Genomic DNA, 54,444 nt, shown 5'->3' with positions numbered 1-54,444 from the left:
CGGATCGTCCGCGTCCCCCTGCGCGACCCCGGCCGGTACACCACCGTCGCCCGGCTCAGCCCCAACCCGCTGCGCGGCAAGTTCCTCGACGACCTGACGCACTTCCGCGGCGACCTGGTGGTGGCCGGTTTCCGCAGCGGTGAGCTGATCCGCGTCGACCCGGCGACCGGCCGGTCCTGCGTCCTGGCGACGGGCCTGCGCATGCCCACCAGCGTCCGCGCCGCCCACGGCTTCGGCGGCCTCGACCCCGAGCACCACCTCTTCGTCGTCGAGGCGTCCGGCCGCATCGTCAAGGTGACCGTGGACTGACACCACACGGCCGTCGGCGGGCCGTCAGGCCCCGGCCACCAGCTCCTCCAGCCGGTCGACGACCTCCGCCGGGGCCGGCATGGACCGGATCTCCTCGCGCACCTCCGCCGCGGCCGCCCGCAGCCCCCCGTCCGCCAGCACCGACTCCAGCAGCTCCGGCCCGATCTCCTCCGTCCGCACGGCCCGGCCGACCCCGCGGTCCGCGACGAGCCGGGCGACGGCCGGCCGGCCCAGCCCCTTGAGGACCGGCATGATCTGCGGCAGCCCGTGGGCCATCGCGCCGAGCGCCGTGCCCGGACCGGCATGGTGGACGACCGCGGAACAGGTGGCCAGCAGCGCGCTGTACGGCACCCAGTCGAAGGCTTGTACGTTGTCCGGCAGCGGGTCGAACGGCTCCAGGTCGACGTGCGGCAGGACGACCACGAACTCGGCGTCCGTCTTCGCCGCCGTCGCCAGGATCCGCTCCATGACCAGCGCCGCCTCCCCAGGCACCGGCCCGCTGCCCAGCGACACCGCGACGCGCGGTGTCTCCGGCACCCGGTTGAGGAGGTCGAACAGCGGCTTCGGCAGCGGCCCGCCGCCGTTGAAGGGCACGTACCGCAGCGGCCACGCGCCCGGCTCCGTGGGCACGACGCTCGGAGGGGTGACGTCGATGACGGCCCGGTGCTCGGGGAGGCCCACGCCGTGCTCCTCGAACAGGTCGGCGTGCAGCTCGCGCATCAGCTCGGCGGACGGGTTGAGGAAGCCGAAGCCGTGCTGCACCGCGGGCACGCCCAGCTTGGCCGCCGCCACCATGCCCGGCGTCAGCAGCGGGGAGTGCACCACCACGTCCGGCCGCCACTCCTCGGCCGTGCGGATCACCGCGGCGACCATCTCCGGCTGGAGCCGCAGCGCCGCCGCGACCGCGCCGCCCACCACCTCCAGGTAGCCGGCGCCCTCCGCCTCCTGGAGCAGCTTGCCGGCCACCTCCGGGTGGCGCTGGGCCAGCAGGCCCACCATCTTGTCCAGGGACAGGCCGGGCGCGACGTCCACGGTGCGCGCGCCCGCCTCGCCCAGGGCCAGGCCCGGGCCGCAGGAGGCGACCAGGACCTCGTGGCCGGCCGTCTGGAGCGCCCAGGACAGCGCCACCAGGGGATAGGTGTGGCCGGTGCCGGGTGTGGTCGTGATCAGTACGCGCATTGCCGTGGGTTCTCCGTTCCGAAGGGGGTCGTGGGACGTGGTGTGGATGGGCCGGGGGCGTCGCTCAGCGCAGGGCCGGTGCCGGGTGTTCGGGGCGCAGGCCGATGGCCATCGCGCGGGCCGGGCCGCCCTGGAGCGGTGGCAGGCGTCGCAGCACCCGCAGCACCCTGGGCGTCGTGGACTTCCCCTGGCCGTTGATCCACGGTTCCAGGAACCCGGTCTGCAGGGCCCGCTGGATGCGCTGGGTGACCACCGTCGGCGGCATGCGGCGGCGCTGGACCCGTTCCAGGTGCGCGACTTCCAGCGTCCCGTCGCGCAGCGGCTCCGCCAGGACGTTCGCGGCGGCGACGGCGTCCTGGACGGCGAGGTTGATGCCGACGCCCATGATCGGCGACATGGTGTGGGCGGCGTCCCCGATGCACAGCAGCCCCGGCCGCCACCACCGCCGCAGCCGGTCGATCTGCACGTCGAGCACCTTGACGTCGTCCCAGGTGCGCACCTCGTGCACCCGGTCCGCCAGGAACGGCTTGAGCGTGGCCAGCGACTCGCGGAAGGCTTCGAGGCCCTCGGCGCGCAGTTGCTCGTAGCCGCCCTTGCGGACGGCGAGGGCGGCCTGCCAGTGGCCCTGCCGCTCGATGCGGACCAGCAGTTTGCCGTCGGCGGAGAGCCGTCCGACCATGCCGCCGGGGTCGTCGTCGCGCTTGGACAGCCGGAACCACAGGATGTCCATGCCCGAGCCGAACGCCCGGTGCCGGAGCCCGGCCGCCGCGCGGACCGCCGAGCGGCGGCCGTCGGCGGCGACCGTGAGATCGGCGTGGAGCTCCTGTTCCCGGCCCCGGGCGTCGCGGTAGCGGACGCCGGTGACCCGGTCGCCGGACCGGAGGATTCCGGTGACCTCGCTCTCGCGCAGCAGCCGGAAGTTGGGGAACCGGTCGGCCTCCTCCACGAGGAAGTCGAGGAAGTCCCACTGCGGGAGGAAGGTGATGTACGGGAACTCGCCCGGCAGCCTGCGGAAGTCGGCCAGTGTGAAGGGCCCGTCGTCGGTGACGACCTGGAGGCGGTGGATGCGGTGGTGGGGGAGCTTCCGGAAGCGTTCCCCCAGGCCGAGTTCGCCCATGAGGCGGTGGGTGGAGGCGTGCACCGTGTCGCCCCGGAAATCACGCAGGAAGTCGGCGTGCTTCTCCAGGACCACGGTCTCCACGCCGGCCCTGGCGAGCAGCATGCCGAGCATCATTCCGGCGGGTCCCGCGCCGGCGATGGCACACGTCGTACGACTCATCCCTTGCCCTTCCTCGGTCGGTTGTGTCCTGCCGTCGTGCCCCGGGTCACCAGGTGACGGGCAGTGCCTCCGGCGCCCGCGCGATCAGCCCCGGTTTCCAGGGGACCTCCTCCGGCGGCACGGCCAGCCGGAGGGTGGGGAAGCGGGTGGTGATTCCCTCCAGGGCCACCTTGAGCTCGGCCCGGGCGAGGCTGGCGCCGAGGCAGTAGTGCTGCCCGTGGCCGAACCCCAGGTGCGGGTTGTTCTCCCGGTCGAAGCGGATGGTCTCCGGGTCCTCGAAGACCCGCTCGTCGCGGTCCCCGGCGGCGCGCTGGAAGATGACGGTGTCGCCCTTGCGGATCGGCACCCCGCCGATCTCCACGTCCTCGGTGGCGCGGCGCGGGAAACTGCCCACCGACCGCAGCGGGATGACGCGCAGCATCTCCTCGATGGCGGGGTCCAGCAGCGAACGGTCCGCGCAGAGCCGCTCGTAGAGCTCGCGCTGGGCGAGCAGCAGGAAGGAGACGTTGGAGATCATGCTGAGGGACGTCTCGTGGCCGGCCATGAGGATGCCGATACCGGTGCGCACGGCCTCGACCTCGGACAGCCGGCCGTCGTCCAGCGCCTCTATGAGCACGGATATGAGGTCGTCGGAGCGGCTGTCCCGGCGTTGCTTGATCAGCCGGCGGAGGAAGTTCTCCAGGCCGTCGCGGGCCTCGTCGATCTCCTCCTTGGTGTGCGCGGAGGTGGCCACGAAGACGTCGGAGTACCTGCGGAACTGCGCCCGGTCCTCGTACGGGACGCCGAAGAGCTCGACGATCATCCGGACGGGGAGCGGGATGGCCAGCCGCTGTACCAGGTCGCCGGGCGGGCCGGCCTCTTCCATGGCGTCCAGCTCGCTGGTGACGAGGTCGCGCATGCGGTCGGCGAGTTGCGAGACGATGCGCGGGCGGAACGCGTGCGCGACGACCTTGCGGATCCGGCCGTGGTCGGGCGGGTCCATGCTGAGCAGGTTGCCCGGCCGCAGCGGCAGGGGCGTCACCCGCGCGGTGTCGGGGGCCGTCGCCGCGAACGAGCTGAAGCGGGTGTCGGCGAGGAACTGCTTGATCTCGTGATAACCGGTGACGAGCCAGGCGTCACCGCCGTAGGGCATCCGCACCCGGGAGACCGGCTCGTTGCGGCACAGTTCCAAATAGCGGGGGTGCAGGTCGAGGCGGACCACGGGGCCGAAAGGGTAGGCCTGTGGCCCGGACGTGTCTGTGGCAGACATGGATGCCACCTTCTGCGAGTCGTCCGGCGCACGGAGGATCCGTCGCACGGTGATGGAGCACCGGGCGGTCCCCGCCGGGCCCCTGGGGCCCGCGAGGTCCGACGTCGCCCTGTGGAGGTCCCGGCGACCGGTGTCAGAGAACGGAAGACAACTGGGCGTAGCTGAAAGCGAAGAGGTCCGAAGACGACGGGACGAGGCCGAAGGGGACGGGTGCGCGGAACTCTTCGTGGGCGGAGCCGATCGTGACGGCGGTGGTGCCAGGGCATCCACCGGCCCGATCCGGCGAGGGGAATCCTCCCACAACGGCCGCTCGGGGAAGGTGTGTTCGACGCCGCGCCGGACCTGCCGGCCCGGCGGGTACCGCCCCCGGACACGCCGGACGCCCGCGTGACCGGACGGCGGTGAGGACGTCCGGTCACGCGGGCGCGTGGGGTTGCGGGGCGGGCGCCGGGCGGCGCCCTCGGTGGGCGGAGAGGCGGGGGGAGAGAGACGTCGGGCTGCGCCGGAGCGGCGACCGGGGGCAGGGGGCGACCGAGGTGATCGCGGTGCCAGTGACGTCAGGAGTGCGGAAGGCGCACGGGGCAGCCGGTCGCGGGATCGGCGCCCGGTCAGGCCCTCGGCCGGGACCCTCCGGCCGGCTCGGCCTGCTCCGGCTCCGCGGCCTGGGCCTCCCGTTCCACCTGCTCGGCGAAGCGGGCCCACACATCGGCGCACTCCCGCGCCAGCCGGGTCACCCCGTCAGCGCAGTGCGGCGGAATGGTGGCGGCGAGCTTCGCCCACACCGTGGCGTCCAGGTCGTGCACGGCGAAACCGCGCAGCAGGAAGCGGCCGGACCGGGAGAGCCGCAGCGCCGGGTCCTTGCGGAGCCGGTCCAGGCGTTCACGCGCGTCGCGCAGGGACGGCGCGTCGGCGATCCGGGTCTCCGGCCGCGGCTCGGCCCGCGGCTCCCGGGCCCGTTCGGCGGCGGCCCCGGAGCCCTGCGGCACCGGGTCCATGCCGAGCAGCAGGCGTTTCTTCACGTCGTGCGCCGTGCCGAGCGAGATCCCGGCGAGCCGGGCGATCTCGCGCAGACTCGCGTCCGGGCGCTGCCGGATCACCTCGACCGCCCGCAGCCGGCCGTTGGCGACGCTCGCCACGTCCGCGCGGCGCCGCTTGCCGTCCAGCCCGATCCGCGTGTTCAAGTGGGCAACGTCGACGCTTGAACGACGCACCCGCGAGACGGTCCGGGGCGACAGGGCCGTGACGGATGCGACGTAGCGGTCCGACAGCGCGGGACTCTCCCGGAGGATCCGGGCGGCGGCCGCGAGCCGGTCGTCATGGGTGAGCGGCTTGCCGTGCGAGATGTTCAGACTCACCGCGGTGGCGAACACGTTCCGCTCCGGCATGTCCAGCAGATAGGCGCTGATCGTGCGGTCGCCCCGGGCCCGGGCGGCGGCGAGCCGGTGCATCCCGTCGATCACCCGCCCGGTCGGCCGGTGGACGACGATCGGCGGAAGCTCCTCGTCGAGCGCGACGAGTGTGTCGATGTACGCCCCGTCCAGGCCGGCGGTGCGTGGCGAGTCGGCGGACAGTAAGGAGTGCACCGGGACGTCGGCGCGCGTCGTCGCGCTCAGGACCGGTGTCAGAAAAGGCATGGAGCCGCCATCGTCACTCATCAGATCCCCCGCGTTCCCCCGCATGACTGATGGTGCTGCGCCTTTACGCTAACCACGCGCTTCCGATCCAGGCAAGAGGTTGACGGAGGGTGCAGGCGACCGCGGGCGGAAGATCGAATTCCCTTGTCCTGCGGATGAGTTGGAAGAGGAACCGGCAGACGGGGATCCAATCCCCGCCGAGGCTTCCCGCCGGTGAACGCGTGGGGACGAAGGTACGCTGCCGTCGCCCCGGGGGGGCGGAAACGGAAGGACGTCCCCACCGGCGGATCCCGACGTTCCTGCCCGGCGGCCTCGTTCAGGGTCGTGCACACGCATGGACGGGGCCGCCGACGCCGCGTACGGTCATGGCGTCGATTCCGAGCCAGGCGCGGTACGGGGCGGTGCGCGGCCCGTTCGGCGATCGACGTCCCCGAGGCCCCGGCCCGGCGCGCGCCCTGCCGCGCGCCCCGTCGTACGGCACATCCGGGCGTGCGGCCCCCACCGGGCCCCGAGCCGCCTCCTCCGTCAACCGGCACCGTCCGGTCCTCGAACCTCGCGGCACCCACCTGTTCAGCGAACGAAAGGTCAGCACCGTGCGGGAGTACTACGACGTCGTGATCATGGGTGGCGGGCCGGCCGGCTCCACCCTCGGTGCCCTGCTCGCCCAGCGCAGCGACCTGCGGACGGCCATCTTCGACAAGGAGGTGTTCCCCCGCGAGCACATCGGCGAGTCGTTCGCCCACCCCGTGGTCCCGGCGCTCCAGGAGAGCGGGGCCCTGGGCAAGGTTCTCGCCAGCCCGTGCTGGGTGAAGAAGTACGGCGGCGTCTACGCCTGGGACCCGGACCGGCCGAGCGTCGCCCTCTTCGACCGGGCGCTGTTCGAGCAGGACGGCGTACTGCGCTGGACGATGCACGTCAACCGGGCCGAGTTCGACCACATCCTGCTGGACCACGCCGCCGACGTCGGCGTGGAGGTCTTCCAGGGCACCGCCGTCACGGCCTACGAACCCGACGCGAACGGCGGGGTGGTCCGCCTCGCCGACGGAACCTCGGTCCGCGCCGGGTACTTCGTCGACGCCTCGGGGCGCCAGAGCAGCGTCTCCGCCGCGCGCAACAAGCGCGGCTGGCTCTCGAACTTCAAGAACATCGCCATCTGGCAGCACTTCACCGGCGGCAAGCACACGCAGAACCTGCCCGCCGACTGGAACGTCTTCACCTCGGACAACTTCTCGCCCATCGGCTGCTTCGCCTTCCGCGACGGCTGGTGCTGGTACATCCCCGTCCCGAAGATCATCGACGGCCGGCGCGTCCTCACCCACTCGGTCGGCATCGTCACCAACCCGGCCGTCCTCAAGGAGCCCGGGCGCGACTACACCGACCAGGCGACGTTCCTCGCCGCCGTCCGCGAGGTCCCGTACCTCAAGGACCTGGTCACCGATGTGACGCCGATCGCCGATCACATGATCACCGCCACCAACTACTCGCGCGTCGCCGAGGAGTTCGGCGACTACGACGAGCGGCACCTGCTCGTGGGCGACGCGGCGTTCTTCGTCGATCCCCTCTTCTCCTCGGGTGTCGCCGTCGCCCTCACCCAGTCGCAGGCCGCCGCGCTGCTGCTGATCAAGACCACCGACGGCAGCCTGGAGGAGGCCGACCGGCGGCAGCTCTGGCGCGACTACAACGACAAGTGGCACGGCACCGCCGAGACCTTCGCCCTGATGATCGACCAGTGGTACCACGCCATCGCCAAGAACAACCCGGACAGCGTGTACTGGAACACCCGGGGCACCGGCGCCGACCTCGGCATCCGCGAGCAGACCTTCGACGCCCTGCTCAACACGGCGTTCCAGCCCGCCCTGCTGGACGTCATGACGCACAACAGCCGCCGGGTCGAGGACCTGGACGCGGCGGGCCCCTACCTGTCCGCCACCGCCCTGGCCGAGCCGAAGGACCTCACGCCCGACGCCGTCCTCACCCTGGCCCCCACCACGGCCCTGCGCGACAGCGTCACCATGCCGGTACCGGGCTTCAAGGCCACCAACCCGCCCGCCAACGTGCAGCTCCCGCCCGCCGTCCTGGCCGGCATGGCGGAGTACTGGAAGAACCCCCTGACCAACCACGCCTCGGCACCGGCGCCGCTGCGCGACACCGTGCCCTGCAAGCGGATCCACTCCACCGAGGACCCGCACGGCCCGTCCATCGACGCCGACGTCCGCCGGGACGGCGTGGACGAACTGTGGGGCCTGCTGAGCACCGGGCCGGTGAAGTACGGCGAGATCGCGGGCCGTCTCACGCCCGCCCAGATCCGTCTCGTCAAGCGCATGTGCGTGGGCGGTTTCCTGCACATCACACCGGCCGCCTGAGGGCGCGGCTCCGCGCGGGGCCGCGCCCTCCCGGCCACCGCCTCCGTGATCAGGGTGTTCCGTTCGGCCGCGGCGGCCGGGGACACCCGCCCGCGCCGAACGACCGTCAGCCGCGCGGGCTCAGCCGCCGCGCTTGCGGGCCGCCGTGGTCATCGGCAGCCGGTGCGGGCTCAGGACGAGGCGGGGAGCCGGGCGGACCCGGCGGCCGCCCGCCGGGCGCAGGTCCCAGTCGGCGACGACGGTCGCCAGCGCCAGGGCGGCCTCGGTGAGGGCGAAGACGTCGCCGATGCACTTGCGGGGACCGCTGCCGAACGGCAGGAACGCCGTGCGCGGCGGAGCGGGGGCGCCCGGCGCGGCGATCCAGCGGTCCGGGTCGAAGCGGTCGGGGTCGGGGAACAGGTCCGGCCGCCGATGGAGCAGGTAGGCGCTGTAGACCACGGTCGTGCCCGCGGGGAAGGTGTGCCCGCCGAGGCTGGTGTCGTCGGTGGTGGTGCGGGTGAGGATCCAGGCCGGCGGGTACAGCCGCAGCGCCTCGTTGACCACCGCCGCGGTGAGCCGCAGGTCCGGCAGGTGGGCGAGGGTGGCGGCGGGCGCGGTGCCCAGCACCGCGTCCACCTCCGCGCGCAGCCGGCGGGCCACCTCGGGATGGCCGCCCAGCAGGTGCAGGGCCCAGGCCAGGGCGCTGCCGCTGGTCTCGGTGCCGGCGGCGAAGAAGGTGACGAGCTGGTCGGCGACCTCGGACTCGGACAGCGCCCGGCCGTCCGCCCCGTCCCGGCCGGCGGCCAGCAGCAGGGACAGCAGGTCGCCGTCACCACCCGCGGCGCCGCCGGCGGTAGCGGCCCCGAGGCGGTCGGCGATGAGCCGGCCGATCGCGCCGCGGAGCCGGGAACGCGCCCGGTCGTAGCGGCGGTTGCCGGGCGTCGGCAGCCGGTCGGCCGCCGGCGGCACGAGCGCGCGCCGCGGGATGCCCGCCACGACGGTGGTGAAATCGTCGAGGAGCGGCGCGAGGCGCGCGTCGTCCGCCTCCGCGCCGAACATCGCCGCGACGGTGATCCGCGCGCTGAGCGCGAGCATCTCGTCGGCGGCGTCGACCGTGCCGCCGTCGCGCCACGCCCCGGTCGTGACCCGTACTTGACGGACCATCACCTCGGCGTACGCCGCCATCCGCGTGGAGTGGAACGCCGGCTGCACCAGCCGCCGTTGGTCGCGGTGGTCGCGGTGGGGGCAGCTGGCCAGCCCGTTCCCGGTCACCTCCCGGATCCGTTCGTAGAGAGGACCGCCCTTGTCGAAGGTCCGGTCGTCCCGCAGGACCCGGCGGGTCAGCTCGGGATCGCAGACCACCACCGCCCGGACGGGACCGAGCCGGACCCCGACCAGATCGCCGCGGCCGGGCAGGGCCTCCAGGAAGGCGAGGGGATCGCGGAGGAGGGGCAGGGCGTGGCCGAGGAGCGGCAACGCCCCCGGGGCGACACCGTAGGTGCAGCGAGCGTTCACGAGCGCTCCGAGGTTCGTACCGACGGGTGGCGGCGGCCCGGCGCGCGGACGCGGCGGCCGGGAGCCACCGTTCGGGCACGGGCTGAATTCCGCGTTCCGGGCCGCCGAGGTTCCCCGTGCCCCTGCTGGGTCACCACAATCCCCGGCAATCGGGGAGCACAGGGGTGAAAGGCGGGCGAACTCCGGCGAAGGGCTCCCCTCCACGCGCCTCGGTGCGGACGGTGAACGGCGCTCACGGAGACGGGCGGCGCACGGCCGCTCCCACGCGCCGCGCCGGGGCCGCTCCACCGCCGGCGAGATCCCGCCGCCTTGCCGCTCCCCGCGCGGCGACCGGAACCGCCGCTCCCGGTACGGCGGCCTGCCTGCCTGCCGCTTCCTGCTGTGCGGCCGGCCTACCGGTCCCAGTGCCCCGGCCGGTCCAGCCCCTCCGGCAGCCTGGTCCGCGCGTCGCCCCGGGCCGCGTTCACCTGGAGCTGGGTGAGGAAGAAGGCACCGGTCAGATCCGCCCCCGCCAGGTTCGCGTCACGCAGGTCGGCGCCGATGAGGTCCGCTTCGCGGAGGTCGGCGCCCGACAGGTCGGCCGCGATCAGGTACGCGCCGCGGAGGTCGGCCGCCCGGAGGTCCGCGCCGCGCAGGCGGGCGCCCATCAGATCGGCGCCCCGGCGGTTCTTCCGCTTGCCCCCGTCCCGGCCGCGGACCAGCTCGCTCGCGCGCAGCAGCAGGACGTTCACCTCCTGCCGGAGGGCGGGCACGTCCAGCGCGAGGAGCGCGTCGGCCTCCGCCCGGGTCAGCGCCTCGACCTTGCCGAGCAGCCGGCGGACGTCACGGTGGACCGGACGGGCCTTCGGCAGGGCCAGCACCTCCGCCAGGTATCGCAGCAGCTCGTGCAACTGCCGCATCACCGGGAACACGTCGAACATCGCCTTGGCCGTCTCCGGCGCCTCCCGCCAACTGGTGCCGCCGAAGGTGACCTGCGAGACCTTCTGGCCGGCGCCGAAGCAGTCGTACGCCGTGCACCCCGAGAAACCTTTCTCCCGGAGCGTGGTGTGCGTACCGCAACGGAAGTCCTCCCGCAGGTTGGGGCAGGGCTTCCCGGCGTCCTTGCTGATCGCGAAGTCGGCCGACACCGCGAACGGCAGGGCCACGCAGCAGAGCGCGAAACAGCTGCCGCAGTCGGCCCGCAGGCCGAGGGAGTCGGTGTCGGGGACGTCGCGTATGTCGGGCACGGTGTGTGGAGTTCCTCCGGTCGGGGCCGCGGTGGAGCCTGGCTCCGGCCGGGCGGGTGTTTCCCGGCCGGTCCGGCGGGGCGGCGCGGGATGATCCCTCCAGTCTAGGACGTCCCGGGACCGGTGATCGGGGTGGCCGCGGACGCCGGACCACGCCGCCTTCGCACCTGCGATCGAACGGTCCGAGCCGCCCTCGGCTCGGCCGCTTCCGGCCCCGCGCGCCGGCGGCGTCGGCCGCGCCCGTCACGGGCTCACCGCGACCGCCCCTCGCGCAGAAAGCGCCTGAGCCGCTGGAGCGGCCACGCGTTCACGACGTCGTCCGGCGTCAGCCCGCCGCGCTGCGCCGTGCCCACCCCGAAGCGCAGGTACGACAGGTGCGTGACCGCGTGGGCGTCCGTACTGACGGCGAACTTCACGCCGTGGCGCCGGGCGCGCAGGATGTCCTCGTCGCACAGGTCCAGCCGCTCCGGATGGGAGTTGATCTCCAGGGCGGTGCCGGTACGGGCGCAGGCGGCGAAGACCTCGTCGAAGTCGGCGTCGATGCCGGGGCGCTTGCCGATCCGGCGGGCGGTGGGGTGGCCGATGACCGACACATACGGGTTCTCGCAGGCGCGCACGAGCCGGCGGGTCAGCTCCTCGCGGGTCTGGTGGAAGTGCGAGTGCACCGACGCCACGCACAGGTCGAAACCGGCGAGGAATTCGTCCGGCCAGTCCAGGCCGCCGTCCGGCCCGATGTTGAGCTCGGTGCCGTGCAGCAGCCGCATCCGGCGGTGCTTCCCGTCCAGCGCCCGCACCCGCTCCCGCTGGGCCAGGATCTTCTCGTCCGTCATCCGCTGCATGGACAGGTCCGGGGCGTGGTCGGTGACGGCGTAGTACGCGTACCCGCGCTCCGCCGCCGCGGCCACCATCTCCTCCAGCGGGGACACCCCGTCCGTGAGATCGGTGTGCGTGTGCAGGTCCCCGCGGATGTCGTCCTCCGTGAGCAGATCCGGGAGGTCGCCCCGCAGCGCGGCGGCGATCTCGCCGCGGTCCTCGCGGAGGGCCGGCGGGATCCAGGCCATCCCCAGCCGGGCGTAGACCTCCTCCTCGGTCCGCGAGGCGACCCGCCGGCCGCTCCCGGTGCGGAAGAGGCCGTACTCCGAGAGCTTCAGCTCCTTGCGCACCGCGATCTCGCGCACCCGGATGTTGTGCTCCCGCGAACCGGTGAAGTAGAGCAGCCCCGCGCCCCAGGCGTCGGGCGGCAGCACGCGAAGATCCACCTGCAGGCCGGTCCGGGTCCGGACGGACGTCTTCTTCCGCCCGCTCGCGATGGTCTCCGCCGTGTCGGGCAGGGCGCGGAACGCCTCCATGAACGGCTCGGGATCCTCGGCCGCCACCAGGACGTCGATGTCGCCGATGGTCTCCCGCATCCGCCGCAGCGAGCCCGCGTAGGCGCAGTCCACGCAGCCGGGGACGCGCGAGAGCTCCGCGACGATCCGCTCCGCCGTCTCCAGGGCGGCCGAGAGCAGGATCCGGCCGCCGGCCCGCTGCATCAGCTCGATCCCGTGCAGGATGTTCCGCTCGGTCTTCTCCCCGAACCCCTTGAGGTCGCGCAGCCGCTCCGCGCGGACCGCGTCGAGCAGCTCCGGCACCGACGAAACCCGCAGCTCCTCGTAGAGGGCGAGGGCCTTCTTCGGCCCGAGGGTGGGGATGGCGAGCAGCTCCCGCACCCCGGCGGGGACGGACGCGCGAGTCTCCTCGAAGGCGGCGACCCGGCCGGTCCTCAGGTACTCCACGACCTTCTCGGCGATGGACTTCCCCACATGGGGAATCCCGCGCAGCGCCGCCACGTCCATGGCCGAGACGTCGTCCGGGTGCCCGCCGATCGCACGGGCGGCCTTCTCGTAGGCGCGCGCCTTGAACGCGTCGCCCCCGGTGATGGAGACGAGGTCGGCGTACTCCTGGAGCAGCGCCTCGACCTCCTCGTTGGGCCGGGCCATGGCTTCAGCGTGCCACCGGGCCGCCGCCCGCACATCTCCGCGCCGCCCGGCCCCGGGCCGTTGTCAGACCCCGGTGCGACACTGCGGACATGAGATGGGCAGTGGTGGCAGCGGGGGACGTACGGGACGGGGCCGTACGGCTCCGCCCGGTCGACGACGCCGGGCGGCCGGCCGGCCCGGCCGTCGTCGAGCCGAGCCTGGCGGCGGCGGTCCGGGCCCGGCCGGACGCCTCCCGGTGGATCTGGCCGTCCACGGCGGAGATGTACGGGCGGGCGGCCGCGGCCGGAATACGCGTCGAGCGCTGCCACGACGTCGAGGCGGCGGAAGCGCTGCTCATCGGGCACGCGGAGGGCCAGTCGGGACAGCCGCGGTCGACGGCCGCCGCCTGGGCACGGCTCAAAGGACTGCCCGTCCCCGCCGACCCGCCCGCCCGCGCGCCGGACGGGCAGCCGTCGCTCTTCGACCCCGGCCCGGTCCCGCTGCCGCCCGGCACCGACCCGCTGGACGCCCTGCTGGAGGTGTACGCCGACCAGCAGGCACGGGTGAAGGACACGGAACACCCCGGCCGGATGCGGCTGCTGCTCGCCGCCGAGTCCGCGGGCACGCTCGTGGCCGCCGAGATGTCCCGCGCGGGGGTCCCCTGGCGCGCCGACGTCCACCGGGCGCTGCTCACGGAACTGCTGGGGGAGCGGTATCCGGGCGGGCAGGAGACCCGGCGGCTGGCCGAGCTCGCGGACGAGGTGTCGCGCGCGTTCGGCGGCGTCCGCGTCCGGCCCGACCTGCCCGCCGACATCGTCCGCGCGTTCGCCCGCGAGGGCGTCACTCTCTCCTCCACCCGCGCCTGGGAGCTGCGCCGCGTCGACCACCCGGCCGTCGCGCCGCTGCTGGAGTACAAGAAGCTGTACCGGCTGCACACGGCGCACGGCTGGCAGTGGCTCCAGGCGTGGGTCCGCGACGGCCGGTTCCACCCCGAGTACGTGCCGGCCGGTACGGTCACCGGCCGGTGGACGACCAACGGGGGCGGCGCCCTGCAGATCCCCAAGGTCATCCGGCGGGCCGTGGTCGCCGACCCCGGCTGGCGGCTGGTGGTCGCCGACGCTGACCAGATCGAGCCCCGGGTGCTGTCCGCCGTCTCCCGCGACCCGGGCCTGATGGAGGTCGCGGGCTCCGGCCGTGACCTCTACGCGGACCTTGCCGAGCGGGCGTTCTCCGGCGACCGGGACCGCGCCAAGATCGCGGTGCTGGGGGCGATCTACGGGCAGACGGCGGGGGACGGTCTCAAGAACCTGGCCGACCTGCGCAGACGCTTCCCCCGGGCGGTGGCCTACGTCGACGACGCGGCCCGGGCGGGGGAGGAGGGGCGGCTGGTGCGGACGTGGCTGGGGCGTACCTGTCCGCCCGTCTCGACCGCCGTGCCGGACGAGGCGGGGCTGCCGCAGGACGAGCCGGCCGGCGCCCCCGGCGCGGCGCGCGCCCGCGGCCGGTTCACCCGGAACTTCGTCGTCCAGGGCAGCGCGGCCGACTGGGCCCTGATCGTGCTCGCGCTGGTCCGGCAGGCCCTCGCCGGGCTCCGTGCCGAGCTGGTCTTCTTCCAGCACGACGAGCTGATCGCGCACTGTCCGGAGGAGGAGGCCGGGACGGTGGCGGAGGCGATCCGGCGGGCCGGGGACGAGGCCGGGCGCCTCGCGTTCGGCGAGACGCCGGCCCGCTTCCCGTTCACGGTCGCCGTCGTCGAGTGTTACGCGGACGCCAAGGACTGACGGCGCGCCCCCGGCTCTCAGCCCCCCCGGCGGCTCGACCCTCCCGGGGGCTCAGAGCTCCCCGAGGCTCGACCCCCGGTGTCTCAGCGTCCCCTGCGGCGGTACTCGCGGAGGAGTACGGCCAGCGCGCCGGGGAGCGGCGGGCGGACCGGCCGGCGCAGCACGGCCGACCCCGCGGTCAGGGCGGCGCCGGCGGTGAGCGTCTCCAGGGCGATCATCGCCCGGGTGAAGGCCCGGTGCCCGGGCGGGGTGAAGGCCACCAGCCGCCGGGCCGCGAGCAGGTCCCGGCGGGCCCGGGACAGCTGATCGCGCAGCAGGTCGCGGACGCCGGGCGCGTCCCGGCCCCGCTCCAGCGCGGCCCGTGTGACGCCGTACCGCGCCAGTGCCTCCTCGGAGAGGCCGAGGCGGCCGTCCCGCAGGTCCTCGGCCAGGTCGGTGACGAAGTCGAGACGCTGGCTGCCGTCGATGTAGGTGCGGCACACCTCGCGGGAGGCGTCCGCGTCGGCCTCCGGGGCGAGCAGCAGTCCGGCGACCGTCATGAACGCCGGGAGCGCGTAGACGTCGACGTACTTCTGGTATTCGGCCTCGGTGGCGAAGCCGGTGGTGTCCCGCTCCAGGGGCGCCCCGGCGAGGAAGTCCTCCACGTGGCCGCGCAGTCGCGGATGCGCGGCGACGGTGCGCAGCAGGGGCGCGACGACCGGGTGCCCGTCCTCGCCCCCGGCCAGCCCGGCCCGGACCCTCGCCTCCCAGGCGGGCCAGGCGTCCGCCGCGCCGGGGCCTCGGTCGAGCAGGTCGTCGGTGTGGTGCATGAACGCCGTGGCGGCGATGGCGTGCGGGACCAGCGCGGGCGGCAGCAGCAGCCGTACCGCGAGGTAGGCGTGGCGGCGGTAGCCGGCGACGACGGCGCGCTGCCGGGTGTAGTCGGCCCGCAGCCGGGGGTCGTCGATGTCGGCGGCGGTCAGCGCCCGCTCCCACGAGCGGCCGCCGGGGCTCCACGCCTGCATGCCGGTCCGTCTCCCTGTCCGCGATGATCGGTGGGCCGAGCCTACCGGCCCGGCCCGGCCGGGCTCACCGGTAGCAGGCGATCAGCCGGGCCAGGTGCCGGCCCGCCGTGTGCAGCGGTTCCTCACTGCGCGACACCTGGGCGGCCAGCTCCGCGCCCTCCAGGGTGCTGATCACCGTGTGCGCCAGGTCGCGGGCGTCGTCGTCGGCGAGGCCCGCGCCGGTGAGTTTGGCGTGCACGAGCCCGCGCCAGCGGGCGAACGCCTCCGCCGCCGCCCGCTGGATGTCCGGGGCGCGGCCGGCCGTGCCGAGTGCGGTGGCGGTGACCGGGCAGCCGTCCGCCCAGTCGGACTCCCGCAGGATCCTCGCGAGCGTGCCGGTGCAGGCCATGAGGGCGTCCCCCGGGTCCTCCGCGCTCTCCAGCGCGCCGCGCAAGAGGTCGGTGAACTCCCGGTCGCCGTGGTGGATCGCCGCGACGGCCAGCTCCTGCTTGCCGCCCGGGAAGAAGTGGTAGAGGGAGCCCAGCGTGGCCCCGGCCTCCTGGGAGATCTGCTTGATCCCGGTGCCGTCGTAGCCCTGGCGCTGCATCAGCCGGGAGGCCGCGCGGACGATCCGTTCGCGGGTGTCGAGGACGGTGGTGTCCGCCCCGGCGTCGTTCCCCTTGGTCGTCTTCATCCTCGCAGCCTACCTGGGTAGAACGTTCTCCCTATTGGATAGAGCGCTCGTTCTAGAGTCGTGCTACGGTCATGACTAAGTAGAGCGTTCGTTCCAGAGGGAGCTTCTCAATGAACACGCAGTCCGTGGCCAAGCAGTCCGTGACCGTCATCGGCCTCGGCCCCATGGGCCGGGCGATGGTCCACGCGTTCCTTGCCCAGGGCCACCCGGTCACCGTGTGGAACCGCACCGCCTCCAAGGCCGACGCCCTGGTGGCGGCGGGTGCCGTACTCGCCCCGTCCGTGGCGGAGGCGCTGGCCGCCAACGAGTTGGTGGTGGTGAGCATGACGGACTACGACGCCGTCCACGCGGTGCTGGCACAGGCCCCGGACGCCGTGCGCGGGCGGGTGATCGTCAACCTCAGCTCGGACACCCCCGACCGGGCCCGCGAGGGAGCCGAGTGGGTGGCCCGGCACGGCGGTACGCACCTCTCCGGCGGCGTGCAGTGCCCGCCCTCCGGCATCGGCAGCCCGGAGTCGTCCGCCTTCTACAGCGGTGACGAGGCGGCCTTCGCGGCCCACCGGGAGACGCTGGCCGTCCTCACCGGCACCGACTATCGCGGCGCCGACCCGGGCCTCGCCCCGCTGTACTACCAGATCCAGATGGACATCTTCTGGAACGGCCTGATCAGTTACTTCCACGCCCAGGCCGTGGCGGACGCGCACGGCATCTCCGCCGCCGACTTCCTGCCCTACGCCCAGTCCACGGCCGCCTCGCTGCCCGGCTTCTACGCCTTCTACGCCCCGCGGCTCGACGCCCGCGACCACACCGGCGACGTCGACCGGGTCGCCATGGGCGCCGCCAGCGTGGAGCACATCGTCCACACGGCCCGGGACGCGGGCGTCGACCCCGCCCTGCCCGGCGCCCTCCTGGACGCCTTCCGACGGGCCGTCGCGGCCGGGCACGCCGACTCCAGCGGGACCAGCCTCTTCGAGGTTTTCAAGAAGGGGGCCGCGTAAGAAGACGGCGGGGCCGGGGGGCAAGACCCGCCCCCCGGCCCCGCGCCCGACCCCGCCGGCCGCGGCGGGACTACGCGGCTTCCACGGTCAGCTGGTGATCGACGCTCACCACGCCGTCCACGCTCCCGCACAGCCGCAGCAGCACCGGCACCAGGCCCTCGTCCCGCACCGAACCGCTCAGCCGCACCTGCCCGTTGGTCACCTCGACGCCGATGCCCGACGGCGGCTCGTGCAGCGTCCGCACCAGCACGTCCTCGATGATCTCCTGCCGGATGGCCCGGTCGTCGCGCAGGAAGACCCGGAGCAGATCGCTACGGCTCACTAGACCGATCAGCCGGCCCCCGGCGTCCACCACGGGCAGCCGCTTGACGTGCCGCTCCTCCATCGTCCGGGCCGCCTGTACGACGCTCCACTCCGGCCGGGCACACACCGCCGGGCTGGTCATCAGCCCCTCGGCCGTCGTCGCCTCGTGCTTGGCGCGTACCGCCGCCGGGAGCGACGGATCCACCCGCCGGGCCGCCTTCGCCAGCAGGTCCGCCTCCGAGACCACCCCCACCGGGCGGTCGTCCGCGTCCACGACCGGAACCGCCGTGATGTCGTGCTCGTGCAGCACGTGCACGATCTCGGTGAACAGAGTGCCGCGCTGCACGCTGACCACCGAATGCGTCATCAGGTCGCCGACGGTTCTGTGCTGCAACATGTCCCAGCCCCTTCCGGTACGCACCCGGCGGCCGGGCGCGCGGCCACGTTGACCACCGGGAATGCCCCCAGCCTCGCACACGCGCCGGAGCGCCGGAGCGGCGCCTCCCGCCGTCACACCGTCGGGTGAGCGCGGCGCCGGACGGTGACCCGTCGCCGGGCCCTCGGGGCCCGGGGCGTCAGCGACGTCCGCGAACTCCGCCCCGACCGGCACCTGAGCGCCGATCTTCGCGCCGCCCTCTTGGCCGAGCTCTGCGGTCACCTGGAGCCCGACCCGGGCGGTGACCCGCCGCCGGGTTCTCCGGGCTCCCGGGCGTGGGCGGCGTCCGCGAACTCCGCCTCGACCGGCATGTGAGCGCCGATCTTCCCGCCGCCCGCTTGGCCGAGCTCCGCGGTCACCTGGAGCCCGACCCGGGCGGTGAACGGGGCCCCGGACCCCTGCTCGACGCCACCGGATCCGCGTGGCGCGTAGGTGGCGCGCCGAGCGCGGTGCCGAATCCGCGCCCGACGGGTGGGCGCCGGCCGTCCGGCAAAAGGCCCGCACGGAGCGGCCGGACGCGCTCGGCCGCCTCGCGCCCCCACACCGCCACCTCCGGCGTCGTCGGCTCGCTCCGATTCCACGAGCACAAGACCGGCGAGGTGCCGGAGGTACGCGGCGGGGCGGTCCGGGGCCTCCGCCTCCGACCGCGCCGCCACCCCGCCGTCCGAGCGGGCCCGCGGATCGTCAGCCCGCCTGCCGGGACACGTAGGCCAGCACGTTCTCCGCCTCGGCCCGCCGCGCCGGCGCCGCGCCCTCCGGCTCGTCGCCGTACGCCGCCAGCACCGCCCGCGCCCGGTCCGCGGCGGCGGCGGTCCGGCCCAGGTCGGCCTCCAGCCAGGCGGCCATGAGCTCGGTGGCCGTCCGCTGGTCCCGCAGCGCGGGCCCGCCTTCCGCGAGGACGGCCACCGCCCGTCCGACGTACGCCAGCCCCTCCTCGTACGCCGCCCCGGCCGCGTCGCCGTCCGCGTCCCCGGAGTCTCCCGGCTCGCCCTCGCTGCACCGGACGATCAGCTCGCCCGTCTGCCGGAGGGTGCCCGCGAGTTCACCGCGCAGCAGCTCGCGCGCCGCGTCGTCCCCGGCCGCCGCCAGCGCGGTGGCGCACTCGCGCTCCGCCTCGGCCATCAGCTCCCGGGCGCGGGCCGGGCCGTCGTCCTCCCGGCGCGCGGCGAGCCACGCGCGGGCGCGCAGCACCCGGACGTACGCCTCCGGCCGGCCCAGGTCGCGCCACAACGCCTCGGCCCGCCGGTAGGCCCGCTCGGCCTCGTCGTCCCGGCCCGCGCGGCCCAGGCAGTCGGCGGCCATGTTGGCGAGCATGGCGTGGTCCAGCTGCTCCTCCCAGTCCTGGGCGACCGAGGCGGCCCGCAGGAACTGCGCGGCGGCCTCCCGGTGGTCGCCCAGCGCGGCCAGACACTCGCCGAGCCACCAGCGCGCCTGGACCACCTGTCCCTCGCCGTGGCCCTGTTCGAGATCGGGGATCGCCGTCTCCAGGACGGACGCGGCCTCGTCCGCGCGGCCCAGCCGGTGCAGCGCGCCGCCGAGCGCGAGCCGGGCCCAGGCCCCGAGCGTCGTGCTCTCGCCGGCCTGGTCCGCCCAGTGCGCCGCCTCCAACGCGTGCTCCACCGCCGGCTCGTGCCGGCCGGTGGCGGTCAGGGCCTCGGAGAGGAGCAGGTGCACCTGGGCGACGTGGACGTCCTCCAGCACGTCGGCGCCGTGTTCCAGAGCGGCGCGCGCCGCCCCGGCCGCCGTCTCCGGATCGCCGCACGTCAGCGCGGCCCGGGCCAGCCCGGCCCGCGCCTCCGGCGCGTACCAGGCCAGGCCGGCCTCGTCCGTCAGCTCCACCGCGCGGCCGAACCAGCCGGCCGCCCGGGCGGGATCGCCCTCCTCCAGGGCGATTTCGCCCCGCAGCCGCAGGACGTCGGCCAGCCGGCCGGCCATCACCCGGCCCGCCGCGCGGTGCTCCTCGGCGAAGCCGGCCGCCCCCTCCAGCGCCTCCTCCAGCACGGCCCGTCCGGCCTCGAAGCCGGGGGAGGCCGGGGTGCCGGCGAGCCCGTCCCGCAGGACGCGGCAGCGGTACAGCAGGGCGGTGGCCACCGCCCGGGGCTCCGCCCGGCCCTCCGCGAACAGGGCCCGCACACGGGCGCACTCGGCGTCGACCGCGGCCGCCGCCTCCGCCGCGCGCCCGGCGTAGGACAGCGCGAGCCCGGCCCGCGCCCGCGCCAGGGCGGCCTGGTCGGGACGGCCGGCCTCGTCGTACAGCAGGGCGGCCGAACGGAAGGCGTCGGCGCACTTCTCCGGCTCCGCCACCCGCTCCATCGCCTCGTGGTCGGCGAGTTCGGCACGGCCGAGCGGGTCGAGCCCGGCCGCACCGTCCGGAGCGGCCCGCGTGGCCCGGGCCAACGCCTCCCACGCCGCCCGGCCGCCGGGGGCCGGTTCCGCCGTCAGCCGGCGGGCCGTGGCCAGCAGCTCCCGGACGTCGTCGGGGGAGGCCGCGGGGGCCGGCGCGGCGGCGGGGGCGGGCCGCGGCACGGCCGGCCGGCCGGCCCGCACGCCCAGCGGCAGCCGCTCCACCAGCGGCGCGGCGTCCATCCGCGCGACGGCGCGGTCGCCGACGGTGGTGCTGCCGTTGCGCCGGTCGAACCGGCCGGCCAGCTCCAGGGCCTCCGCGCGGACGTGTGCGGACAGCTCCGCCGCCGTCCACGCCCGTCCCGGCGGGCCGGGCACCCGGCGCTCGCCGAGGCCCAGCTCCGTCAGCCGGCGGGCGAGCAGCGCGACCGGGACGAGGAAGTCCAGCAGCGACAGCGGGTCGCCGGAGGGCGCGAAGCGGTCCGTGTGCTCGGCGAGGATCTCCAGGGCCCGGGCCTCGTTGCCGGTGAGCGCGCAGAACTCGATGTGATCGCCGACCGTGGCCCGCATCGACTCCATGCCCCGGATCATCCGGTAGCCGCGCAGGTGGTGGGCGCGGGCCTCCTCGGTCCTGCCCAGCCGCACCAAGGGGAGCAGCGAGGCGGCGAGTACCACGTGCGGCTCGTGGGCGCAGGTGTGCTCGCCGGCCAGCACCGGGCCCCAGGTCTCCAGGGCTTCCGCCGGCCGCCCCTGCCGGTCGAACCAGTCGCCCTGGGTGTGCAGTTCGCAGGCGTGGCAGTCGCTCATCGGATCCCGGTCGGCGGCGAGCCAGGCGGCGAAGGCCCGTTCGGCCCGCGCCGTGTCGCCGGTGTCCCGGGCGATGCGGAACTCGCTCTGCCGCACGGCCCGTTCGCTGTGGCCCGCGATCCGGTAGCGGTGCTCCATCTCCGCGTGCCATTTCTCCACCGACGCCAGCGGGATGTCCGGCTGGTCCAGCATGCCGCCGGCCACCCACTTGAACATCCAGTGCAGCCGGTGCTCGGCGTACGCGTCGAAGTCGTCCGGCCGCTCGTCCCACATGCGCAGCACGCGGGCGAAGGGGACGAACATCTTCTCCGACTCGGAGCTGAAGTTGTAGGCCGCCAGCAGGTTGAACAGGGTGTCGAGCAGCAGCCCGGTGTCACCGGTCCGCCCGGCCTCGTCCACCAGCCGCTCGGCGACGGCGTTGCGCGCCGGGCCCTCGGGCTCGTTCATATTGTCCTGGAGCGCCTGCCGGAGGGCGGCGGCGGTGCGGCTCACCGGTCCCCCTCGGACGGCTCGGACGGCGCCGCGGGGTGCGCGGCCCACTCCAGGAGACCGAGGAAGGCACGATTCAGCAGCGCCGAGTCGGCCGGCCGCAGCGGGCGCTGGGCCATCAGCAGGGCCTGCCCGTACAGGGCCTCGGCGGCGGTGCCGGCCAGGTCGCGGTCGGCGAGCGCGCCGACGCGCCGGACGAGGGGGCTGAGGTGGTTGAGGACGAGCCGGGCGCGCGGGGCCTCGTCCCGCAGCGAGCCCAGGATCGACGACCACAGGTCGTCCGCCTTCGACTCCTCCTCCGCGCGCGCCCGTTCGTGCCGGGCGGCCCGGTCGTCCAGGTGCAGCGCGGGCACGGTGACCGGCAGGAAGGAGCGGAGCACCACGTCGCAGTCCAGCGCGTCGAGCCGGGCCCGGGCCGCCGCCAGGAAGTCGGCCAGCGCCAGCTCGTCGGCCGGCTCCACGTGGTCGAGGTGCGCGGTGACCGTCTCCGCGTCCAGCTCGGCGACGGTCGTGCCCGGACGCACCCGCGGCAGCATCTCCACCAGCTCGCCGTCGAAGGTGTAGCCGCCGTTGACCACGCCGACGCCCTGGGCCGCGGCGATCGGCGCGACCTGCCGGAACTCCTCGACGGTCCGGGTGAAGTGGACCGTCCGGTGCCGCTGCGCGAACTCCTCCAGCGACAGCTGCCCGTCGCTCGTCTCGAACGGCAGCCACGGCAGCATCGTGCGCAGCATGTCCGCGTCGTGCCGGGCCAGCGACTTGACGCCCACGTGGTGGACGGAGAGGAACTGCCGCAGCCGCTCCTGGTCGCCGGCCGCCAGCTCGGCGAGCCAGTCGCGGATCCGCTCCCCGAGCGCCTCGCGGACCGCGGCCAGCCGGTCGTCGTCGTACAGGCTCTCGCGCGAGGCGGTGGGCCGCAGGCTGTCGGTGTCGACCACGCAGCGGACGAAGAACGCCCACTCCGGCAGGAGTTCGTCGGCGCGGTCGGTGAGCAGCATGCCCTTCAGGTGCACCCGGTGCCCGCCGCGCCGGCCCGGGCTGACCGCCTGCGGCAGCACGTACGCCACACCGCGGACCCCGGCCACCGGCACGTCGAGGTCGATCGCGTCCAACGGCGAGAAACCGAACAGCTCGTGGCAGTGCCGGGCCAGCGCCACCCGCCGGGCGGCGGGGCTCGGGTGGGGGCGCTCCCAGACGGGCGGCCGGTCGGTCACCGGGGTGTCGCCCACCCGCACGTCGTAGGGGAGGAGCGAGCCGAAGTCCCGGGCCAGGGCGAGGACGCGCTCCTCGGTGAGCCAGTCCTCCGAACCCCGGCGCGCGGCCAGGTACACCGTGGTGCCCGGCTCGGGGCGCGCGTCGTCCGCGAGCGTCCGGACGGTGTACGAACCGTCGTCGCGCGCCGTCCACTCGACGGGCCGCGCGCCGGGTGTCCGGGCGGAGCGGCTGACGACCCGGATCTCCCCGGCCACGACGAAGCAGGCGAGCAGCCCGATGCCGAACCGGCCGAGGAATCCCGAGCGCGCCGACTCCAGCCCGTCGCGCTTGGAGCTGCGGCCTATGGTGGCCAGCAGATCGTGGACGTCGGCCTCGGTCAGGCCGATGCCGCTGTCCTCCACGCGCAGCCGGCCGCCGTCGGCGTACAGACGCACCGTCGCGGGCGCCCCGGGCTCCTCCGCGCGGCGCGCCGTGATGGCGTCGACGGCGTTCTGCAGCAGTTCGCGCAGATAGACCTTGGGGCTGGAGTAGAGGTGGTGGGACAGCAGGTCCACCAGGCCGCGCAGGTCGACCTGGAAGGTGTGCGGTATCTGGTCGTCAGTCATCGTCGCAGCAGCGTACTGGGTGGGTCGGACACCCGGCCGGGCAATTCTCCGACGCCGCGCGGTGGCAGGCGGCCCGGCGGTTCGCGGCGGGTTGGCACCCGGTCGGGCGGCCCCCGGCTCGGGAGGCATCCGGTCCAACGGGACTCGGGTCGACGGCACTCGGGGCGACGGCACTCCGGTCAACGGTGCTCGGCTCGGCGGATCCCGGCTGGGCAGCCCTCTGTTCAGCGGTATTCGGCGAACCGGGGGCGCAGTCCCGCCCCGACGAGGAGCGCCGCCCCGCCGAGCACGCCCGCCGGGAGCGCGGGCCAGCCGGCCAGCCGGTCGCGGGCGGTCGCCGTGCGGTCCGTGAGGACGGCCAAGTGGCGGGCGGACAGGGCGTCGAGGGATCCGGTGAAGTCCCAGAAGTCGAACGGGATCCGGCCGCGGCCCAGTTCGGTGAGGGTCAGCACGGCCGCGTCCGTGCGCCCCCTGGCGTGCTCCTCCCGCATCCGGCGGTCGTCGTCGCGGAACCGGGCGTACCGGTCGAGCACGGCCCGGTGGGCGGCGCGTCCCGGGGCGTAGGAGTAGTCGTCCGGTGCGAGCAGGGTGTCGAGACGGGCCGTCAGGCTCTCGAACCTGCTTACGGCGGCCGATCCGGGGCGGGTGTCGTAGACGAACCAACGTCCCTCGGTGGCCGCCGCCTCCGCCGCGACCGCCCGGGCCTCGGCCAGCCGCGCCCAGGGGCGCAGACCGTCCCGCGCGGCGTCCCGGACGCCGTCCGCCGCCGACAGGAACGCCACGGTGCCCAGGGCCGTGACGACGGCGGCCGCGACCGTCGCCGCGCACAGCGCCGGATTGACCACCCGCCCGTACCGGCGGGCCAGCCGCCACTGGCACCACCCGAGGGCGGCCAGGGCCCCGGCCCCCGCCCCGGCCGTGGTCCACGCGGCGGTGACGGCCGCGCCGTGCGCGCGGTCCGCCAGCCGGCCGGCCTCCCGCGCGTACCCGGAGGCCAGGGCGTCCGCGGCGGGCAACAGCTGACGGTGCATCACCTCGCCCGCGTCGACGGACAAGGTGACGGCACCGGCGGGCGGTCGGCCGGCGGGCCGGTCCGGCGCCGCCTCGTCGACGGCGGCCGACCGCGCGGCGAGCTCGTCGTACCGGCCCAGACCGTCAAGAAGCGCCCGCACCCGGCCGCCCTGGGCCGGGTCCCCGCCCAGTCGCCGCAGCAGGTCGCTGACCTCGGCGCGCCGCTGCCGCGCGGTGAGCAGCGCCAGGAGGCGGTTGCCGACCTGGAACTCGTCCGCCGACCGGCCCGCGGGCAGCACGGCGGGCCGGTCGGCGGAGTGCCCAGGCACCAGCGAGTTCGCGCGCTGCGCGTCGAGGTCGGCCAGGGCGAACCGCAGACCGGCCGCCGTGGCCGCCCGCTCGGCGACGGTCTCCCGCAGCCGGTCCGTGTCGGCCCGGACCACGACGGCACCCGCTACGGCTGCGGCGCACAGCACCGCCAGGGCGGTCAGCATCAGCACCGCCTGCGCCCCCAGCCGGCGTACCGGCGCGGCCGGACCGCGCCGCCACCGATTCCCGGCCGTCGGCCCCCGGCCGCCGACGGCCCGGGGCCCCGGCGGCGGGGGACCGGCCGGCACCGGCCCGGCGGCCTCGGGCGCCGCCGCCGGCGCCGGGGCGGCCGGGACCGGGGTGACCTGCTGGATCGTCATACGACGACGCTAGGGACAGGCCGGAACGGACGGGTGACGGGCGGGCGAACGGACGACGGCCGGACGGTTGCGGCGCGGCGGGCGGCGCGCCCGGACCGCCCGGCTTCTCACGATGCGGCAGGGAACGGAACGCCGTACGGAAAACGGACGGCCGGCGCGTCAGCGGCGGCCGGCGCGTGCCGCGGGCGCCTCGGCGCGGATCAGCGACCTGACCATCCGGCAGGTCGTGTTGGACGGCGGGCGCACGCCGATCCGCTCGGCGACCCGGCGTATCCTGCGGTTGGTCGCCTGCTCCGGCCGGTACGCGCCGCTGTGGAGCAGGGCGATGGCGAGGCGCATGGCCTTCAGCCGGCGGTTGTGCGACTCGTACCACTCCCGCGGATGCCCGGCGGGCAGACGCTTCCTCGGCAGCGTCTCGAGGGTGCACGGGGCGGTGGGCGGTGCTGCTGCTGCGGCCATCGGCGTCCTCCTGACGAAGGGGTCGGGCGACCTCTTCACTACCCCTCCATTCTACTGCCGGGCACTGACAATCGCCCCAGCTCAGACGGGATTTGAGGGGGAGTGGGCGGTACCCTGTGCGGCATGGAGATCTGGATCAACCCCGCCTGCTCGAAGTGCCGCTCGGCCGTCAAGCTGCTCGACGAGGAGGGCGCCGAATACACCGTCCGCCGCTACCTGGAGGACGTCCCCGACGCCGGTGAGATCCGGGCCGTGCTCGGCCGGCTCGGGCTGGAGCCCTGGGACATCACGCGCACCGGCGAGGCCGAGGCCAAGGAACTCGGCGTGGCGGACTGGCCGCGCGACGCCGCCGCGCGCGACCGCTGGATCGACGCCCTCGCCGGCCACCCCAAGCTGATCCAGCGTCCGATCATCACGGCCGACGACGGCACCGCCGTGGTGGGCCGCACCGACGACGCGGTACGGGAGGCGCTCTCCCGGTCGGCCGGCTGACCACCGGAGCCCGCCGCTCCGCGCCGCCGCTCCCCGCTGTCCGGAATCCACCGGTTCCCGGACGGCGGGGAGGGGCTTCAATAGGGGCCTTTCCCCCGCGAGGGCCCCATGAGGCACGAGGAGCGGACATGCCGGTGCGCAAGGCGACGATCCAGGAACACGTGAGACGGGCGGTGACCGAAGCCGGCCCCTCGGACCGGCCGGTGGTGACGGTCTACGGCATCAGCGGCCCCAGCCCGCTCGCGATGGCCTTCCTCTCCAGCGTGTGGATCTTCTTCGTGGACACCTACTTCGTCACCTACACCCGGCACGGCCTGCTCTTCCACCGCGCCGGCAAGCTCAGCGGCCGGCCCAAGGAGCTCGTCCTCTCCCTGCCGCACGACCAGGCGCGCCCGCTGGTGAGCGACGTGCGGACGGGCTCCCTGTGGAGCTCGTTCCGCTTCCGGATGCCCGGCCGGGAGAAGCCGACGCGCCTCAACGTCAACCGCGTCTGGCGGAACGAGCTCGACCACCTGCTGCGGCTGCTCGCCACACAGCCCGCCGGCTCCTGATCCGCGTCATGCGGGCGTCAGCGACGGCCGCGCGTTGAGGACGGCGGGATCGCCCCCGCTCGCCCGCCGGTAGGTGTCCGTGACACGGGCGAAGTGCTCCCCGCTCCGCCCGGCGCCGTCCGGCACCTCCCTGGCCGCCCGGTTCATCACCCGGTTGGCATGGACCACGGCGGCCGTCGCCTCCCGCCGCTCGTCGGCGTACCGCGCCAGCGCGGCCGGCACATCGTCGGCGCCCGCCAGCCGGAGGGCCAGGACACGGGCGTCGACCACGGCCTGGGAGGCGCCGTTGGCCCCCACCGGGTACATCGGGTGCGCCGCGTCGCCGAGCAGGGTGACCCGGCCGCGCCCCCAGGACGGCAGCGGGTCCCGGTCGACCATCGGGTATTCCAGGATCCGGTCGGCCCCCCTCAGCAGGGCCGGTACGTCCAGGAAGCCGAGTGACCAGTGCGCGTAATGGGGGAGCAGATCCGCGAGCCGGCCCGGACGGTTCCAGCCCGCTTCCTCGTCCAGCGGGCCGGGAGGAGCCTCGCGGACCTGGCAGACCCAGTTGACGCGGTCGCGCCCGATCGGGTAGGCGATGAACTCGGTGTCCCCGTCGAGGACCAGGACCGCCGACCGCCCGGTGAGAAAAGGCGTCGCCTTCGTCACCCCGCGCCACATCCGGACCCCCGACCACAACAGGGGCCCGCCGTCGGGGTGCAGCAGACCGCGGACGGCCGAGTGCAGCCCGTCCGCGCCGACCAGCGCGGCGGCCTCGACGGTCCGGTGCTTCCCGGTCGCCCGGTCGAGGAGCCGGGCGCGGACGCCGGAGCCGGTGTCGTCGAATCCGTCGAGGCGCGTCGCGGTGCGGACGGCGTCCGGGCCCAGCCGGTCGCGGACCGCGGCGAGCAGCAGCAGTTGCAGCTCCCCGCGGTGGACCGAGTACTGCGGCCAGCGGTACCCCTGGGCGAGACCGCGCGGCTCGGAGTACAGGACGGCGCCGTCGCGGTCGCAGTACACGTTCTCGGCGGTCGGCACGCCGATGGCGGCCAGCTCGGCGCCGAGCCCCAGCTCGACGAGTTCGCGGACGGCGTGCGGCAGGAGGTTGACACCCACGCCGAGCGGGCGGATCTCCCGGGCGCTCTCCACGAGGGTCACGTCGATCCCCGCGGCGTGCAGGCTCAGGGCGGTGGTCAGGCCGCCGATGCCGGCGCCGGCGACGAGGACGCTCACCGGGCCGTCTCCGACTCCGGCCGGTCGATGATCCGCAGCCAGCTCCCGTCCGGCTCGCGCCGGACGACCTGCACCCTGCCGCCCGTGCCGTCGGCGGACCGGGTCGAGGTGAGGGCGAGGTCGGCCCCGTAACGGACCGTCGGCAGCGGCGGTTCGGGCTCGAACGGCAGCTCCGCGTGGAGCAGGAGCCGCTCGCACACGGCGCGGATCGCCTCCCGGCCGACCGTCACGCTGCCGGGCGGGAAGGCGAGGACGGCGTCCGGCGCGTAGAGCGCGGCCATGCCGTCGGCGTCGCGGGCGTTGGCCCGCTCCACGAACAGCCGGGTCAAGTCCTCGGGTGTGCTGGCGAGTTCACGGGCGTCGGTCATGGCGCCGCTCCTTCTCTTCGGTCTGTCCGGGGATCCGGAGTCACGGGCGTCACCGGTGCCTCACGGCTCTCCGGCGCCCCTCCGGCCTGATGACTCCAGCCTCCTCCGGCACCGTCCAGAAGTCCAAGACATGGAAAGTCTGGCTGTTAGCATCGCTGGTTATGGAACTCCGGCAGCTCGAGTACTTCGTCGCGGTGGTGGAGGAGCGCAACTTCACCCGGGCCGCCGAGCGGGTGCGGGTCGCCCAGCCCGGAGTCAGCGCCCAGATCCGCAAACTGGAACGCGAGTTGGGGCAGGAGTTGCTGGACCGTTCGGGGCGGTCCGTGGCGCTCACCGAGGTCGGCGCGGCCTTCCTGCCGCACGCGCGCGCCGCGCTCGCCGCCGTCGAACGGGCCCGCCTCGTCGTGGACGAGATGGCGGGACTGCTCCGGGGCCGCGTCGCCGTCGGCACGGTGACCTCGCACAACGCCGATCTCCCCGGCCTGCTCGCGGGCTTCCACCAGGAGCATCCGGCGGTCGAGATCACCCTGGCCGAGGACACGACGGACCGGCTGGTCGACGGCCTCCGCGGCGGACGCTTCGACGCGGTCGTCATCAGCGTGGGGCGGACCGGCCCGGCCGGCGTCTCCCTGCACGTATTGGAGGACCAGGCGATCGTCGCCGCGGTCGCTCCCGGCCACGAACTCGCCGTCCACCCGGTCATCCCCCTCGACGCCCTGCGCGACCGGCCGCTGATCAGCCTGCCGCGCGGCACCGGGCTCCGCGCCCGGCTCGACGAGGCGTGCGCGGCGGCCGGCTTCCGGCCGCGCATCGCCCTGGAGGCCGGGGACCCGGGCACTCTCGCCGAACTCGCCGCGCACGGGCTGGGAGCGGCCATCCTGCCCGGCGAGTTCGCCGCCGACCGAGCGCCGGAACTGGTGTCGCTGACCATCGACCCGCCGACCCTGCGCGGCCGGCTCGCCTTCGCCTGGCGGACGGACGGGCCCACCAGCCCGGCGGGCCGGGCCCTGATCGCCCGGGCACGCCGGGTGCTGCCGGGGCCGGGGGAGCGGGGGAAGAGCGCCGATCCCCGCGGGCGCAAGAGGGAATGACGCCATACCGGTACGCCGGAGGGGCTGCCGCGCGCAGGCCGCCGGGCGGACGCGGCGTCGGCGGACGTACCGCCCGCCGTCGCACGTGCGCCGGACCGACGCCCGGCGGAGCCGCCGCCACGGCCCGCACGGTCTCGCCCTCGGGCTCGGGAACGCCGGCCCGCGCGGCGCCGAGCCTTCCAGGCGGCCGGGTCGCGCCAAAGGGCGCCCCCCGCAAGGCATTCCCGCGCACGGTACGGGCATGGACCTCCCGCATGGGGGGCACCGGTCGCGCGTGCTCCTGGGCCGACGACCGGGGAAACGGCACCTTTCGTCTGCCCCTCCCGCCTCTCCCGAGGCGCCCGCCTCCGCCGCGTCCTTCGCCCCGGACCGCTCGGGAGCGGCCGACCGGGCACTGCCGGCTCCCCACCGACCGGCCCTCTTGAACCGGCCTCCGCGCCCGGGCGCGCCGACACGCGGCACCGCGTGACCGGACACCGTGCACCCCGGGGAGGCGGCCCACACGGAGGCACACAAGGCGGGTCTACAAGGCGGCCTGCTCCGGCGGCCCCGACAGCTCCGGCCATATGCCGACCGCCCGGCGTGCCGCCTCCCCGAGGCCGCTGGTGTCCAGGACGGCGGCGGTCTCCGGGATCTCCTCGTCCGGCCACTCCAGCACCAGGGTCACCGGCCCGCCGGACGGCACCGCTGACAGCAGGAGACGCACGGGGCGGTGGAAGCCGCTGCCCGGATCCACGCCGTACTCCCGCAGCACGACCGGCCGTTCGCCGTCGCCAGGCGCGGGCCACGGTTCGCCGTCGGACGGGGACACCCGGCGGCCGTCCGCCAGCCGCAGGCCCACCCGCAGCGCCCCCGCGCCGGGCCGGGCGTACCAGGAGTCCCCGTACACCTCATCCGCCCGCCTCCGGCGCCAGAAGACGGCCAGGCACAGGGCGACCTCCTCCGGCCACACCTCCCAGCCCGTGAACATCACACGCACCCGCGGCCCCTCGGCCACGCACGCCACCCGGGGGAGCACCGTCGGCAGGTACCAGTCGGACGGCGGCCCGTCGTCCCCGTACCGCGACCCCGGCGGCCCCAGGTCGACGAACGCGGGCCGCTCCGGCTCCGGTTCGCCGGGCGGCACCGGACCGTCGAAGAAACCCATGGCTGTCCTCCCCGCACCCGCCCTCACGGGTACTCGCACGAACGATGGTGACAGAGGGGTCTGACAACGCCGCTCGAAGCGCCTCCCCACCGCCGGGCGGCATCAGGAACCCTGCCGGGAAAGCGTGTTCCGCCGGAACGGCGGCCCCGGCCCCGCACGCCGCGCGGACGGTGTGCACGCCGTCCGGACGCGCCCCCTCCCGGCTCCCCGCGCTACCCCCGGAACTCGACGGCCGCCACGTGTTCGCGCGTCGTCCGGTCCAGCAGCACCACCGAGGCCGCCTCCGGGACCGGGCTTCCGGCGCGCTCCCCGGCGTCCGACGCGGCCAGCGCGTCCAACAGCCGCCGCAGCCCCCGCCGGTGCCGGTCGAAGACCCGCGGCCGGGCCCACCGGCCGCGCGCCTCCTGCCCGGCGAGGGCGTCGGCCGGCCCGACGTCCAGGAGCACCACGTGCAGTTCCCGGCCCCGACGGCCCGCCTCCCGGGCGAGCAGCCGCCGCAGCCACGCCCGGCTGCCGCAGTCGTGCACCAGGAGCGGGCCTCCCGTCCGGACCGCGGCCCACAGCCGGCGGGCGTACACCAGGCGCGCCCACGGCCGGTACACCGCGTAGGGGAGGAACGCCGGCATCACCGCCGCGCAGTCCTCGTGGGCGTCCCTCGGGTCGACGACGGTCGCGGCCCGCGACCACCGGCGGATCAGCGTGCTCTTGCCGCTTCCGGGCAGCCCGGACACGACCAGCACGGCGCCGGCGGGGTAGGTCAGGAGTGCCGGGGCCCGCGTCGGCCCCCGCAGGTCCACCAGGCCCCTGGGGCGCGGGGCCGGGCCGCCGGGCGGCACCTCCCGCACGGCGGTCGCGGCCGGCCCGCGTATGTCGTCCACTGCTCCACGGTCCCTTCGGTGACGAGCTCTGGCGCCCGGCTTGCGTACCGCCGCAGCCTCGCACAAGACGCCGGGGGAGCGCGGACGGTTGCGGACCGCTCCCGCGCGGCCGCGCGCCGCGGCCCGGACGTGACCCGGGCGACGGACGGGTCGTTGGGCGACTGTGATCGACGACATGCCCCGGGGCGGCCCCGGCGCCGCGTGGTGGGACCGGCTGTACGAGACGGACCGCCCCGAGTACCTCGACCGCGCCGACGCGGGGGACCGGCGCCGCCGGGTGCTCCGGGGGCTGGCCCGGGTGGAACGGCTGACCCTGGCCCACCGGACGTTCGGCGGGCCGGTCCTGGACGGGCTGCGGGACGTACCCCGACCGCGCCTCCTCGAACTCGGCGCCGGGGACGGCGGACTCGCCCGCTGGGTCCTCGACCGGCACCCGGCCGTCCGGGCCACCGTCAGCGACATCGCGCCGGACGTCGTCGAGGCGCTGCGGGCCGGCCCGCTCGGCCGCCACGCGCGGGCCACCGTCGAACGGCTCGACGCCACCGCGATCGACGCGCCCGACGGCTCCTACGACATGGCCGTGTTCACCCAGGCCCTCCACCACCTGCCGCCCCGCGGCGCGGCGGCCGTGCTGCGCGAGGGCACCCGCGTCGCACGGCGGCTGCTGATCATCGACGTGTGGCGCCACCCCGTGTGCCTGGCGGTCGTCCCTCTGAGCCTGCTCTGCGGCGGTCCCGCCACGGCCCACGACGGGGTCATCAGCCTGCGCAAGGCGTACAGTCCGGCGGCGCTGCGGCACTTGGCGGCCGGCTGCGGCGCGCCCGTCGCCCTGCGCACGCGGTTCCTGCCGCCCGCCTACCTGGCGGCCGTGGCCGTGAGACGCGCCTGAGGCGGACGTCTCCTACGGCCGCCGCGGGTCGTCGCCCTCGCGCGCCGCGTTCTCGGTGTGGCGGAAGACCTTGTCGAGCAGCTCGTGCAGCCGTTCCCGCTCCCGGCCGGTCAGCGGCGCGAGGAGCTCGTCCTGGACGGCGAGCGCGTCGTCGGTCAGCCGGGCGAGTTCCGCCGTCCCGGCGGGGGTCAGGGCCACGGAGTGCCGGCGGCGGTCGCGGGGATCGCGGGTCCGCTCGACGTGGCCCAGGGCCGTCAGGTCGTCCAGCACCTTGGTCATGTCGCTGGGGTCGATCGTCAGGCGTCCGGCGAGTTCGCGCTGGGCCTGCGGGCCGAAGTCGGCGAGGGCGGCCAGCACGGCCATGTGCCACATCCGCAGGTCCCGGCCGGCCAGCCTGGCCGCGGTCCGGCCGCGGGCGTTCCTGCCGACCCGGGAGAGCAGATAGGTCGTCAGGCCGGTGAGAGTGGGGGGTGTCTCGGTCACCGGAATATTGTAGGTTGCTACCCATCATTGGGACGCACCTACTATTACTCGCACGCACGACGGAGAGGTGCCATGGACGCGCTGCACCCCCGGCTGCTCGTCGGCCGGTTCCCCGAGACCTTCCGCTTCTACGCCGCGGTCCTGCCCGAACTCACGGGCGCCCGCCTGGTCCGGGGTACGGAGGACGGGCCCTACGCCCACTGGGACGTCGCGGGCCAAGGCCTGCTGTCGCTGCTCGACCGGCGGGCCATGGCCGATGCCACCGGCGCCCCGTCGGACACCGCCACGCCGTCCGACCGGACGATGCTCGTCGGCCGCGTCCGGGACGTCGACGCCGGGTACGCCCTCTGTCTGCGGCACGGCGCCACGGAGGCCGCGGCCCCCGCCGACCGGCCCGAGTGGGGACCGACCCTGCGGACGGCGCACGTCCGCGATCCCGAGGGCAACCTCGTCGAGCTCCAGTCGTACGACGGCTGACCGGCTCCGGCCCGGCGGCCGTCAGGAGCCGGAGTTCCGGATCTCCACACAGGTCTTGCCGAGCGACCGCTGCTTGGCCCCGACGTGCTCCCAGCCCTCGGCGCAGATCTTGGTGTGCTCCGCCACTCCCCGGCCCCAGGCCACCGTGTACCGCAGGCCCTGGTGCCAGTGCTGGAGGGCGCTGGTGTTGTCCACGCCCCCGCCGTACAGCCGGTAGTGGCCGTAGAACGCCGCACCGGGCGGCGGCGTGACCGTCGCCCGCGCCACGTAGAGACCGGCCCCCTCCACGGCCAGACAGGTCTGCCCCGCACAGCTCCCGCCGCCCGCCGAGGCCGGCGGCGTCACGGCGGCGCAGAGCGCCAGGGTGCCCACCGCGGCCGCGGCCGCGCGCGCGGCCCACCGCGTTCTCGCCACGACCCGCTTCACCGTTCCCGCAACGACGCGCTTCATCCGTCCCGCTCCTCCCATCGGTGCACCGCCTCGCCGGCGCGGCGCCGCGCGGTGGTGCGACGGCGCCCGCTCACGCTCGCCGTTCCGAGCGGCCCCGCGCAATCGAACTCCGCGAGGTTCACCCGCACGACGGGCGGTCAGGGCGACGGGATCCGGGAGAGCAGGCACCGCGTCGTGGTGCCGCCCGGGCCCGTGTGGGTGCGGACCAGGTCGCTCAGCGTGTGGACGAGCAGCAGGCCCCGGCCGCCCGGCCGGTCCGGCGCGGGCGGCCGGCGGCCCGCCAGCGGATCCTTGACGTACCCGCGGTCCTGCACCTCCCACACCACGTCACCGCCCTCGCTCCAGATCCGCACCGTGCCCGCCCCGCCCCCGTGCACCACGCTGTTGGTGGTCAGCTCGGCGACGGCGAGCGCCAGGTCGTCCCGCCGCTCCTCCGGCAGCCCCAGGGCCATGGCCCGCTCCACCACGACGCGGCGCGCGTCGGGCAGCAGCTCGTCGTCGAAGCGGAAGGAGAGGACGCCCCCGTCGGGCGGCGGTGGCAGCGGCTGGTTGTAGGCGGCGATGATGTGGTCCGGCGCGTACGAGCCGCTGGGACCGTTGCGGTCGCCGTCGATGATCACCGGATGGGTCGCGTAGGCGTCGGCCACCGCCCGGGGATCCAGCCGTGAGGTGTCGTACGGGCAGACGATGGTGACCCTGCGGCCCGCGAACGCGTGGTTGATGAGGGCCTCGTGCTGGACGCACGCCGGGTACTCCGCGGCCGAGCGGCCCGCCCACACCGGCTCGCCGACGATGCGGACATGCCGGTCGGGATGGGCGTCGGCGAAGGCCCGCAGCACCCGCGGAATGATCCGCCCCGGATTGCGGCCCGCCTCCTCCATGTCGACGAACCGGATCCCGGCCCCGTCCGCCCCCAGCGCGTCCCGCAGCAGCTCCAGCCGGACACGGGGAACGGCGATCGCCACCGGGTCGCCGTCCGCCAGCCCTTCGCGGACGAACGCCGTGAGCGCGGCGACGTACTCTCCCCCGTCCCGGTAGAACAACGCCGGGTGGACGAACGGCCCGGCCACGGCCGTCGTGTCGTTCACAGCGTCACCTCGATCACTGACGGGTCGGGAGCACGCGTCCGTCGCGCGTGCGCTCACCTTCCCCGCGCGGCGCGCGGGGGCGCACGGTGGACGCGGAACGCCCCGTCCCGCCGGGAGCCCCGTCACCGTACTAGGAAGAGGTACCCACACGGCGCCTTCCCGTCCCCCGGCGGAGCCCACGCCTGTCCCCCTCGCTCGTACCACCCCACACTCCGTACTCCTGGCGGGTCTCCAGGGCCCATCGCAGACACTCTTCCCGCACCGGGCAGCGCGCGCAGACCGATTTGGCCCCTTCCGCCTGCGCCAGCGCCGGCGCTCCCGTGCCGATGGGGAAGAACAGGTCGGGGTCCTCTTCCGTACAGGCGGCGTACTGTCGCCAGTCCACGTCGGTACCTCCGTTCCGGGTGTTCCGGGATCGTTCCTCTCCCCACGCCTCGCCCGGAAGTCCGGAAATAACCCTGGAAGAAAACCTTCGGACGTGCTCGCTCGCGCACGACGGCGCCCCTCGGCGGCCGGACGGCCGGGAGGGGCGGGTCGTGCGCGGTGGAACAGGCCGCCGGAGGGCGGGAATCACTGCTGGGCGAGCATCTTCTTGCGGAGCCGGCTGAGCGTGCGGCTGAGCAGCCGGGAGACGTGCATCTGGGAAATACCGAGCTCCGCGCCGATCTGCGACTGGGTCATCTCCTGGCCGAAGCGCAGTTCCAGCATCAGGCGTTCGCGCTCGTCGAGTTCCTTCAGGAGCGGCTTGAGGACGTGCAGCGCCTCCACCTTCTCCAGGTTGTCGTCCACGGTGCCGATCCGCTCCGACCACGAGCGCGAGGAGTCGTGCCCCCGCGGCCCGGGCTCGGCGGGGGTGTCGATGGAGTGGGCGGAGTAGCCGTTGCTGGCGACCTGGGCCTCGATGACCTCGTCCTCGGAGAGGTCCAGCACCTCGGCCAGCTCCTTGACCGTGGGGGAGCGGCCGAGCCGGCCGGAGAGCTCCTCCGTCGCCTTGACGAGCTCCACCCGGAGCTCCTGGAGCCGGCGGGGCACATGGACGGCCCAGCTCGTGTCACGGAAGAAGCGCTTGATCTCGCCGGTGATGTAAGGGATGGCGAGGGTGGTGAACTCGACCTCACGGGTCAGATCGAACCGGTCGATCGCCTTGATCAGACCGATGGTGCCCACCTGGACGATGTCCTCCATCTGGTCCGCCCGGCCGCGGAAGCGGCCCGCGACGTAACGCACCAGGGAGAGGTTCATCTCGATGAGGGTGTTCCGGACGTACTGGTACTCGTGCGTACCCTCCTCCAGAACCGACAGCCGGTCCAGGAAGAGCTTGTTCAAAGCCCGGGCGTCGCGCGGGTCGATACCGCCCGCGTCCTCCACCTGCGGCAGATCCACACCGAGAGGCTCACCCGCCGCAGTGCTGCTCCGCGCGGCTCCGGCCGTCTGCGTCACGCTCATGCTGGTCACGTGCGCCCTCCTTCAACTGTGCTTGTCAGTTCGGCTCCTGCCCCGGGTTCGCCGGGGCATGCATGTCGGCACGCCGAATTTCGGCCGGACTCCTTCCGGATTCCGGCCGGACAGCACCGAGGCCCGGCGGGGACCAGGTCCCGCCGGGCCCGGAGGAGACGGGGCCGTGGTGTCAGAACGTCACCATCGGTACCAGCGGCTGCGGCCGCCACCGGAGTCGACGGAGCGCACCAGGAAGCCCAGCAGCCAGATGACGAGCACCGCCACCGCGACCCACCACAGAATCTTGACGGCGAATCCGGCGCCGAAAAGGATCAGAGCGAGGAGCAGAACGAGAAGAAGGGGAACCATGGAAATCAACCTCCGACGTGTCGTCTTCCCAGTGCTTTCGCTTTTATCCGGGCTTCCTTTCTTCATGCCGACTCGTTGCGGATTCGACACCGAACTCGTCCTCCCACCTGCCTCTTCGGCACTTCGGTGAGCGACGGGTTTGGAGGGAGCCGGCCGGGGCAGCCGCCGGTTGAAATCATCGACGGCACGAAGGAGATATCGAGATGAGCGCCCAGGAAAAGGCCAAGGCGAAGGCGGAGCAGGCCAAGGGCAAGGTCAAGGAAAGCGCCGGCCGGGCCGTCGGCAACGAGCGCAAGGAGGCCGAGGGCCGGGCCGACCAGGCCAAGGGCGACCTGCGGGGTGCCAAGGAGAAGGCGAAGGACGCCCTCCACGACTGACCGCTTCCCATGGAAGGCCCCGAGGGGGCCGCGGCTCTCGGGCCGCGGCCCCCTCGCCGTGCGCCCGGAGCCGTGGACCCGGACGATGTCCCGTCCCGTTCCCGCCGGACGCACCGCGCCGGAGCCCTTTGTTCCGGGCTCCGGCGCGACGACTTCTCACAGTGGTTTCACACCCGGTCACACCTGGCCGCGCCACTGGCCCGTCTCCAGGCCGCGCGACTCGATGAACTCCTTGAACCGCTTCAGGTCCCCCTTGGCCTGCCGGCGGACGAACCCCAACTTGTCGCCGAGGGTGTCGACCATGCCCTCCGGAGTGTGGTCGAACTGGAGCATGACCTTGGTGCGAGCCGCGTCCAGCCGGTGGAAGGTGACGACGCCGGCCTGCCGGACGTCACCCTCGACCGTGGTCCACGCCACCCGCTCGTCGGGAATCTGCTCGGTGATCACGGCGTCGAACTCCCGCCGGACCCCGTCGGTCTTGGTCACCCAGTGCGTGAGCGTCGGCGAACGCTGCTCGACCCGCTCCACGCCCTCCATGAATTGGGGGAACTCCTCGAACTGCGTCCACTGGTTGTAGGCGGTGGTGACCGGAACGGCGACCTCGACGGATTCCTCGATCTGCGACATCTTGCCTCCTTGCGCCGCGTGTCCGTGCGGCGTCTCCGAGCGGAAAGACGGACACCTGGCGGATGCCCGGGAATCCGGCGGGCAGACCTGGCCCTTTCGGCGCGGGGAAGGGAACATTCACCGCCGGGGAATCACCCGTCCCGGCACCGGTGCCGGAAACGCCCCGCATCGCGCGCTCTTTTCCGCGCCCGCCCGCGCCCCGCAGAATGGGCGCCCGGCGGAGCGGACGACCGCCGGGGCGCGCCGGTTCGAGAGGAAACGGGCGCGAGCGGGAGAAGAAGGGGCGTCGGCGGATGAACTTCCCGAACGCGGATCATCCGGGCTTCGTCGCCTTGTCGGCCCGGCTGACCGGGCAGGACGAGGACGAGCTGCGGGCCTCCGGGCTCGTCCGTCTCTACCACGACACCACGCTGGAGCGGGTCGGCCGGGAGGCCGTCGGGCGGTTCCTCGACGACCTCGACGCGGCGGGCGGTGACCCGGACGCGCTGGCGGACCCGGAGTCGCGGGGGATCGCGCGGGGCATCGTGCACCTGTGGCGGACGGGCGTCTGGCCGCTCTGACCGCTCCGACCACTCCGACCGGGGAGCGGCCGGACGCCGACGGGCCCGGGAGGACGGAGCCGGGGTCAGTGGGTGGCGAGAGCCGGGTCGCTCACCCCGGACGCGCCCGTCTCGACGTGCCCGGCGAAGCGTCTGAGGAACGTGCCCAGCGCGCCGCCGTCCCGCGCCACCACCGAGACGTCGTACCAGCGCTTGCCCGCGCGCGTCCGCACCGTGTGGCGCACGGTCGCGCCCAGCCGCACGGTCAGGGTCTCGTCCGGGCCGCCGTAGGCGTCGCTCACGGTCAGATGGCAGTCGGCCGTGCCCTGGTGCGTCAGCGTGAGGTCGAGATCCCCGGTGGCCGCGTTGTGGCGGGCGGTGACCTCGGGGCCCGCGGTGCCGCCGGGCCCCCGGAAACTCCGCAGGTATCCGTTCGGGCCGTGCACCGTGAGGTCGTAGACGCCCTTGGAGTACGCCGTGTTCCAGGTGTCGGCGACGGTCTTCCCGGCCTCCGCGGTGTACGTCCACGGGCCGTCCGTGCGGTTGGCCGAGGTGACGAGGAACTGCGCCCCCGCCGCCTCGCCGCCGCTGAAGGTGAGGGTGAACCGGCCGGACCCCGGGGCGAGGGCACCGTCCGTGAACGGCGCGTAGCGCAGCGGCCGGGTCGGACGGGAGCCCGGCTCCTGGCGGGGGAGTACGCCGGTGGCGGGCGGCTTGGGGACGTAGTCGGGGTGACGCAGCCGGTCCGGGGGCTCGTAGCCGGCCGTGGAGGGCAGCGCGGCGGGCCGGGCGTCCGCCCGGCTGAAGTCGAAGGCCGAGGTGAGGTCACCGCAGACGGCCCGCCGCCACGGCGAGATATTGGGCTCGCGCACCCCGAAGCGGCGTTCCATGAACCGGATGACCGACGTGTGGTCGAACACCTCGGAGCACACGAAGCCGCCGGTGCTCCACGGCGAGACCACCAGCATGGGGACGCGCTGGCCCAGCCCGTAGGGGCCGGCCGTCCGGCCGCCGCCGCCCTTGTAGAGGTCGGGGCCGGGATCGGCGGTGGACAGGCCTTGGGCGGCGGACGCCGGCGGGTACGGCGGGACGACGTGGTCGAAGAAGCCGTCGTTCTCGTCGTAGGTGACGAACAGTGCCGTGCGGCTCCATACCTCCGGGTCGGAGGTGAGGGCGTCCAGCACCTGGGCGATGTACCAGGCGCCGTAGTTGGCGGGCCAGTTCGGGTGCTCGCTGTAGGCCTCCGGCGCGGCGATCCACGAGATCGACGGCAGCCGTCCGGCCTTCACGTCCGCCTTGAGGACGTCGAAGAGACCGTCGCCCTTCCGGACGTCCGTCCCGGTGCGGGCCTTCTCGTACAGCGGGTCGCCCGGCTTGGCGTCGCGGTAGGCGTTGAAGTAGAGGAGCGAGTTGTCGCCGTAGTTGCCGCGGTAGGCGTCACCGGTCCAGCCCCACTTGCCCTTGGCGTCGAGGCCGTCGCCGATGTCCTGGTAGATCTTCCACGAGATCCCGGCCTTCTCCAGCCGCTCCGGATAGGTGGTCCAGCCGTACCCCGCCTCCTCGTTCCCGAGGACCGGGCCGCCGCCCTTGCCGTCGTTGCCGGTGTACCCGCTCCACAGGTAGTAGCGGTTGGGGTCGGTCGAGCCGATGAACGAGCAGTGGTACGCGTCGCAGAGGGTGAACGCGTCGGCGAGGGCGTAGTGGAACGGTATGTCCTCGCGGGTCAGGTACGCCATGGTGGTCGCCGTCTTGGCCGGCACCCACTGGTCGTAGCGGCCCTTGTTGAACGCCCGCTGCCCGCCCGCCCAGTCGTGGTTGAGGTCCTGGAGGAACTGCATGCCCAGGTGGTCGGCCTCGGGCCGGAACGGCAGGACGTCCCGCCGCCCGTCCGACTGGTGCCAGACGGACTTCCCGCTGGGCAGCGTCACCGGCCGCGGGTCACCGAAGCCGCGGACCCCCCGCAGGGATCCGAAATAGTGATCGAAGGAACGGTTCTCCTGCATCAGGACGACGATGTGCTCGACGTCCTGGACGCTGCCGGTGCTCCGCCGGGCCGGAATGGCGGCGGCGCGGGCGATGCTGCCGGACAGCGCGGCGAACGCGGCGGTGCCGCCGGACAGCTGCAGGAACCGCCGGCGGTCGATCTCTCCCATGGGCAAGGTGACCTCTGAGGTGTGGGGGAACGGGAACGAAGCGCTCCAACGAAGCGCTCCCAGGACAGCGAGACGGGTGGAAGGGGCGGTGGCGTCACTGTGACGCCTGGAGGTACGCGAGGGGAACAGGGCACACGCGCCACGTTCCGGCCCTTCCCGCCGGCCGTCGGCGGCCGGATTCAGCCGACGTCCAGGACGTGCCGCAGCCCCTGCCGCCAGCGCTCCCGGTCCAGGGCGCGGGCGGCGGCGAACTCCGGCGCCTCATAACCCCGGAAGGTCCGGACCTCCGCCCGCGACCCTCCTCCCGGGCCGCCCGCCGCGGCCAGCACCGCCCCGGCCGCCCGGCGGCCGGCCTCGTTCGCCGTCTCCATCGAGGCGAAGTCGATATTGCTGTACGTCCGGACGTGGTCGGCGGCCAGGAACAGGTTCCCGACGGCGGTGGTGGCCTCGGGGCGCAGGTCCCACGAGCCCGCCGTGTTCATCAGGAACGGATCGTCGTCGCGCAGACCGTCATCCCCCTCGGTGATCGCCTCGTCCAGGTACCAGCCCTCCAGGAGGGCGTCGTCCAGCGGGGCGTGGTCGGCGAGGTGCGCCTTCATCTGCGCCCACACCTCGCGGGCGGCCTCGGCCCGGGTGCAGCGCCGGGCGGGCTTGCCGTAGAGGATGCCCGGCGTGTCCCAGTCGGAGATCACCACCGACAGCGACTCCCGCACCCGGCCGTTCCCCCAGGTGCGGTCGAAAGGCGCCGACCAGACGCGGGACTGGGCGATGGACGCCAGCTTCCAGGGGGAGTCCACGTGCAGGACGTGCCCGCGGACGCCGGGGGCCTGCTCGCGCAGGTAGTACTGGATGCCGCTGCACCAGGTGTGCCGCAGCCCCTCCATGGCCGCCAGCCGGGGATCGGCCGACCGGAGGGCGGTGTTCCAGAGCCGGCCGGCCCGGTCGGCGGGCACGGCGACCACGAACCAGTCGGCGTCGATCCGCTCCGTCGCGCCGCTCGCCGTCCGGGCCGTGGCCGAGGCGATCCGGCCGCCGCGCAGGTCGAGCCGCTCCACGGTGCGGCCGAAGGCGAAGCGCACGCCGAGCGAGCGCAGGTGCGCCGCCCAGGGGTCCAGCCACGCCTCGCTGGTCGGCGCGTCGAAGACGCGGTCGAAGGGTCCGCCGGCGTCACTGCCGCGGCCCGCCAGGTCGTAGAGGATGGACTCCATGCCCTGGCCACAGGTCCGGGTGCTGGCGACGGGCGCCCGGAGCGCCTGCAGGAGCTGCACCCCGCCGCCGAGGAACTTTTGGTAGTCCTCCGACATCCCGTCCGCCCGGATGAAGTCCCACCAGCGCACGTACTCCCACTGACCGAACCGGCGTTCCGTACAGCTCGTCAGGAGCATCACCGCCTGCTTGGCGAAGAACAGCGCCTCCCACGGCGGCACGCGGGTGCCTTCCCGGAGCAGACCGGCGAGCGACGCGATCAGCAGGTTCGCGTCGGCGAGCGAGGGCGGGGCCCACCGGTCCACGGGGACGGGGAAGTCCGGCCGGCCCGGCACGCGGGCGAAGTCGATCCACCGCACGGGGGTGAGGCGGGAGTGGACGCTCTTCCCGCCGGGCAGCGGGATGCGGCGGAGGGTGTCGGGGAGGTTGTGGTAGAAGCCGAACACCCCGCGGTGCCCGTGCTCGCCGGGCAGATCGCGCCGGCCCCCGGTGCCGCTGTGCGGGACGTACAGGGAACGGGCCTTGCCGCCGGGGACCGGGCGCCGCTCGTACACGGTGACCGCGAAACCGCGTTCCGCGAGCTCGTGGGCGGCGGTGAGACCGCCGACCCCCGCGCCGATCACCGCCACGCGGCGGCCGTCGGACGACCGGGAGGCCGGCCGGGCCGTAGGACGCGCGGCCCGCGCGGCCACCGGCGTGAGACCGGCCGCGGCGCCCGCCGCCGCCCCGAGCAGCAGGGCGCGGCGCCGGGGGACAGCGGACGGTTCGGCGGCTTCGGACATGGCACGCACCTTCCTCCGGACCCCGGGGCCGGACCGGCCCCGGGCGCTCACGGCGGACGTTACGGGCCGGGCCCGCGCCGGGCGCGGAAAACGCCTCCGGATCCGTCGAACGGGTTGCGGCACCCCTCGCGGGTGCCGTCCCGTCCGGTGGTGCGACCGTGCGATGATCGGCCGATGAGGAAGCGGGAACGGGCGTGCGAGCGCTGTGGGCGGCTGGGCCGGAGGCGGCGGCGAGTGTGCCGGACGTGCCGGTCGGGGCGGTTCGACGCGGTGGACAACACCGCCGAACTCGCCGACACCGCGGCGGAGGTGGGGGCGCTCCGGGCGGTGGCACGCGGCCTGGGCGCCTTGGTGAGGGCGATTCTCGACTGAGCCGCCGCGGCGGGGCCGTTTCACCGGTCGCGCCCCGCCGGTGGCGCTTGCCGGTCCCGGTCAGCGGATGGGCTTGAACGAGAAGTACGTGTGGGACGGGTCGTTCCAGGAGAAGCCGGGGGAGACGAGCGCGGCCGCGCTGCCCACGCAGCCGCTGCTCGGCCAGAGGTGCACGGTGCGGTTGGTCCTGTTGGTGCCCCGGACCGCGCTGGCCGACGACGTGTTGTAGCAGACGCCGATCTCCGGGCTGAGTTCGATACCGCGCCGGCCCGCACTGTCGAACCACTCGAAGTAGCAGGTACCGCCGCCGGGCGGCGGGCAGGCGGGCTCCAGGGGCACCCGGCTCCGGTCACCGGCGGCCCAGCAGCGATCCCAGCGGCCCCAGGTCCAGGTCGAGTTCCTCGGGGTCCAGCCCGTACTGCCGGCAGAGCCCGTCCATGCGGTCGGCGAGGAGCATCAGGGTCATGCCGATCCGCTCCTCCTGGTCCTCCGAGAGGTCACCCTGCTCGACGCGGCGCAGCGCCTGGCGTTCCATCAGCTCCCGGAGGAGCTCCAGGATGGTCAGGATCAGCTTCATCAGGTCGCGCTCGACGGTGTCCCGGTCCAGCTCCACGCGACGGTTCACACCGGTCATGGCTCCCTCACTCCCGCGTCGCTCCCGCACCACTCCTCCGACGGTTCCGTCGGCCCGGCCGTCACTTCCGCGTCGCCCCGGCAGTCCTCCCAGGGCGAGGGCACCCGGGCGTCCACGGAGCTGATCAGGGCCCGCAGGTCGATCCGGACGAGGTCGACGTCGGCGATCCGCAGGGTGATGTCGCCGGTGAGCACCACGCCGCCGGCGAGCAGCCGGTCGAGGAGGTCCACCAGGGACAACCGCTGCGTCGGAAGGCCGTCGCCGGTCACGGTGCCTCCGGGACGCAGGGGTCGTGGGTGACGAAGGAGTAGGGCGCCCACGGTCCCGTCAGCCGGATCCGGAACCCGTCGGGGGCCCGGTCCCGCAGGTCGTCGAGCGTCTTCGTGAACTCCTCCGAGCGGCCCCTCGGCACCAGATAGGCGGCATTGAGGAGGTTGCGGCCAGGGTGCCCGGAGAGGGGGGAATTCTGCGGCGGGTACAGCCGGACGGCCTCCGCCAGGGCGCCGAGCGTCTCGTGCACCGCGTCCGCCGCCCGGTCCTCCTCCCGCGCGCCGACCTCGCGGGCCCGGCGCTCGGCGCCGCGCAGCCGCAGGTAGTCACGGCCGGACGGGGGCTTCGACGCCTCCCGCGGCCGCGGAGACGGCGGCGGGGCGGGCGCCGCGTACACGGTGACCCCCCATTCCACCCGCCCCTCCAGCCGGTCGAGGGCGGTGCCGAAGGCCTCCCGGCCCGCCGTCAGCATGCGCCGCAGCCCGTCCTCGTCGCGGTAGACCGTCGCCAGCCGCAAGGGCAGCGCGCAGGGGAACAGCGAGACGGCGGCGTCGACCACCCGCTGGTGGCCGCGGGCCACCCGCTCCAGCCACGCCAGGTCCTCCAGCCGCTCGCGCAGCGCCCCCTCCTCGAACTCCGCCGCGGGCACCCGGCCCACCAGGGCCGCGAACCCCTCGTGGCACACCTCGCGCACCGGCTCGCCCGCCACACCCGTCACCGTGTCGGGTACGTCCCGGCCAGGCCCGGTGTCCCGGGCGACCGCGTAGGCGTACAGCAGCTCCCGCTCCCGGTCCTGCTCGGTCACCGCTCCTCACCTCCCCTTTCGTTCGCCTGCCGGTCCCGGGTGTCCGCCGCCTCCCGGGCCGGCAGGGCCGGCCGTTCCTCCTCCAGCGCGGCGATGCGCGCCCGCAAGCGCTCGTTCTCCTCGCGCAATTCGCGGCTGCGCGCACCGGAGGAGAGTGAGGGATCGCTCTCCCACCAGTCGATGCCCATCTCCTTCGCCCGGTCGACGGAGGCGACGACCAGCCGCAGTTTGATCGTCAGCAGTTCGATGTCGAGCAGATTGATGCGGATGTCGCCCGCGATCACCACGCCCTTGTCGAGCACCCGTTCAAGGATGTCGGCGAGGTTCGCCCCCGAACCCTCCGCGGGGGAGCGGGCGTCGGGCAGGCGGCTCGGGAAACTCATGGCTCTCGGGGCTCCTCTGCGTCGGTTCTCCGTGTCATCGGCGTCATCGGCGTCATCCGCGTCGTCCCTCGGGGCCTTTCCTGGGCCGGTCCCTCCCGGCGCTCGGCGTCGTCGCACGACCGGCCGGGCGCGCGGTTCCGCGGGGGACCGGAGGCGGTTCCGCGGGGACCGGAGGGCGTCAGCCCGGCGCCGCCGGCGAGCGCCGCCGGGCCTCCTCCAGCCGGTCCAGCAACTCGTCCTCCAGCCGGTCGAACTCCTCTTCGTCCAGCCGGCCGGCCTCCAGCTCCTGCTCCAGCGAACGGAGTTCGCCCTGGATGACGGCCGGGTCGTAGTACAGCCGCTCGGCCTCGGCGAGGACCCGGCGGAGGACCCAGCCGACGAACATCACGAGTCGACGAAGCTGTACGGCGGCAGCGGGCCGTTCACCTTCAGGTCGAGCTGCGGATGCGCCCGGCGCAGCCGGTCGGCGGTGGTCAGCAGCCGCTCGGCGGCCGACTCGGCCACCAGGAAGGACAGGTTGAGGAACCAGCCGCCGCTCTCCGGCCCCGGCCGGCACCCCTCCGCCAGCGGCTCCAGGGTGTCGCGCACCAGCTCGGCGTCCCACGCCTCCCGGGAACGGACCGCCTCGGCCACCTTCTCGCCGAACCGCAGCCGGTCCTCGTACGAGCCGCCGCCCGCCTTCCGGTTGGCCTCGGCCAGCGCCCGCAGGTCGGCGTTCTCGGCGAGGACGAGGTGGAGCACCACGTCCTCGTGGTGCACGGCCTTGACGTTGTACTCCACACGGTCGGACAGCTGCTCCAGCTTGGACCGGTAGTGCTCGGCGTGCTCCGACAGCACCCGGACCACGTCGTCGTCGCTCTCGCAGACGCTGCCGAACCGCATCGGCAGGACCGAGGACTTGCGGCCGGCCTCGGACAGCACCTGCTGGTGGGCCAACAGGTCGCGCCGCTTGGGCCGGAGCTCCTCCGGGCAGTCGCTGACCACCGCCGCCAGCCCGGCCTCCGTCACCAGGCGTACCTGGCGCGGTGGCTGGCCGATGCCCGTGAGCCCCTCGGGCAGCTGGGCGCGGTCGCCGCTGGTGATGCCGTAGACGTAGGTGCTCACTCGCTCTCCTCCTTCTTGCTCCGCGAGGAGCTCCGGCGGCTCCCACTCGACTCGCCGTCCCCGCGGGCCTGCTGGAAGGCGTCGGTGATGGACTGGGCGGCGCCCGAGAGCACGCCCTTGCTCTTGCCGCGGGCGCCGCTCTCGGTGACCTCGCCCACCAGGTCCGGCAGCCCGGCGCTCCGGTGCGGGCCGGCCTCCAGGTCGAGGCGGTTACAGGCCTCGGCGAACCGCAGGTACGTGTCCACGCTGGCGACGACGACACGTACGTCGATCTTCAGGATCTCGATGCCGACCAGGGAGACGCGGACGAACGCGTCGATGACCAGGCCGCGGTCGAGAACGAGCTCCAGGACGTCGTACAGACCACTGGTGCCGCCGGCACCACCGGACTGCTGCGTCGGGACAACACTCATGTCGGGAACTTCCTCTCGTGGCCGACGGGCCGGCGGCAGCGGGGGATTCCGCCCGCCGGCGTTCTGCGTCCGTCAGGAGTCGGTCCGCCCGCGTTCGTAACGCCGCGCTCGGCGGTAGCCGGTGAGGTTGCCCTCGGGGTCGAGGGTCACCAGGTAGAGCCCCATCACGCTCATCGTCTCGGGAACGCGGGGGATCTCCTCCACCTCGATCTCCACCGTCCAGCCTTCGGGGGTCCGCTCGAAGCCGGACACCCCCTCGGGCCGCAGCCCCGCCAGTTCGGCGAGCTGGTCGCGGGCCGACCGCAGGATGTGGGGCACCGGGACGGTGACGGATTCGCCGTCTTTCGTGTCGGATTTCTCGTCGGATTTGTCGTCGTTCTTGTCGTCAGGGTTGTCTTCGGGCTTCTCGTCGGGCTTCTTGCCGGATGTGCCGTCGGATCGGGACTTGGCTGTCATCTGCGGACCTCTGGGTCGCCTTCACTGACCTCGCCAGTGCGCGTACCGCGTGAAGCCCTGGCCAAACCCCCTTGCCTTGCCGGTCGGTTGTCCATCGGGTCGTCGGCGGGAAGGCCGGTCGTAGGCCGTTCGCCCTCGGCCGCGGGCCGTACTGCCGCATGGATCCCGGGACGGAAGTGACGGAAGTTGCTCCTGTGGAACAGTGTGGCCATGACACACATCTGGCCCGAGCATCTCGCCGTGGGCGCCGTACGGTTCGCCCGGCCCACGGCCCACTACGACGACGTACTGACCTTCTACGCGGACGACCTCGGCCTCCCGGTCCTCGCCCGGTGGCGCGACCACGACGGCTACGACGGCGTCGTTCTCGGCCTGCCCGGCACCCCCGTCCATATGGAGATCACCCAGCACGGCACGCCGCCGCGCGTCCCCGCGCCGCACCCGGAGAACCAGCTGGTGCTGTACCTGCGCGGCCCCGAGGCCCGGGACGCCGCCGTGCGCCGGCTGGAGGAGCGCGGCCACCGGCCGGTGGCCCCGGCCAACCCCTACTGGTCCCGGCACGGCGCCGTGCTGTTCGAGGACCCCGACGGCTGGCTCGTCGTGCTGGCCCCCTGGGTGTTCGGCACCGACCCGCAGCCGGGAGGCGGACGGGACGGGACGCTGTGAGCGGTCGGCCGACCTGACGCGATCGGACTTGGCCGGGCATCGACCGGACGGCCCACGGCCACCGGAAGGGGCCCGGCCCCCGGACGGTACGACGCGGGCCGGCGGAGGACGCTAGGGCGCCTCCTCCAGCGCCCGCGCTGCCGCCGCGCCGAGCCGGGCGAGGGAACGGCGGTCGGAGGCGGGCAGGGTGGCGCAGTGCTCGGCCACGACGTCGGCGAACCTCTCGCTCAGCCGCCGGACGGTCGCCCGCCCTTCGTCGGTCAGGGCGGCGCGGCTGACCCTGCGGTCGGCCGGGTCGGGGTCGCGGCGTACGAGGCCGCGCCGCTCCAGGCGGTCGATCAGCCCGGTGACGTTCGTCTTGTCGCAGCCGAGCAGCCGGGCGAGTTCACCGAAGGAAGGCGTCGAGCGCTCCAACCGGCAGAGCGTCTCCGCCTGCTGGAGGGTGAGGCCCGCCTCGCGGGCGACCGCGCCGTAGCGCAGGGCGACCTGCCGGTGGAGCACGGCGAGCGTGCGGGCGAGGTCGTGGTCTTCGGTGCCGGGCCGCATGCCCTGATCGTAGCCGCCGGGCAGTCCATGGTTGACACTCTCGACCAATCAGTCGACAGTATCGACTATCTGCTCAGTCGACTTTCAGGGGAATCGCATGGACCGTCGTGTCGCCGTCGTCACCGGAGCCTCACGCGGCATCGGCAGGGCCGTCTCCGAGCGGCTCGGCACGGACGGCGCCGACGTCGTCGTCAACTACCGCTCCGACGAGGCCGCCGCGGCGGAGACCGTCGCCTCCGTCGAGGCGGCCGGCGGCCGGGCCACGGCCGTGCGGGCCGACGCCGCGGAACCCGCCGAGCTACGGCGCCTGTTCGACACCGCCGAGCGGCTCTACGGCGGCCTGGACATCGTGGTGTGCAATGTCGGCGTGGCCCGGTTCTCCCCTGTGGCCGAGACGGCCGACGACGACTTCGACCTGATGTTCCGTACCAATACGCGCGCCACTTTCCTCGCCCTGCGGGAGGCGGCGGCCCGGATCCGCGACGGCGGCCGCATCGTCGTCGTCTCCAGCGGTACGGTCGTCACGCGGCGCCCCGGGGCGGGCGTGTACGCGGCGTCCAAGGCCGCCGGGGACGCGCTCGTCCGCGCCCTGGCCCATGAGCTGGGGCCGCGCCGCGTCACCGTCAACAGCGTGCTGCCCGGGGCCACGGACACCGACGCCCTCGCCGCCCACCTCCCGCCGCGGGCCCGGGAGGAACTGGCGGGCCGCATCCCCCTCGGCCGGCTCGGCCGCCCCGACGACATCGCGGACGTGGTCGGCTTCCTGGCCTCGGACGCGGCGCGATGGGTGACGGGACAGGCGATACGGGCGGGGGGCGGAATGTTCTGAGCGGCCCCGGCGGGCCTCGCGGATGCCCGGGAAGGAGCGTATGGCGCGATGGCCGGGCCCGACCCCGGCCCCCGGCACGCCCCTTCAGCCCCCGCTGATCCCGGCCGACCCCGCCGGGTCCGGGACCCCGGCCGCCGGGCGGTTGCCGATGCCCCGGTAGCGGAGCGGCAGCCGGGCCAGCTGCCAGGGACGCAGACAGTTCTTGCCGTCCACCACGACACGGGGGCGGGCCAGGCGCGCCCCGAGGTCCGTCCAGTCGGACTCGACGACCTCCGGCCACTCGGTCAGGATGACGGCGGCGTGCGCCTCGCGGACCGCCGCCCGCAGATCCGTGACGGGCTCGGTGCCGGGGAAGAGGGCCGCCAGCCCGTCCGGCCCGACCGCCGGGTCCCAGATCCGCACCCGCGCGGTCTCCCGGACCAGCGCGGGCACCAGCGTCAGGCTCGGCGCCGCCCGCATGTCGTCGCTCCACGGCTCGTACCGGGCACCGAGAACGGCGATCACCGAGCGGTGGAGGTCCTGGCCCAGCTCCCGGCGGAGGATCTCCAGGACGATGCCGGGCTGCGTGGCGTTCACCTCGATGACCGCGTCCAGCAGCGGGGTGCGCACGCCGAAGCCGGCGGCCCAACGGGCCAGCGCCAGCGTGTCCTTGGGCAGGCAGGAGTCCCCGAACCCCAGCCCCGGCTGGAGGAAGGCGTGCCCGATGCGCGGGTCGTAGCCGACCGCCTGCATCACGTCGTCCACGTCGAAACCCGGTGCCGAGCACAGCCGGGCGATCTCGTTGGCGAAGCTGATCTTCGCGGCGAGGAAGGTGTTGCTCGCGTACTTGGCCATCTCCGCGCTGGCCGGGGTGGTGACCACCCAGGGGCAGATCACCCCGTCGTACAGACTGCGGAGCAGCGGGAGCACCCGGCGGGACCAGACGCCGACGACCAGCCGGGAGGGGGCGGTCCAGTCCTCCATGGCGCTGCCCTGGTTGAGGAACTCCGGGTTGCTGGCGAACCGGTCGCGCAGGTCCGGCCGGGCCGCGAGCAGCCGGTCGCTCGTCCCGGGCGGGACCGTCGACTTCAGCACCACACAGGTCGGCGGGGTCAGCGCGGCCGCCTCGTCGACGGCGGCGGTCACCTGGCGGAGGTCCGCCGTACCGTCCGGCGCGGGTGGCGAGCCCACCGTGATGAGGACGGCGTCGAAGGGCCGCTCGGCGTGGGCCGGCGCCAGCGCGCCCGCGAAGGCGAGCCGGCCGGAGGCCAGCGCCAGGGACAGCTGGTCCTGGAGCCCCGGCTCGACGACCGGGGCCCTGCCCAGCGCCAGGGCCTCCAGCCGCTGCCGGTCCTGCTCGATCCCGGTGACCAGGTGCCCGGCCTGGGCGAGGGCCACGGCCCCGGTCACCCCGACGTACCCCTGGCCCACGACGGCTATGCGCATGACGACTCCCCGGTGCCGAACGGTGGTGCCCCCCGAAGAGCCGGGCGGTACGCCGCCCCGCACCGCTCCAGCGTGCGGGCTCCGGCCGCCGGGGGCGAACGGATGTGGCGAACGGGTGACGGCGGCGGCCATGGCCGGGCCCCGGGCGGCTCCCCGCGCCGGGCAAGGGCCGCTTCCCCGGACAAGGTCTCCTCCCGTCTCCCCGGCGCGCCCGGGCCGCTCTCTCCGGACCTCGGCCGTGCCCTTCGGGCACCGGCAGTCCCGCTCGGGCTCCGGCTGCCGGATCTGGGGGTCCGGGTGTCCTCTTCGGGGCTCGGGTGTTGACCTTGGCTGCGCGTCCGTTCCTTGCGGTGGTGGTCGTCCCTTCGGGTCAGTGTTCGCCTCTCTCCGGGGTGCCGGCTGTTCCTTCCCGGCCTCGGCTGTGTCCTTCGGGATCCGGTGGTGGGGTCCGGGGTCCGGGTGTCCTCTTCGGGGCCCGAGCGCTGACCTTGGCCCCGGGTCCGTTCCTTGCGGTGGCGGTTGTCCCGTCGGGTCAGCGTTCGCCTTCCTCCGGGTGCCGGCTGTTCCTTCCGGGCCTCGGCCGTGCCCTTCGGGTTCCGGCGGTCCCGCTCGGGCTCCGGCTGCCGGGCCCTGGGTCTGGGTGTCCTCTTCGGGGCCCGAGCGCTGACCTTGGCCCCGGGTCCGTTCTCTGCGGTGACGGTCGCCCCCTCCGGTCAGCGCTCGCCCTCTCCGAGGTCGGCTGTTCCTTCCGGAGCTCGGCAACCCTCGCGCCGCTTCCCCGGCTCGGCGAGGGAGGGCCGGTCGGAGCCGCGATCACGTGAGGGTGTCCGTGTGAGGGCGACCGGCCGTCGGGTCGCCCCGTACCGCGTGGCCGCGGCCGGCGCGGCGACAGGCCGGCGAGCCGCGCCGTGTGGTCGGAGGCTGTCGGCCGGCCGTGGAAGATTCCGGCCGCGTCCCGCGCGGTGACGGCCAGGGCGCCGCCGCGCCGGCGGCCGATCGGCGGCCCGGCGGGGGCCGTCGTGATCGTCGGGGCGATCGCCGGCAGCGGCCGAGGTGGATGTCCGGGCCGGGCAGCGGTTCCACCGCCGCGATGACGGCGGTGAGCGCCGGCGGAACGGCGAGCGGCGCGCGGCGGCGGCGAGTGCCTCCTGCCCGCACGCCGGTGCCAGGCTCCACCCGGCGCCGGGGAAAACGGGTGCCCGATGTCGGATCCCCTCACTATCGTGCCCCCATGAGCGTCCTGACCTTCGACCGCCACCGTGCCGAAATCATCGGGCAGGCCGGGCGGTTGCTCTCCCACACCGAGGGCGTGCCGCTGACGGCCCCCGTCCCGTCGTGCCCCGGCTGGACCCTGGCCCACCTCCTCCGTCATGTCACCGGCGCCCTCACCTGGGCCGGGACGGTCGTGGCGAGCCGCGCCGCCGAGCCCGTGCCCCACGACGTCGTCGACGACGTCGAACCCCGCCCCGGCGACGACCGGACCACCCTCAGCGCCGACCTCACCCGGGCCGCGGAACGGCTCGCCGAGGTCCTCGGCGAGGCCGGGCCCGACACGGCCGTGTGGTCCCCCGGCCCTGTCGCCACCACCGGCTTCTGGGCCCGCCGGATGGCCCACGAGACGGCCGTGCACCGCGCCGACGCGGCCCTGGCGGCCGGCGTGCGGTACGTCCTCGACGACGCGGTCGCCCTCGACGCGCTGGACGAGTGGACGGGTTTCGCGGCGCTCCCCGAGGCGTACGGGCCCCGCCCCGGCGCCCCGGCGCTGCTCGGCCCCGGCCGCACCCTCCGGTTCCGGGCCACCGGAATGGAGTCGGACCCACTGGGGGAGTGGCTGATCGACCTCACCGGCGACGCGCCCCTCCGGCGTCGCACCCCGGAACCGGCCGCGGTCACCGTCCGCGGCACGCCCGGCGACCTGCTGCTGGCCGTCTACCGGCGGCCCGTGCCGGAAGGCGCCGTCGAAGTCCTCGGAGACGCCGCCCTGTTCGACCTGTGGCGCACCCGCGCCGGATTCTGGCTGGAGGAATGACCGCCGTGTCCGACGCGCACGAGGCGCCCACCGCTCCGGAGGAAGGCGGCCCGCTCCACGACGTCCTGGTGGTCGGCGGGGCCGGCGTCGACACCGTCGTCCGCGTCCCCTCGCTCCCGCCGCCGGCCCGGGACTCCGTCGCCGTCCCCCCGATCCACGACTACGCGGGCCACACGGGCACCGGGGTGGCCCTCGGCTGCCACGCGCTCGGCCTGGCCACCCGGTTCGTCGACTTCGTCGGCGACGATCCGTACGGCGCCCTGGTCCGCTCCCGGCTCGCCGGCGCGGGCCTGGCCTTCACGCCCGTCGTCACGGCGGCCGGCACCCGGCGGAGCGTCAACCTCGTGGACGACACCGGCGCCCGGCTGTCGCTCTACGACGCCCGGCACCCCGACACCCTGCGGCTGCCCCGGGAGGTCTACCTCCCCCTGCTGCGCCGGAGCCGGCACGTCCACCTGTCCATCATGGACTTCGCCCGCCACCTGTACGACGACCTGGAGGCGTCGGGCCGGACGGTCTCCACCGACCTGCACGACTGGGACGGCGACAACCCGCACCACGTCGAGTTCGCCCTCCGTTCGGATGTGGTCTTCCTCAGCGCCGCGAACGTCCGGGGCCGGCTCGCGGAGGTGATGACGTCGACCGTCGCCCGGGGCCGGGCGTCCGTCGTCGTGGCCACCGCGGGTGCGGACGGCTGCCACCTGCTGACGCGCGGCGAACGGGCGCCGCGGCACTTCCCGGCCGTCCGCCCGGGCGGACCGGTCCTGGACGCCAGCGGCGCGGGCGACGCCTTCGCCGCCGCCTTCCTCTTCGGCCGGCTGGCGGACCGGCCGGTGGAGGAGTGCGTCCGGTACGGGCTCGTCGCCGGGGCCCACGCGTGCCTGAGCCCGGGCACACACGGATCGTTCCTCGACGCGGCGGCGCTGCGGCGCCGGGCGGAAGGGACGGAGGAGACGGGAGAGATGTAAGAGGTTGAAGGGGTCGACGGAGCGGAAGAGATCGGATGAACTTGGTCCGTCCGTAAGCCCGTTGGTCATACCCTCCGTCCATGCGATGGATGCGTTCCGCAGCCTTCCTCCTCGGCGCCGGCGCGGTGCTGCTCACCGGTGCGTGCTCCTCTTCCGGGGGCGGTGACGGCGCGCCGGACGCGACGGTGTCGCCCTCCACGCCGGCCGAGCTCTCCGGGACCGAGTTGCAGAACCGCTGGTGGGAATGGGCGGGTGTGGAGCCCCTGCACGTGGGGGACATGGGCCCGGTCGACGACCCGGACGGCCGGCTGTGCGACCGTGACCAGCCGGCCGACGTCTGGTTCCTGGCCGGCACCCACGACGGCCCGGCGAAACGTGCCTGCCGGGTGCCCACGGACGTCCCGATCGCGTTCCCGCTCGTCAGCCGGATCACCTCCCAGGGCGGCTGCGACGACCTCCTCGCCGTCGCGAAGGGCAGCGCCACCCTCGACGGCCGGGCGCTGGAACCCGTGCGCCTCAAGGGGACGCCGGTGACGGGGGTACCCGGCTCTCTGGCCTGCGGTCTCTGGGTCCGGGCCGGACGGCTGTCTTCGGGGACCCACTTCCTCCACTTCGAGGGCTCGGCGGGCTCCTTCTCCACCGCCGTGGACTACCGGCTGACGGCCGGGGCCCGCTGACGGCCCGCCGCCGGGCAACCCTGGCGGGCCGCACCGCGACCCCGCGGCGTATGCCCAACCGGACCGCGGGGGCGGCGGCGTCACCCGATGACCGAGGCGCGCAGGCGGTCGACGGCCCGCAGGACCTCGTCGCGGTTCCTCGCCCGCTTGATCCAGGCGGGCAGCCGGCCGATGTACGTCATCTTCGGCCCGTGCTCGTACCACGGGGGCCGCTCGCGCAGCGACGCGCTCACGAACCGCCGGAGCAGCTCCAGCTGTTCGAGGTTGTACGCCCACAGCCGGCCGTGCCGGGTCTCCGCGGCGAGCCAGAGGGGCTGGTGGAAGTACGGGTCGACGGCCTCGCGCCAGCGGTAACGGGCCGAGGCCGCGTCGGTCCACCGCACCAGACCGCAGGCTCGGCAGACCAGCCGCCGCCGCGCCGTCGCCGAGGCCCACGAAGCGTCGTCCGGCGCTTGGCCGACGGCCCCCGGGGCCGGGGCGACGCGGGCGATCCCCGCGCACTTCGGGCAGCGTACGAGGACCAGACCGCTGAACGCGTACTTGCCGAGCTGGGGGTCACGGAACCGGGACGGCGGGGACGGTGGAGCCATGCGGCCAGTATCCGGGCCGCCGCTCGCGGCCGGGCGACCGGGCCACCGCTCCCGCCCGGCCGCGAGCGGTGGCCCGGACCCGGTGGCCCGGACCCGGTGGCCCGGACCCGGTGGCCCGGACCCGGTGGCCCGGACCCGGTGGCCCGGACCCGGTGGC

General features: G+C 74.6%; 56 protein-coding genes and 1 pseudogene (1 of these 57 only partly in view). 18 read left to right on the top strand and 39 right to left on the bottom strand.

Translation table 11 applies throughout. From position 1 onward, the window contains the following. On the top strand, positions 1–309 hold the end of the coding sequence (locus ACSNOK_RS00285) for an SMP-30/gluconolactonase/LRE family protein (RefSeq protein ID WP_436778462.1). Its footprint begins 630 nt before the window's first position; 309 of the gene's 939 nt are visible here — the last part of the coding sequence; its start codon lies off the left edge, out of view; its stop codon occupies positions 307–309. 24 nt (positions 310–333) lie between these two features. On the opposite strand, the gene ACSNOK_RS00280 is transcribed toward ACSNOK_RS00285, so the two are convergent. The 4 genes from ACSNOK_RS00280 to ACSNOK_RS00265 all read right to left on the bottom strand — a co-directional run bounded on the left by ACSNOK_RS00280 (position 334) and on the right by ACSNOK_RS00265 (position 5,650). Then, complete coding sequence (locus ACSNOK_RS00280; protein ID WP_436778461.1) at positions 334–1,488, bottom strand: nucleotide disphospho-sugar-binding domain-containing protein; 1,155 nt, start codon at positions 1,486–1,488, stop codon at positions 334–336. A gap of 64 nt (positions 1,489–1,552) precedes the next feature. Beyond that, positions 1,553–2,767, bottom strand: coding sequence for an FAD-dependent oxidoreductase (locus ACSNOK_RS00275; RefSeq protein WP_436778460.1), 1,215 nt, complete (start codon positions 2,765–2,767; stop codon positions 1,553–1,555). A 46-nt stretch (positions 2,768–2,813) separates the two neighbouring features. Further along, positions 2,814–4,016 (bottom strand): cytochrome P450, encoded by a 1,203-nt coding sequence (locus tag ACSNOK_RS00270; protein ID WP_436778459.1) that lies wholly within the window; start codon positions 4,014–4,016, stop codon positions 2,814–2,816. 608 nt (positions 4,017–4,624) lie between these two features. After that, positions 4,625–5,650 carry a hypothetical protein gene (locus ACSNOK_RS00265; protein WP_436778458.1) on the bottom strand — a complete coding sequence of 342 codons (1,026 nt, stop codon included), beginning with the start codon at positions 5,648–5,650 and terminating at the stop codon, positions 4,625–4,627. Between the two features lie 365 nt (positions 5,651–6,015). Between ACSNOK_RS00265 and ACSNOK_RS00260 the strand changes: the two genes are divergently transcribed. Beyond that, a complete protein-coding gene (locus ACSNOK_RS00260) occupies positions 6,016–8,013 on the top strand; it encodes an NAD(P)/FAD-dependent oxidoreductase (RefSeq protein ID WP_436778457.1) in 1,998 nt (665 codons plus the stop codon). 120 nt (positions 8,014–8,133) lie between these two features. Here the strand turns inward: ACSNOK_RS00260 and ACSNOK_RS00255 are convergent, their stop codons facing one another. The 3 genes from ACSNOK_RS00255 to polX all read right to left on the bottom strand — a co-directional run bounded on the left by ACSNOK_RS00255 (position 8,134) and on the right by polX (position 12,712). Then, positions 8,134–9,507 carry a cytochrome P450 gene (locus ACSNOK_RS00255; protein WP_436778456.1) on the bottom strand — a complete coding sequence of 458 codons (1,374 nt, stop codon included), beginning with the start codon at positions 9,505–9,507 and terminating at the stop codon, positions 8,134–8,136. Between the two features lie 392 nt (positions 9,508–9,899). Further along, entirely contained in the window at positions 9,900–10,733 is an 834-nt protein-coding gene (locus ACSNOK_RS00250; protein WP_436778455.1) for a pentapeptide repeat-containing protein, read from the bottom strand. A 251-nt stretch (positions 10,734–10,984) separates the two neighbouring features. Next, positions 10,985–12,712, bottom strand: coding sequence for a DNA polymerase/3'-5' exonuclease PolX (polX, locus tag ACSNOK_RS00245; RefSeq protein ID WP_436778454.1), 1,728 nt, complete (start codon positions 12,710–12,712; stop codon positions 10,985–10,987). Positions 12,713–12,801: 89 nt separating this feature from the next. Between polX and ACSNOK_RS00240 the strand changes: the two genes are divergently transcribed. After that, entirely contained in the window at positions 12,802–14,472 is a 1,671-nt protein-coding gene (locus tag ACSNOK_RS00240; protein ID WP_436778453.1) for a bifunctional 3'-5' exonuclease/DNA polymerase, read from the top strand. 83 nt (positions 14,473–14,555) lie between these two features. On the opposite strand, the gene ACSNOK_RS00235 is transcribed toward ACSNOK_RS00240, so the two are convergent. Both ACSNOK_RS00235 and ACSNOK_RS00230 read right to left on the bottom strand, forming a co-directional pair. Further along, positions 14,556–15,476 carry a phytoene/squalene synthase family protein gene (locus tag ACSNOK_RS00235; RefSeq protein ID WP_436778452.1) on the bottom strand — a complete coding sequence of 307 codons (921 nt, stop codon included), beginning with the start codon at positions 15,474–15,476 and terminating at the stop codon, positions 14,556–14,558. 64 nt (positions 15,477–15,540) lie between these two features. After that, complete coding sequence (locus ACSNOK_RS00230; protein ID WP_436778451.1) at positions 15,541–16,149, bottom strand: TetR/AcrR family transcriptional regulator; 609 nt, start codon at positions 16,147–16,149, stop codon at positions 15,541–15,543. Positions 16,150–16,259: 110 nt separating this feature from the next. On the opposite strand from ACSNOK_RS00230, the gene ACSNOK_RS00225 reads away from it, so the two are divergent. Continuing rightward, positions 16,260–17,147, top strand: a complete 888-nt coding sequence (locus ACSNOK_RS00225) for an NAD(P)-dependent oxidoreductase (protein WP_436778450.1) — start codon at positions 16,260–16,262, stop codon at positions 17,145–17,147. 70 nt (positions 17,148–17,217) lie between these two features. Here ACSNOK_RS00225 and ACSNOK_RS00220 read toward each other — a convergent pair whose 3' ends face one another. Next, a complete protein-coding gene (locus ACSNOK_RS00220; protein WP_436778507.1) occupies positions 17,218–17,844 on the bottom strand; it encodes a CBS domain-containing protein in 627 nt (208 codons plus the stop codon). Positions 17,845–17,991: 147 nt separating this feature from the next. On the opposite strand from ACSNOK_RS00220, the gene ACSNOK_RS00215 reads away from it, so the two are divergent. Continuing rightward, positions 17,992–18,201, top strand: a complete 210-nt coding sequence (locus ACSNOK_RS00215) for a hypothetical protein (RefSeq protein ID WP_436778449.1) — start codon at positions 17,992–17,994, stop codon at positions 18,199–18,201. A gap of 369 nt (positions 18,202–18,570) precedes the next feature. Here ACSNOK_RS00215 and ACSNOK_RS00210 read toward each other — a convergent pair whose 3' ends face one another. The 4 genes from ACSNOK_RS00210 to ACSNOK_RS00195 all read right to left on the bottom strand — a co-directional run bounded on the left by ACSNOK_RS00210 (position 18,571) and on the right by ACSNOK_RS00195 (position 25,504). Beyond that, positions 18,571–21,528, bottom strand: a complete 2,958-nt coding sequence (locus ACSNOK_RS00210) for a tetratricopeptide repeat protein (protein ID WP_436778448.1) — start codon at positions 21,526–21,528, stop codon at positions 18,571–18,573. Then, positions 21,525–23,345: an HSP90 family protein gene (locus ACSNOK_RS00205; RefSeq protein ID WP_436778447.1), complete on the bottom strand. Its 1,821-nt coding sequence runs from the start codon at positions 23,343–23,345 to the stop codon at positions 21,525–21,527. The genes ACSNOK_RS00210 and ACSNOK_RS00205 overlap by 4 nt, the downstream gene beginning before the upstream one ends. 224 nt (positions 23,346–23,569) lie before the next feature. Continuing rightward, entirely contained in the window at positions 23,570–25,045 is a 1,476-nt protein-coding gene (locus tag ACSNOK_RS00200; protein ID WP_436778446.1) for a hypothetical protein, read from the bottom strand. Between the two features lie 159 nt (positions 25,046–25,204). After that, complete coding sequence (locus tag ACSNOK_RS00195; protein WP_436778445.1) at positions 25,205–25,504, bottom strand: hypothetical protein; 300 nt, start codon at positions 25,502–25,504, stop codon at positions 25,205–25,207. A gap of 123 nt (positions 25,505–25,627) precedes the next feature. Here ACSNOK_RS00195 and ACSNOK_RS00190 point away from each other — a divergent pair, with 123 nt between their 5' ends. Both ACSNOK_RS00190 and ACSNOK_RS00185 read left to right on the top strand, forming a co-directional pair. Continuing rightward, positions 25,628–25,996 (top strand): arsenate reductase family protein, encoded by a 369-nt coding sequence (locus ACSNOK_RS00190; protein WP_436778444.1) that lies wholly within the window; start codon positions 25,628–25,630, stop codon positions 25,994–25,996. 128 nt (positions 25,997–26,124) lie between these two features. Continuing rightward, complete coding sequence (locus ACSNOK_RS00185; RefSeq protein WP_436778443.1) at positions 26,125–26,547, top strand: hypothetical protein; 423 nt, start codon at positions 26,125–26,127, stop codon at positions 26,545–26,547. Between the two features lie 6 nt (positions 26,548–26,553). Here ACSNOK_RS00185 and ACSNOK_RS00180 read toward each other — a convergent pair whose 3' ends face one another. Beyond that, positions 26,554–27,759, bottom strand: a complete 1,206-nt coding sequence (locus ACSNOK_RS00180; protein ID WP_436778442.1) for a flavin-dependent oxidoreductase — start codon at positions 27,757–27,759, stop codon at positions 26,554–26,556. After that, entirely contained in the window at positions 27,756–28,127 is a 372-nt protein-coding gene (locus ACSNOK_RS00175) for a YybH family protein (protein ID WP_436778441.1), read from the bottom strand. The genes ACSNOK_RS00180 and ACSNOK_RS00175 overlap by 4 nt, the downstream gene beginning before the upstream one ends. A 161-nt stretch (positions 28,128–28,288) precedes the next feature. Here ACSNOK_RS00175 and ACSNOK_RS00170 point away from each other — a divergent pair, with 161 nt between their 5' ends. After that, positions 28,289–29,218 (top strand): LysR family transcriptional regulator, encoded by a 930-nt coding sequence (locus ACSNOK_RS00170; RefSeq protein WP_436778440.1) that lies wholly within the window; start codon positions 28,289–28,291, stop codon positions 29,216–29,218. Between the two features lie 523 nt (positions 29,219–29,741). On the opposite strand, the gene ACSNOK_RS00165 is transcribed toward ACSNOK_RS00170, so the two are convergent. Further along, positions 29,742–30,365 carry a hypothetical protein gene (locus ACSNOK_RS00165; protein WP_436778439.1) on the bottom strand — a complete coding sequence of 208 codons (624 nt, stop codon included), beginning with the start codon at positions 30,363–30,365 and terminating at the stop codon, positions 29,742–29,744. Between the two features lie 212 nt (positions 30,366–30,577). Continuing rightward, positions 30,578–31,243, bottom strand: a complete 666-nt coding sequence (locus ACSNOK_RS00160; protein ID WP_436778438.1) for an AAA family ATPase — start codon at positions 31,241–31,243, stop codon at positions 30,578–30,580. A gap of 175 nt (positions 31,244–31,418) precedes the next feature. On the opposite strand from ACSNOK_RS00160, the gene ACSNOK_RS00155 reads away from it, so the two are divergent. Beyond that, positions 31,419–32,132: a class I SAM-dependent methyltransferase gene (locus ACSNOK_RS00155; RefSeq protein ID WP_436778437.1), complete on the top strand. Its 714-nt coding sequence runs from the start codon at positions 31,419–31,421 to the stop codon at positions 32,130–32,132. A 12-nt stretch (positions 32,133–32,144) separates the two neighbouring features. Here ACSNOK_RS00155 and ACSNOK_RS00150 read toward each other — a convergent pair whose 3' ends face one another. Further along, the gene (locus ACSNOK_RS00150) at positions 32,145–32,615 is read right to left on the bottom strand and encodes a MarR family winged helix-turn-helix transcriptional regulator (protein ID WP_436778436.1); all 471 of its coding nucleotides are present in this window, start codon (positions 32,613–32,615) and stop codon (positions 32,145–32,147) included. A 72-nt stretch (positions 32,616–32,687) separates the two neighbouring features. Between ACSNOK_RS00150 and ACSNOK_RS00145 the strand changes: the two genes are divergently transcribed. Beyond that, a complete protein-coding gene (locus ACSNOK_RS00145) occupies positions 32,688–33,092 on the top strand; it encodes a VOC family protein (RefSeq protein ID WP_436778435.1) in 405 nt (134 codons plus the stop codon). A 21-nt stretch (positions 33,093–33,113) separates the two neighbouring features. Here the strand turns inward: ACSNOK_RS00145 and ACSNOK_RS00140 are convergent, their stop codons facing one another. The 5 genes from ACSNOK_RS00140 to ACSNOK_RS00120 all read right to left on the bottom strand — a co-directional run bounded on the left by ACSNOK_RS00140 (position 33,114) and on the right by ACSNOK_RS00120 (position 36,436). After that, complete coding sequence (locus ACSNOK_RS00140; RefSeq protein ID WP_436778434.1) at positions 33,114–33,542, bottom strand: hypothetical protein; 429 nt, start codon at positions 33,540–33,542, stop codon at positions 33,114–33,116. 137 nt (positions 33,543–33,679) lie between these two features. Beyond that, positions 33,680–34,630 (bottom strand): anti-sigma factor RsbA family regulatory protein, encoded by a 951-nt coding sequence (locus ACSNOK_RS00135; protein WP_436778433.1) that lies wholly within the window; start codon positions 34,628–34,630, stop codon positions 33,680–33,682. A gap of 130 nt (positions 34,631–34,760) precedes the next feature. Continuing rightward, positions 34,761–35,015 (bottom strand): WhiB family transcriptional regulator, encoded by a 255-nt coding sequence (locus tag ACSNOK_RS00130; protein WP_436778432.1) that lies wholly within the window; start codon positions 35,013–35,015, stop codon positions 34,761–34,763. A gap of 185 nt (positions 35,016–35,200) precedes the next feature. Next, on the bottom strand, positions 35,201–36,076 hold the full coding sequence (locus ACSNOK_RS00125; RefSeq protein WP_436778506.1) for an RNA polymerase sigma factor SigF: 876 nt from the start codon (positions 36,074–36,076) through the stop codon (positions 35,201–35,203). A 189-nt stretch (positions 36,077–36,265) separates the two neighbouring features. Then, positions 36,266–36,436 carry a hypothetical protein gene (locus ACSNOK_RS00120; protein WP_004947742.1) on the bottom strand — a complete coding sequence of 57 codons (171 nt, stop codon included), beginning with the start codon at positions 36,434–36,436 and terminating at the stop codon, positions 36,266–36,268. 203 nt (positions 36,437–36,639) lie between these two features. Between ACSNOK_RS00120 and ACSNOK_RS00115 the strand changes: the two genes are divergently transcribed. Further along, complete coding sequence (locus ACSNOK_RS00115) at positions 36,640–36,813, top strand: CsbD family protein (protein WP_436778431.1); 174 nt, start codon at positions 36,640–36,642, stop codon at positions 36,811–36,813. Positions 36,814–36,990: 177 nt separating this feature from the next. Here the strand turns inward: ACSNOK_RS00115 and ACSNOK_RS00110 are convergent, their stop codons facing one another. Continuing rightward, complete coding sequence (locus ACSNOK_RS00110) at positions 36,991–37,440, bottom strand: SRPBCC family protein (protein ID WP_436778430.1); 450 nt, start codon at positions 37,438–37,440, stop codon at positions 36,991–36,993. Between the two features lie 293 nt (positions 37,441–37,733). Between ACSNOK_RS00110 and ACSNOK_RS00105 the strand changes: the two genes are divergently transcribed. After that, positions 37,734–38,000 (top strand): hypothetical protein, encoded by a 267-nt coding sequence (locus ACSNOK_RS00105; RefSeq protein WP_436778429.1) that lies wholly within the window; start codon positions 37,734–37,736, stop codon positions 37,998–38,000. A gap of 65 nt (positions 38,001–38,065) precedes the next feature. Here the strand turns inward: ACSNOK_RS00105 and ACSNOK_RS00100 are convergent, their stop codons facing one another. Both ACSNOK_RS00100 and ACSNOK_RS00095 read right to left on the bottom strand, forming a co-directional pair. After that, positions 38,066–40,132 carry a phosphocholine-specific phospholipase C gene (locus ACSNOK_RS00100; RefSeq protein WP_436778428.1) on the bottom strand — a complete coding sequence of 689 codons (2,067 nt, stop codon included), beginning with the start codon at positions 40,130–40,132 and terminating at the stop codon, positions 38,066–38,068. A gap of 179 nt (positions 40,133–40,311) precedes the next feature. After that, positions 40,312–42,120, bottom strand: coding sequence for a hydroxysqualene dehydroxylase (locus tag ACSNOK_RS00095; RefSeq protein ID WP_436778427.1), 1,809 nt, complete (start codon positions 42,118–42,120; stop codon positions 40,312–40,314). A 174-nt stretch (positions 42,121–42,294) separates the two neighbouring features. Here ACSNOK_RS00095 and ACSNOK_RS00090 point away from each other — a divergent pair, with 174 nt between their 5' ends. Further along, a complete protein-coding gene (locus ACSNOK_RS00090; protein ID WP_436778426.1) occupies positions 42,295–42,492 on the top strand; it encodes a hypothetical protein in 198 nt (65 codons plus the stop codon). A gap of 60 nt (positions 42,493–42,552) precedes the next feature. On the opposite strand, the gene ACSNOK_RS00085 is transcribed toward ACSNOK_RS00090, so the two are convergent. The 9 genes and pseudogenes from ACSNOK_RS00085 to gvpO all read right to left on the bottom strand — a co-directional run bounded on the left by ACSNOK_RS00085 (position 42,553) and on the right by gvpO (position 46,557). Continuing rightward, a complete protein-coding gene (locus ACSNOK_RS00085; RefSeq protein ID WP_436778425.1) occupies positions 42,553–42,831 on the bottom strand; it encodes a hypothetical protein in 279 nt (92 codons plus the stop codon). Positions 42,832–42,841: 10 nt separating this feature from the next. Next, positions 42,842–43,126, bottom strand: a complete 285-nt coding sequence (locus tag ACSNOK_RS00080; RefSeq protein ID WP_436778424.1) for a gas vesicle protein K — start codon at positions 43,124–43,126, stop codon at positions 42,842–42,844. 83 nt (positions 43,127–43,209) lie between these two features. Beyond that, positions 43,210–43,395: pseudogene (locus ACSNOK_RS00075) on the bottom strand (gas vesicle protein); the annotation flags it as partial. After that, positions 43,392–44,201 (bottom strand): GvpL/GvpF family gas vesicle protein, encoded by an 810-nt coding sequence (locus tag ACSNOK_RS00070; protein WP_436778423.1) that lies wholly within the window; start codon positions 44,199–44,201, stop codon positions 43,392–43,394. The pseudogene ACSNOK_RS00075 and the gene ACSNOK_RS00070, both read right to left, overlap by 4 nt. Then, complete coding sequence (gvpJ, locus tag ACSNOK_RS00065) at positions 44,198–44,584, bottom strand: gas vesicle protein GvpJ (protein WP_436778422.1); 387 nt, start codon at positions 44,582–44,584, stop codon at positions 44,198–44,200. Before gvpJ ends, ACSNOK_RS00070 begins: the two co-directional genes overlap by 4 nt. 178 nt (positions 44,585–44,762) lie before the next feature. Next, a complete protein-coding gene (locus ACSNOK_RS00060) occupies positions 44,763–44,969 on the bottom strand; it encodes a gas vesicle protein GvpG (RefSeq protein WP_436778421.1) in 207 nt (68 codons plus the stop codon). Next, positions 44,969–45,688, bottom strand: a complete 720-nt coding sequence (locus ACSNOK_RS00055) for a GvpL/GvpF family gas vesicle protein (RefSeq protein WP_436778420.1) — start codon at positions 45,686–45,688, stop codon at positions 44,969–44,971. Before ACSNOK_RS00055 ends, ACSNOK_RS00060 begins: the two co-directional genes overlap by 1 nt. Then, positions 45,685–46,101, bottom strand: a complete 417-nt coding sequence (locus ACSNOK_RS00050) for a gas vesicle structural protein GvpA (RefSeq protein ID WP_436778419.1) — start codon at positions 46,099–46,101, stop codon at positions 45,685–45,687. The genes ACSNOK_RS00055 and ACSNOK_RS00050 overlap by 4 nt, the downstream gene beginning before the upstream one ends. 72 nt (positions 46,102–46,173) lie before the next feature. Further along, entirely contained in the window at positions 46,174–46,557 is a 384-nt protein-coding gene (gene gvpO / locus ACSNOK_RS00045) for a gas vesicle protein GvpO (RefSeq protein WP_436778418.1), read from the bottom strand. Positions 46,558–46,767: 210 nt separating this feature from the next. Between gvpO and ACSNOK_RS00040 the strand changes: the two genes are divergently transcribed. Beyond that, positions 46,768–47,223 (top strand): VOC family protein, encoded by a 456-nt coding sequence (locus ACSNOK_RS00040; RefSeq protein ID WP_436778417.1) that lies wholly within the window; start codon positions 46,768–46,770, stop codon positions 47,221–47,223. A 111-nt stretch (positions 47,224–47,334) separates the two neighbouring features. On the opposite strand, the gene ACSNOK_RS00035 is transcribed toward ACSNOK_RS00040, so the two are convergent. Next, a complete protein-coding gene (locus tag ACSNOK_RS00035) occupies positions 47,335–47,817 on the bottom strand; it encodes a MarR family winged helix-turn-helix transcriptional regulator (protein WP_436778416.1) in 483 nt (160 codons plus the stop codon). 49 nt (positions 47,818–47,866) lie between these two features. Here ACSNOK_RS00035 and ACSNOK_RS00030 point away from each other — a divergent pair, with 49 nt between their 5' ends. After that, entirely contained in the window at positions 47,867–48,598 is a 732-nt protein-coding gene (locus ACSNOK_RS00030; RefSeq protein ID WP_436778415.1) for an SDR family oxidoreductase, read from the top strand. Between the two features lie 84 nt (positions 48,599–48,682). Here the strand turns inward: ACSNOK_RS00030 and ACSNOK_RS00025 are convergent, their stop codons facing one another. Beyond that, positions 48,683–50,023 (bottom strand): UDP-glucose dehydrogenase family protein, encoded by a 1,341-nt coding sequence (locus ACSNOK_RS00025; RefSeq protein ID WP_436778414.1) that lies wholly within the window; start codon positions 50,021–50,023, stop codon positions 48,683–48,685. 1,231 nt (positions 50,024–51,254) lie between these two features. Between ACSNOK_RS00025 and ACSNOK_RS00020 the strand changes: the two genes are divergently transcribed. From ACSNOK_RS00020 to ACSNOK_RS00010, 3 genes are all read left to right on the top strand, one after another. Further along, positions 51,255–52,052 (top strand): maleylpyruvate isomerase family mycothiol-dependent enzyme, encoded by a 798-nt coding sequence (locus ACSNOK_RS00020; RefSeq protein ID WP_436778413.1) that lies wholly within the window; start codon positions 51,255–51,257, stop codon positions 52,050–52,052. Between the two features lie 5 nt (positions 52,053–52,057). After that, on the top strand, positions 52,058–53,020 hold the full coding sequence (locus ACSNOK_RS00015; RefSeq protein ID WP_436778412.1) for a carbohydrate kinase family protein: 963 nt from the start codon (positions 52,058–52,060) through the stop codon (positions 53,018–53,020). Between the two features lie 80 nt (positions 53,021–53,100). Further along, complete coding sequence (locus ACSNOK_RS00010; RefSeq protein ID WP_436778411.1) at positions 53,101–53,697, top strand: signal protein; 597 nt, start codon at positions 53,101–53,103, stop codon at positions 53,695–53,697. An 80-nt stretch (positions 53,698–53,777) separates the two neighbouring features. Here ACSNOK_RS00010 and ACSNOK_RS00005 read toward each other — a convergent pair whose 3' ends face one another. Further along, a complete protein-coding gene (locus ACSNOK_RS00005; protein WP_436778410.1) occupies positions 53,778–54,287 on the bottom strand; it encodes a hypothetical protein in 510 nt (169 codons plus the stop codon). Positions 54,288–54,444: the final 157 nt, after the last annotated feature.

Origin of the sequence: Streptomyces sp. URMC 126, assembly GCF_051386555.1 — a bacterium.
Classification (GTDB): Bacteria; Actinomycetota; Actinomycetes; order Streptomycetales; family Streptomycetaceae; genus Streptomyces.
Note: the sequence above shows the minus strand (reverse complement) of the source record. Positions and strands in the feature narration are given on the sequence as shown.

Bases quoted from the DNA above. Each gene is read 5' to 3' on its own strand.
- ACSNOK_RS00175 (WP_436778441.1), bottom strand. From the start codon at position 28,127: ATGACCGACGCCCGTGAACTCGCCAGCACACCCGAGGACTTGACCCGG.
- ACSNOK_RS00005 (WP_436778410.1), bottom strand. From the start codon at position 54,287: ATGGCTCCACCGTCCCCGCCGTCCCGGTTCCGTGACCCCCAGCTCGGC.
- ACSNOK_RS00265 (WP_436778458.1), bottom strand. From the start codon at position 5,650: ATGCCTTTTCTGACACCGGTCCTGAGCGCGACGACGCGCGCCGACGTC.
- ACSNOK_RS00280 (WP_436778461.1), bottom strand. From the start codon at position 1,488: ATGCGCGTACTGATCACGACCACACCCGGCACCGGCCACACCTATCCC.
- ACSNOK_RS00090 (WP_436778426.1), top strand. From the start codon at position 42,295: ATGAGGAAGCGGGAACGGGCGTGCGAGCGCTGTGGGCGGCTGGGCCGG.
- ACSNOK_RS00095 (WP_436778427.1), bottom strand. From the start codon at position 42,120: ATGTCCGAAGCCGCCGAACCGTCCGCTGTCCCCCGGCGCCGCGCCCTG.
- ACSNOK_RS00125 (WP_436778506.1), bottom strand. From the start codon at position 36,076: ATGAGCGTGACGCAGACGGCCGGAGCCGCGCGGAGCAGCACTGCGGCG.
- ACSNOK_RS00185 (WP_436778443.1), top strand. From the start codon at position 26,125: ATGCCGGTGCGCAAGGCGACGATCCAGGAACACGTGAGACGGGCGGTG.
- ACSNOK_RS00165 (WP_436778439.1), bottom strand. From the start codon at position 30,365: ATGGGTTTCTTCGACGGTCCGGTGCCGCCCGGCGAACCGGAGCCGGAG.
- ACSNOK_RS00260 (WP_436778457.1), top strand. From the start codon at position 6,016: ATGGCGTCGATTCCGAGCCAGGCGCGGTACGGGGCGGTGCGCGGCCCG.
- ACSNOK_RS00060 (WP_436778421.1), bottom strand. From the start codon at position 44,969: ATGTTCGTCGGCTGGGTCCTCCGCCGGGTCCTCGCCGAGGCCGAGCGG.
- ACSNOK_RS00155 (WP_436778437.1), top strand. From the start codon at position 31,419: ATGCCCCGGGGCGGCCCCGGCGCCGCGTGGTGGGACCGGCTGTACGAG.
- ACSNOK_RS00040 (WP_436778417.1), top strand. From the start codon at position 46,768: ATGACACACATCTGGCCCGAGCATCTCGCCGTGGGCGCCGTACGGTTC.
- ACSNOK_RS00010 (WP_436778411.1), top strand. From the start codon at position 53,101: ATGCGATGGATGCGTTCCGCAGCCTTCCTCCTCGGCGCCGGCGCGGTG.
- ACSNOK_RS00190 (WP_436778444.1), top strand. From the start codon at position 25,628: ATGGAGATCTGGATCAACCCCGCCTGCTCGAAGTGCCGCTCGGCCGTC.
- ACSNOK_RS00105 (WP_436778429.1), top strand. From the start codon at position 37,734: ATGAACTTCCCGAACGCGGATCATCCGGGCTTCGTCGCCTTGTCGGCC.
- ACSNOK_RS00110 (WP_436778430.1), bottom strand. From the start codon at position 37,440: ATGTCGCAGATCGAGGAATCCGTCGAGGTCGCCGTTCCGGTCACCACC.
- ACSNOK_RS00195 (WP_436778445.1), bottom strand. From the start codon at position 25,504: ATGGCCGCAGCAGCAGCACCGCCCACCGCCCCGTGCACCCTCGAGACG.
- ACSNOK_RS00270 (WP_436778459.1), bottom strand. From the start codon at position 4,016: ATGTCTGCCACAGACACGTCCGGGCCACAGGCCTACCCTTTCGGCCCC.
- ACSNOK_RS00140 (WP_436778434.1), bottom strand. From the start codon at position 33,542: ATGAAGCGCGTCGTTGCGGGAACGGTGAAGCGGGTCGTGGCGAGAACG.
- ACSNOK_RS00205 (WP_436778447.1), bottom strand. From the start codon at position 23,345: ATGACTGACGACCAGATACCGCACACCTTCCAGGTCGACCTGCGCGGC.
- ACSNOK_RS00080 (WP_436778424.1), bottom strand. From the start codon at position 43,126: ATGACCGGTGTGAACCGTCGCGTGGAGCTGGACCGGGACACCGTCGAG.
- ACSNOK_RS00020 (WP_436778413.1), top strand. From the start codon at position 51,255: ATGAGCGTCCTGACCTTCGACCGCCACCGTGCCGAAATCATCGGGCAG.
- ACSNOK_RS00145 (WP_436778435.1), top strand. From the start codon at position 32,688: ATGGACGCGCTGCACCCCCGGCTGCTCGTCGGCCGGTTCCCCGAGACC.
- ACSNOK_RS00200 (WP_436778446.1), bottom strand. From the start codon at position 25,045: ATGACGATCCAGCAGGTCACCCCGGTCCCGGCCGCCCCGGCGCCGGCG.
- ACSNOK_RS00100 (WP_436778428.1), bottom strand. From the start codon at position 40,132: ATGGGAGAGATCGACCGCCGGCGGTTCCTGCAGCTGTCCGGCGGCACC.
- ACSNOK_RS00170 (WP_436778440.1), top strand. From the start codon at position 28,289: ATGGAACTCCGGCAGCTCGAGTACTTCGTCGCGGTGGTGGAGGAGCGC.
- ACSNOK_RS00030 (WP_436778415.1), top strand. From the start codon at position 47,867: ATGGACCGTCGTGTCGCCGTCGTCACCGGAGCCTCACGCGGCATCGGC.
- ACSNOK_RS00120 (WP_004947742.1), bottom strand. From the start codon at position 36,436: ATGGTTCCCCTTCTTCTCGTTCTGCTCCTCGCTCTGATCCTTTTCGGC.
- ACSNOK_RS00240 (WP_436778453.1), top strand. From the start codon at position 12,802: ATGAGATGGGCAGTGGTGGCAGCGGGGGACGTACGGGACGGGGCCGTA.
- ACSNOK_RS00225 (WP_436778450.1), top strand. From the start codon at position 16,260: ATGAACACGCAGTCCGTGGCCAAGCAGTCCGTGACCGTCATCGGCCTC.
- ACSNOK_RS00230 (WP_436778451.1), bottom strand. From the start codon at position 16,149: ATGAAGACGACCAAGGGGAACGACGCCGGGGCGGACACCACCGTCCTC.
- gvpJ (WP_436778422.1), bottom strand. From the start codon at position 44,584: ATGAGTTTCCCGAGCCGCCTGCCCGACGCCCGCTCCCCCGCGGAGGGT.
- ACSNOK_RS00235 (WP_436778452.1), bottom strand. From the start codon at position 15,476: ATGCAGGCGTGGAGCCCCGGCGGCCGCTCGTGGGAGCGGGCGCTGACC.
- ACSNOK_RS00050 (WP_436778419.1), bottom strand. From the start codon at position 46,101: ATGAGTGTTGTCCCGACGCAGCAGTCCGGTGGTGCCGGCGGCACCAGT.
- ACSNOK_RS00275 (WP_436778460.1), bottom strand. From the start codon at position 2,767: ATGAGTCGTACGACGTGTGCCATCGCCGGCGCGGGACCCGCCGGAATG.
- ACSNOK_RS00025 (WP_436778414.1), bottom strand. From the start codon at position 50,023: ATGCGCATAGCCGTCGTGGGCCAGGGGTACGTCGGGGTGACCGGGGCC.
- gvpO (WP_436778418.1), bottom strand. From the start codon at position 46,557: ATGACAGCCAAGTCCCGATCCGACGGCACATCCGGCAAGAAGCCCGAC.
- polX (WP_436778454.1), bottom strand. From the start codon at position 12,712: ATGGCCCGGCCCAACGAGGAGGTCGAGGCGCTGCTCCAGGAGTACGCC.
- ACSNOK_RS00115 (WP_436778431.1), top strand. From the start codon at position 36,640: ATGAGCGCCCAGGAAAAGGCCAAGGCGAAGGCGGAGCAGGCCAAGGGC.